At 65.0% G+C, this 56,412-nt stretch carries 56 protein-coding genes and 2 pseudogenes (1 of these 58 only partly in view); 19 read left to right on the top strand and 39 right to left on the bottom strand.

All coding sequences use genetic code 11. The features are described 5' to 3' along the window. Positions 1 to 1,302 carry the 5' portion of a bifunctional o-acetylhomoserine/o-acetylserine sulfhydrylase gene (locus AB0L63_RS24965; RefSeq protein WP_364505200.1) on the bottom strand. The gene continues 9 nt to the left of window position 1, outside the view, so the window shows 1,302 of its 1,311 coding nt (coding positions 1-1,302); it begins with the start codon at positions 1,300 to 1,302; its stop codon lies off the left edge, out of view. Between the two features lie 293 nt (positions 1,303 to 1,595). Here AB0L63_RS24965 and AB0L63_RS24960 point away from each other — a divergent pair, with 293 nt between their 5' ends. Continuing rightward, positions 1,596 to 2,087, top strand: a complete 492-nt coding sequence (locus tag AB0L63_RS24960; RefSeq protein WP_364505198.1) for a YbhB/YbcL family Raf kinase inhibitor-like protein — start codon at positions 1,596 to 1,598, stop codon at positions 2,085 to 2,087. A gap of 361 nt (positions 2,088 to 2,448) precedes the next feature. Here the strand turns inward: AB0L63_RS24960 and AB0L63_RS24955 are convergent, their stop codons facing one another. After that, the gene (locus AB0L63_RS24955) at positions 2,449 to 2,982 is read right to left on the bottom strand and encodes a DUF3145 domain-containing protein (protein WP_364505196.1); all 534 of its coding nucleotides are present in this window, start codon (positions 2,980 to 2,982) and stop codon (positions 2,449 to 2,451) included. 126 nt (positions 2,983 to 3,108) lie between these two features. Further along, positions 3,109 to 3,939, bottom strand: a complete 831-nt coding sequence (locus AB0L63_RS24950) for a serine hydrolase domain-containing protein (protein WP_364505194.1) — start codon at positions 3,937 to 3,939, stop codon at positions 3,109 to 3,111. A gap of 85 nt (positions 3,940 to 4,024) precedes the next feature. On the opposite strand from AB0L63_RS24950, the gene AB0L63_RS24945 reads away from it, so the two are divergent. Both AB0L63_RS24945 and AB0L63_RS24940 read left to right on the top strand, forming a co-directional pair. Then, positions 4,025 to 5,215, top strand: coding sequence for a serine hydrolase domain-containing protein (locus AB0L63_RS24945; RefSeq protein ID WP_364505192.1), 1,191 nt, complete (start codon positions 4,025 to 4,027; stop codon positions 5,213 to 5,215). A 31-nt stretch (positions 5,216 to 5,246) separates the two neighbouring features. Then, positions 5,247 to 5,768 carry a type VII secretion system-associated protein gene (locus tag AB0L63_RS24940; RefSeq protein ID WP_364505190.1) on the top strand — a complete coding sequence of 174 codons (522 nt, stop codon included), beginning with the start codon at positions 5,247 to 5,249 and terminating at the stop codon, positions 5,766 to 5,768. Positions 5,769 to 5,772: 4 nt separating this feature from the next. On the opposite strand, the gene AB0L63_RS24935 is transcribed toward AB0L63_RS24940, so the two are convergent. From AB0L63_RS24935 to AB0L63_RS24915, 5 genes are all read right to left on the bottom strand, one after another. Beyond that, entirely contained in the window at positions 5,773 to 7,467 is a 1,695-nt protein-coding gene (locus tag AB0L63_RS24935) for a hypothetical protein (protein WP_364505188.1), read from the bottom strand. 1 nt (position 7,468) lies between these two features. Continuing rightward, the gene (locus tag AB0L63_RS24930; protein WP_364505186.1) at positions 7,469 to 8,377 is read right to left on the bottom strand and encodes a hypothetical protein; all 909 of its coding nucleotides are present in this window, start codon (positions 8,375 to 8,377) and stop codon (positions 7,469 to 7,471) included. 604 nt (positions 8,378 to 8,981) lie between these two features. Then, positions 8,982 to 10,112 (bottom strand): NDMA-dependent alcohol dehydrogenase, encoded by a 1,131-nt coding sequence (locus AB0L63_RS24925; RefSeq protein ID WP_364505184.1) that lies wholly within the window; start codon positions 10,110 to 10,112, stop codon positions 8,982 to 8,984. Between the two features lie 174 nt (positions 10,113 to 10,286). Next, positions 10,287 to 10,862 carry a DinB family protein gene (locus tag AB0L63_RS24920; RefSeq protein ID WP_364505182.1) on the bottom strand — a complete coding sequence of 192 codons (576 nt, stop codon included), beginning with the start codon at positions 10,860 to 10,862 and terminating at the stop codon, positions 10,287 to 10,289. Positions 10,863 to 10,939: 77 nt separating this feature from the next. Next, entirely contained in the window at positions 10,940 to 11,929 is a 990-nt protein-coding gene (locus AB0L63_RS24915; RefSeq protein ID WP_364505374.1) for a phosphotransferase family protein, read from the bottom strand. Positions 11,930 to 12,189: 260 nt separating this feature from the next. On the opposite strand from AB0L63_RS24915, the gene pabB reads away from it, so the two are divergent. Then, a complete protein-coding gene (gene pabB, locus AB0L63_RS24910; protein ID WP_364505180.1) occupies positions 12,190 to 14,274 on the top strand; it encodes an aminodeoxychorismate synthase component I in 2,085 nt (694 codons plus the stop codon). Here pabB and AB0L63_RS24905 read toward each other — a convergent pair. After that, positions 14,163 to 14,771, bottom strand: a complete 609-nt coding sequence (locus tag AB0L63_RS24905; protein WP_364505178.1) for a hypothetical protein — start codon at positions 14,769 to 14,771, stop codon at positions 14,163 to 14,165. The genes pabB and AB0L63_RS24905 overlap by 112 nt on opposite strands. A gap of 159 nt (positions 14,772 to 14,930) precedes the next feature. Between AB0L63_RS24905 and AB0L63_RS24900 the strand changes: the two genes are divergently transcribed. Together AB0L63_RS24900 and AB0L63_RS24895 are read left to right on the top strand one after the other, a co-directional pair. Then, positions 14,931 to 16,841: a TerD family protein gene (locus tag AB0L63_RS24900; protein ID WP_364505176.1), complete on the top strand. Its 1,911-nt coding sequence runs from the start codon at positions 14,931 to 14,933 to the stop codon at positions 16,839 to 16,841. 137 nt (positions 16,842 to 16,978) lie between these two features. Further along, a complete protein-coding gene (locus AB0L63_RS24895) occupies positions 16,979 to 17,743 on the top strand; it encodes an NAD(P)H-binding protein (RefSeq protein ID WP_364505174.1) in 765 nt (254 codons plus the stop codon). Here the strand turns inward: AB0L63_RS24895 and AB0L63_RS24890 are convergent. Both AB0L63_RS24890 and AB0L63_RS24885 read right to left on the bottom strand, forming a co-directional pair. Beyond that, entirely contained in the window at positions 17,733 to 18,458 is a 726-nt protein-coding gene (locus AB0L63_RS24890; protein WP_364505172.1) for a TetR/AcrR family transcriptional regulator, read from the bottom strand. The genes AB0L63_RS24895 and AB0L63_RS24890 overlap by 11 nt on opposite strands. Positions 18,459 to 18,466: 8 nt before the next feature. After that, on the bottom strand, positions 18,467 to 19,696 hold the full coding sequence (locus AB0L63_RS24885) for a cytochrome P450 (protein WP_364505372.1): 1,230 nt from the start codon (positions 19,694 to 19,696) through the stop codon (positions 18,467 to 18,469). 313 nt (positions 19,697 to 20,009) lie between these two features. Between AB0L63_RS24885 and AB0L63_RS24880 the strand changes: the two genes are divergently transcribed. Next, positions 20,010 to 20,453: a group II truncated hemoglobin gene (locus AB0L63_RS24880; RefSeq protein ID WP_364505170.1), complete on the top strand. Its 444-nt coding sequence runs from the start codon at positions 20,010 to 20,012 to the stop codon at positions 20,451 to 20,453. A 7-nt stretch (positions 20,454 to 20,460) separates the two neighbouring features. Here the strand turns inward: AB0L63_RS24880 and AB0L63_RS24875 are convergent, their stop codons facing one another. The 3 genes from AB0L63_RS24875 to AB0L63_RS24865 all read right to left on the bottom strand — a co-directional run bounded on the left by AB0L63_RS24875 (position 20,461) and on the right by AB0L63_RS24865 (position 22,569). Then, entirely contained in the window at positions 20,461 to 20,595 is a 135-nt protein-coding gene (locus AB0L63_RS24875; protein WP_364505168.1) for a hypothetical protein, read from the bottom strand. Beyond that, positions 20,596 to 21,003 (bottom strand): hypothetical protein, encoded by a 408-nt coding sequence (locus AB0L63_RS24870; RefSeq protein ID WP_364505165.1) that lies wholly within the window; start codon positions 21,001 to 21,003, stop codon positions 20,596 to 20,598. Positions 21,004 to 21,168: 165 nt separating this feature from the next. Further along, a complete protein-coding gene (locus AB0L63_RS24865) occupies positions 21,169 to 22,569 on the bottom strand; it encodes a DUF1254 domain-containing protein (protein ID WP_364505163.1) in 1,401 nt (466 codons plus the stop codon). Positions 22,570 to 22,812: 243 nt separating this feature from the next. Between AB0L63_RS24865 and AB0L63_RS24860 the strand changes: the two genes are divergently transcribed. Further along, positions 22,813 to 23,088, top strand: coding sequence for a hypothetical protein (locus AB0L63_RS24860; RefSeq protein WP_364505161.1), 276 nt, complete (start codon positions 22,813 to 22,815; stop codon positions 23,086 to 23,088). A 31-nt stretch (positions 23,089 to 23,119) separates the two neighbouring features. Here AB0L63_RS24860 and AB0L63_RS24855 read toward each other — a convergent pair whose 3' ends face one another. The 5 genes from AB0L63_RS24855 to AB0L63_RS24835 all read right to left on the bottom strand — a co-directional run bounded on the left by AB0L63_RS24855 (position 23,120) and on the right by AB0L63_RS24835 (position 26,919). Beyond that, entirely contained in the window at positions 23,120 to 23,368 is a 249-nt protein-coding gene (locus AB0L63_RS24855) for a VWA domain-containing protein (RefSeq protein ID WP_364505159.1), read from the bottom strand. An 81-nt stretch (positions 23,369 to 23,449) separates the two neighbouring features. After that, entirely contained in the window at positions 23,450 to 24,343 is an 894-nt protein-coding gene (locus tag AB0L63_RS24850; protein ID WP_364505157.1) for a DUF5995 family protein, read from the bottom strand. 21 nt (positions 24,344 to 24,364) lie between these two features. Next, complete coding sequence (locus AB0L63_RS24845; protein ID WP_364505155.1) at positions 24,365 to 24,538, bottom strand: hypothetical protein; 174 nt, start codon at positions 24,536 to 24,538, stop codon at positions 24,365 to 24,367. Positions 24,539 to 24,589: 51 nt separating this feature from the next. Continuing rightward, positions 24,590 to 26,095 (bottom strand): glycerol kinase GlpK, encoded by a 1,506-nt coding sequence (gene glpK, locus AB0L63_RS24840; RefSeq protein WP_364505152.1) that lies wholly within the window; start codon positions 26,093 to 26,095, stop codon positions 24,590 to 24,592. A 59-nt stretch (positions 26,096 to 26,154) separates the two neighbouring features. After that, entirely contained in the window at positions 26,155 to 26,919 is a 765-nt protein-coding gene (locus AB0L63_RS24835) for an IclR family transcriptional regulator (protein WP_364505150.1), read from the bottom strand. Between the two features lie 255 nt (positions 26,920 to 27,174). On the opposite strand from AB0L63_RS24835, the gene glpK (AB0L63_RS24830) reads away from it, so the two are divergent. The 3 genes from glpK (AB0L63_RS24830) (at position 27,175) to AB0L63_RS24820 (ending at position 31,423) form a co-directional block, all read left to right on the top strand. Next, a complete protein-coding gene (glpK, locus tag AB0L63_RS24830) occupies positions 27,175 to 28,695 on the top strand; it encodes a glycerol kinase GlpK (RefSeq protein ID WP_364505148.1) in 1,521 nt (506 codons plus the stop codon). Between the two features lie 81 nt (positions 28,696 to 28,776). After that, positions 28,777 to 30,456 (top strand): glycerol-3-phosphate dehydrogenase/oxidase, encoded by a 1,680-nt coding sequence (locus AB0L63_RS24825; protein ID WP_364505146.1) that lies wholly within the window; start codon positions 28,777 to 28,779, stop codon positions 30,454 to 30,456. Between the two features lie 205 nt (positions 30,457 to 30,661). Beyond that, positions 30,662 to 31,423, top strand: coding sequence for a hypothetical protein (locus tag AB0L63_RS24820; RefSeq protein ID WP_364505144.1), 762 nt, complete (start codon positions 30,662 to 30,664; stop codon positions 31,421 to 31,423). 116 nt (positions 31,424 to 31,539) lie between these two features. On the opposite strand, the gene AB0L63_RS24815 is transcribed toward AB0L63_RS24820, so the two are convergent. Both AB0L63_RS24815 and AB0L63_RS24810 read right to left on the bottom strand, forming a co-directional pair. After that, on the bottom strand, positions 31,540 to 32,766 hold the full coding sequence (locus tag AB0L63_RS24815; RefSeq protein ID WP_364505142.1) for a cytochrome P450: 1,227 nt from the start codon (positions 32,764 to 32,766) through the stop codon (positions 31,540 to 31,542). Between the two features lie 186 nt (positions 32,767 to 32,952). Beyond that, positions 32,953 to 34,215, bottom strand: a complete 1,263-nt coding sequence (locus AB0L63_RS24810; protein WP_364505140.1) for a cytochrome P450 — start codon at positions 34,213 to 34,215, stop codon at positions 32,953 to 32,955. An 883-nt stretch (positions 34,216 to 35,098) separates the two neighbouring features. Here AB0L63_RS24810 and AB0L63_RS24805 point away from each other — a divergent pair. Beyond that, the gene (locus AB0L63_RS24805) at positions 35,099 to 35,986 is read left to right on the top strand and encodes an MHYT domain-containing protein (RefSeq protein ID WP_364505137.1); all 888 of its coding nucleotides are present in this window, start codon (positions 35,099 to 35,101) and stop codon (positions 35,984 to 35,986) included. Positions 35,987 to 35,992: 6 nt separating this feature from the next. Here the strand turns inward: AB0L63_RS24805 and AB0L63_RS24800 are convergent, their stop codons facing one another. The 6 genes and pseudogenes from AB0L63_RS24800 to AB0L63_RS24775 form a co-directional block, all read right to left on the bottom strand. Beyond that, on the bottom strand, positions 35,993 to 36,730 hold the full coding sequence (locus AB0L63_RS24800; RefSeq protein ID WP_364505135.1) for a glutamine amidotransferase: 738 nt from the start codon (positions 36,728 to 36,730) through the stop codon (positions 35,993 to 35,995). Between the two features lie 25 nt (positions 36,731 to 36,755). Further along, complete coding sequence (ehuA, locus tag AB0L63_RS24795) at positions 36,756 to 37,520, bottom strand: ectoine/hydroxyectoine ABC transporter ATP-binding protein EhuA (protein ID WP_364505370.1); 765 nt, start codon at positions 37,518 to 37,520, stop codon at positions 36,756 to 36,758. Between the two features lie 4 nt (positions 37,521 to 37,524). Further along, the gene (gene ehuD, locus AB0L63_RS24790; protein WP_364505133.1) at positions 37,525 to 38,193 is read right to left on the bottom strand and encodes an ectoine/hydroxyectoine ABC transporter permease subunit EhuD; all 669 of its coding nucleotides are present in this window, start codon (positions 38,191 to 38,193) and stop codon (positions 37,525 to 37,527) included. After that, positions 38,193 to 38,918, bottom strand: coding sequence for an amino acid ABC transporter permease (locus AB0L63_RS24785; protein ID WP_364505131.1), 726 nt, complete (start codon positions 38,916 to 38,918; stop codon positions 38,193 to 38,195). The genes ehuD and AB0L63_RS24785 overlap by 1 nt, the downstream gene beginning before the upstream one ends. Positions 38,919 to 38,922: 4 nt before the next feature. Beyond that, positions 38,923 to 39,810, bottom strand: coding sequence for an ectoine/hydroxyectoine ABC transporter substrate-binding protein EhuB (ehuB, locus tag AB0L63_RS24780; RefSeq protein ID WP_364505129.1), 888 nt, complete (start codon positions 39,808 to 39,810; stop codon positions 38,923 to 38,925). Beyond that, positions 39,807 to 40,034, bottom strand: a pseudogene (locus tag AB0L63_RS24775) (aldehyde dehydrogenase family protein); the annotation flags it as partial. The pseudogene AB0L63_RS24775 and the gene ehuB, both read right to left, overlap by 4 nt. A gap of 168 nt (positions 40,035 to 40,202) precedes the next feature. Here AB0L63_RS24775 and AB0L63_RS24770 point away from each other — a divergent pair. Next, positions 40,203 to 41,450, top strand: coding sequence for an aminotransferase class III-fold pyridoxal phosphate-dependent enzyme (locus tag AB0L63_RS24770; protein WP_364505127.1), 1,248 nt, complete (start codon positions 40,203 to 40,205; stop codon positions 41,448 to 41,450). 17 nt (positions 41,451 to 41,467) lie between these two features. Then, positions 41,468 to 41,695 (top strand): annotated as a pseudogene (locus AB0L63_RS24765) (DUF3830 family protein); the annotation flags it as partial. A gap of 169 nt (positions 41,696 to 41,864) precedes the next feature. Here AB0L63_RS24765 and AB0L63_RS24760 read toward each other — a convergent pair. Both AB0L63_RS24760 and AB0L63_RS24755 read right to left on the bottom strand, forming a co-directional pair. Then, positions 41,865 to 42,122, bottom strand: coding sequence for a hypothetical protein (locus AB0L63_RS24760; protein ID WP_364505125.1), 258 nt, complete (start codon positions 42,120 to 42,122; stop codon positions 41,865 to 41,867). Then, on the bottom strand, positions 42,119 to 42,412 hold the full coding sequence (locus AB0L63_RS24755) for a hypothetical protein (protein WP_364505123.1): 294 nt from the start codon (positions 42,410 to 42,412) through the stop codon (positions 42,119 to 42,121). The genes AB0L63_RS24760 and AB0L63_RS24755 overlap by 4 nt, the downstream gene beginning before the upstream one ends. Positions 42,413 to 42,574: 162 nt before the next feature. On the opposite strand from AB0L63_RS24755, the gene AB0L63_RS24750 reads away from it, so the two are divergent. Beyond that, complete coding sequence (locus AB0L63_RS24750; protein ID WP_364505121.1) at positions 42,575 to 43,447, top strand: helix-turn-helix transcriptional regulator; 873 nt, start codon at positions 42,575 to 42,577, stop codon at positions 43,445 to 43,447. A gap of 209 nt (positions 43,448 to 43,656) precedes the next feature. Here the strand turns inward: AB0L63_RS24750 and AB0L63_RS24745 are convergent, their stop codons facing one another. After that, positions 43,657 to 44,100: a phage tail protein gene (locus AB0L63_RS24745; protein WP_364505119.1), complete on the bottom strand. Its 444-nt coding sequence runs from the start codon at positions 44,098 to 44,100 to the stop codon at positions 43,657 to 43,659. 596 nt (positions 44,101 to 44,696) lie between these two features. Next, on the bottom strand, positions 44,697 to 45,587 hold the full coding sequence (locus AB0L63_RS24740) for a class I SAM-dependent methyltransferase (RefSeq protein ID WP_364505117.1): 891 nt from the start codon (positions 45,585 to 45,587) through the stop codon (positions 44,697 to 44,699). A gap of 321 nt (positions 45,588 to 45,908) precedes the next feature. Here AB0L63_RS24740 and AB0L63_RS24735 point away from each other — a divergent pair, with 321 nt between their 5' ends. Continuing rightward, positions 45,909 to 46,217 (top strand): hypothetical protein, encoded by a 309-nt coding sequence (locus tag AB0L63_RS24735; RefSeq protein WP_364505114.1) that lies wholly within the window; start codon positions 45,909 to 45,911, stop codon positions 46,215 to 46,217. Positions 46,218 to 46,725: 508 nt separating this feature from the next. Here the strand turns inward: AB0L63_RS24735 and AB0L63_RS24730 are convergent. Next, the gene (locus AB0L63_RS24730; protein ID WP_364505112.1) at positions 46,726 to 47,094 is read right to left on the bottom strand and encodes a transposase; all 369 of its coding nucleotides are present in this window, start codon (positions 47,092 to 47,094) and stop codon (positions 46,726 to 46,728) included. A 373-nt stretch (positions 47,095 to 47,467) separates the two neighbouring features. Between AB0L63_RS24730 and AB0L63_RS24725 the strand changes: the two genes are divergently transcribed. Then, positions 47,468 to 48,271 (top strand): SAM-dependent methyltransferase, encoded by an 804-nt coding sequence (locus AB0L63_RS24725; RefSeq protein WP_364505110.1) that lies wholly within the window; start codon positions 47,468 to 47,470, stop codon positions 48,269 to 48,271. A 282-nt stretch (positions 48,272 to 48,553) separates the two neighbouring features. Here the strand turns inward: AB0L63_RS24725 and AB0L63_RS24720 are convergent, their stop codons facing one another. The 7 genes from AB0L63_RS24720 to AB0L63_RS24690 all read right to left on the bottom strand — a co-directional run bounded on the left by AB0L63_RS24720 (position 48,554) and on the right by AB0L63_RS24690 (position 55,211). Next, entirely contained in the window at positions 48,554 to 49,150 is a 597-nt protein-coding gene (locus AB0L63_RS24720) for an MBL fold metallo-hydrolase (RefSeq protein ID WP_364505108.1), read from the bottom strand. A 340-nt stretch (positions 49,151 to 49,490) separates the two neighbouring features. Further along, positions 49,491 to 49,688, bottom strand: a complete 198-nt coding sequence (locus AB0L63_RS24715; RefSeq protein WP_364505106.1) for a hypothetical protein — start codon at positions 49,686 to 49,688, stop codon at positions 49,491 to 49,493. A 580-nt stretch (positions 49,689 to 50,268) separates the two neighbouring features. Then, a complete protein-coding gene (locus AB0L63_RS24710) occupies positions 50,269 to 50,652 on the bottom strand; it encodes a VOC family protein (RefSeq protein WP_364505104.1) in 384 nt (127 codons plus the stop codon). Positions 50,653 to 51,214: 562 nt separating this feature from the next. After that, positions 51,215 to 51,496: a hypothetical protein gene (locus AB0L63_RS24705; RefSeq protein ID WP_364505102.1), complete on the bottom strand. Its 282-nt coding sequence runs from the start codon at positions 51,494 to 51,496 to the stop codon at positions 51,215 to 51,217. A 267-nt stretch (positions 51,497 to 51,763) separates the two neighbouring features. Continuing rightward, a complete protein-coding gene (locus tag AB0L63_RS24700; RefSeq protein ID WP_364505100.1) occupies positions 51,764 to 52,534 on the bottom strand; it encodes a hypothetical protein in 771 nt (256 codons plus the stop codon). 644 nt (positions 52,535 to 53,178) lie between these two features. Further along, the gene (locus AB0L63_RS24695; RefSeq protein ID WP_364505098.1) at positions 53,179 to 54,405 is read right to left on the bottom strand and encodes an MFS transporter; all 1,227 of its coding nucleotides are present in this window, start codon (positions 54,403 to 54,405) and stop codon (positions 53,179 to 53,181) included. Between the two features lie 5 nt (positions 54,406 to 54,410). Then, positions 54,411 to 55,211: an alpha/beta fold hydrolase gene (locus AB0L63_RS24690; protein ID WP_364505096.1), complete on the bottom strand. Its 801-nt coding sequence runs from the start codon at positions 55,209 to 55,211 to the stop codon at positions 54,411 to 54,413. A 67-nt stretch (positions 55,212 to 55,278) separates the two neighbouring features. Here AB0L63_RS24690 and AB0L63_RS24685 point away from each other — a divergent pair, with 67 nt between their 5' ends. Both AB0L63_RS24685 and AB0L63_RS24680 read left to right on the top strand, forming a co-directional pair. Beyond that, entirely contained in the window at positions 55,279 to 55,641 is a 363-nt protein-coding gene (locus tag AB0L63_RS24685) for a MerR family transcriptional regulator (RefSeq protein ID WP_364505094.1), read from the top strand. 226 nt (positions 55,642 to 55,867) lie between these two features. Continuing rightward, a complete protein-coding gene (locus AB0L63_RS24680; protein ID WP_364505092.1) occupies positions 55,868 to 56,287 on the top strand; it encodes a contact-dependent growth inhibition system immunity protein in 420 nt (139 codons plus the stop codon). Positions 56,288 to 56,412: the final 125 nt, after the last annotated feature.

The raw sequence follows: 56,412 nt of genomic DNA, 5'->3' as shown, positions 1-56,412 counted from the left end.
GGCCGCGAATCCGGCGCGGAGATCGGCGAGGATATCGTCGATGCCCTCGATGCCGACCGCGAGGCGGACCAGGCCCGGGGTGACACCCGCCGCCAACTGCTCCTCGGGAGTCAGCTGGGAATGGGTGGTCGAGGCCGGATGGATCACCAGCGAACGCACGTCGCCGATATTGGCGACGTGGCTGTGCAGTGTGAGCGCCTCGACGAAACGCTTACCCGCATCGACCCCACCGGCCAATTCGAAGCCGATCACCGCGCCGACGCCCTTGGGTGCGAGGGTGCGGCCGCGCTCGTACCACGGGGAGGACGGCAGCCCGGCGTAGGAGACCGCGGTCACCTCCGGACGCGCCGTGAGGAAATCCGCCACCGCCTGGGCATTCTGCACATGCCGTTCGATCCGCAGACTCAGCGTTTCCAGCCCCTGGCTGATCAGGAAAGCATTGAACGGCGAGACGGCCGAGCCGAGATCGCGCAGCAGTTGCACCCTGGCCTTGAGGGCGTATGCGGGAGCGCCGAGGTCGGCGTACACCACACCGTGGTAGCTCGGGTCCGGTGTAGTGAAGCCCGGGAAGCGGCCACCGGTCCAATCGAAGGTGCCGCCGTCGACGATCACACCTGCGATGGCCGTACCGTGGCCGCCCAAATACTTTGTCGCCGAATGCACCACGATATCAGCGCCGTGGGCGAGCGGCTGGATCAGATACGGCGTCGCGACGGTGTTGTCGAGGATCAGCGGAACGCCTGCGGCATGGGCGATTTCGGCGATGCCGGGGATATCGAAGATGTGGTTCTGCGGATTGGAGATCGTTTCGCCGAACAGCGCCTTGGTATTCGGCCGAATCGCCGCGCGCCACTGGTCCAGGTCATCCGGATCGTCGACGAAGCTGACCTCGATGCCCAGTTTCGGCAGCGAGTAGCGGAACAGGTTGTAGGTGCCGCCGTACAGCCGCGGACTGGACACGATGTGATCGCCCGCACCGGCGACATTCAGGATCGCGAAGGTCTCCGCGGCCTGCCCGGAGGCCAGCAGCAACGCCGCGACACCGCCTTCCAGCGCCGCGATGCGCTGTTCCACGGCATCCTGGGTCGGATTCATGATGCGGGTGTAAATGTTGCCCGGTTCGGCGAGACCGAACAGCGCCGCCGCGTGCGCGGTATCCCGGAAGGTGTAGGAGGTGGTCTGGTAGATCGGCAGGGCGCGGGCATTGGTAGTGCCGTCCGGCGCCTGTCCGACGTGGATCTGCTTGGTCTCGAAGCTCCAGTCGGCGCTCGGGTCGGCCTGGGTCTCGTCGCTGGTGGTCACAACGACGCATACTAAGAAGCGCCCGACGTGGTGTCGATAGTTAGATTCAGCAGGAATCGAATCCGGACCTCGGTCGGCGTCGAGGTTTCATGGTCCGCCGCAGCGGATTGTGGTGTTCGACCTCTATACGCTGATCGGCATCGCAGATCTCGCTGAGCCCGGAGGCCACGGTTTAGCGGACGGTCCAGTGGCAATCCGCAGAGTGACGCTGCTCGGCGAGTACGAGGCAACAGCGCGGACCTCGGATCTCCGGGCGGCTTCGCACCAGTAAGCCCGTCGACCGGAGGAAAACGATGCCGAACACCAGCCACCACAACGCCGTGCAACGGACGCCGGTACGCGCGGAACTGCACAGTGCCGCGTTCTCCGACCACGCGACAATTCCGGACCGCTACTCCTACGACGGCGGCAATATGGCCCCGCCGCTGGAGTGGAGTGGTATCCCCGCCAACGCCGCGGAACTCGTCCTGCTCTGCGAGGACGAGGACGCACCCGGCCGACCGTTCACCCACTGGCTGCTGACCGGCATCGCGCCGACCACGACCGGTATCCGGGCGGAGGCGCCGCCGCCCAGGGCGGTCGCGGGTCCCAATGACTTCGGGGAAATCGGCTGGAGCGGTCCGCGGCCGCCGGTCGGCGACGAACCGCACCGATACTTCTTCCGCCTCTACGCGCTGGACCGATCGCCCGGATTCACCCCGGACACCACGGCCGACGTGGTCCGATCCGCCATCACGGACCACGTCATCGCCAGTGGCACCCTGGTCGGGCTGTTCGCTGCCTGATCTCCCCGCACCGCGCATTCTTACGCCGCGATCGCCACGGCGCGCCGGCGCGAGTAGTTCTCGCGCGACATCGGTCCGACGTTCGGGGCACCGAGATCCTCGAATGGGATGCGGAATATCTCGCGCACGGAGCATGCGGCGACCGCGGCTATGACGGCGCAACCAAAGGTGAAAGCACCGACGATGAGCGGAACGTTCAATTCGGGCGGCGCGACGGCCGCGTAAACGGTCGGCAGGAAGGCGGCGATGGCGGTACCGATGTCCTGGGAGACCGCGAAGCCGGTAACGCGGGTGCGAGTGGGGAGAATTCCTGGTAGAACGCCGGGAAGACGGCATTGACGCCTTAGCGGCCGCTGGCCGATCAGCCGACGTCGCGGCGCAGCCAGGTCACCTCGGCGCCGGATTCGGTGCCGTAGCGGTAGATCTCGAGATCTTCGTCCCAGGCAGTGCCGAGAGCGCGGTCGAGTTCGGTATCCAGGTCGTAGCCGGTGTAGTTGCCGAGTTCCCGGTTGGCCCGCAGCATGGCGCGCAAGCGCATTTCGCCGATGGTGACATCACCGTTGGCGGAAGTGGAGCCGTGCCAGAGGCCCAGGGTCGGCACGAAGCTGTAGCGAGCGCCGTCGACGCCGTCGCTGGGGTCCTCGGTGACCTCGAAGCGCAGCACAGGCCACAACCGCAAGGATTGGGCAATTCGCGCTGCGGTGCCGACCGGACCGATCCAGTCGGTGCTCGCGCGGAGCTGACCGTCAGCGGGTTGGGCGGTCCAGCGCAGTTTCGCGGGTGAGCCGAGGGCCGAGGTGAGTGCCCATTCGATATGTGGGCACAGCGCGGCCGGCGATGAGTGGATATAGACCACACCCGCCGTCGCGTCCGCGAACTGACTCGATGCGCGCACCACTGACACCTCCAGCTTCGACGAGAAACGTCTTCCCCAACGATCCGTCGTACTGGCGTTGCCCGAGTGTACTGGAGTGCCCCGAGTTACATATGTTACTTCGGTGGCGTGTCCGAGCCGTTACTTCTACTTCGCCACCGAGTTCCGGGCGAGGATCACCTCGGCGATCACCGCATCGGAAAAGACGGGCCATGCCTCCCGCGCCCAGTCGCCGAAATTCTCGTCGCTCAAAGCGATACTCGCCACCCCCAATTCGGGATCGACCCAGAGAAATGTGCCGGACTGCCCGAAATGGCCATAGGTACCTGCGGAATTCGATCCGCCGGTCCAATGCGGCGATTTCGCGTCGCGAATCTCGAATCCGAGTCCCCAATCGTTGGGGCGCTGCGATCCGTAACCCGGCAGCACACCGTTGAGGCCGGGGAACGCGACCGTGGTCGCCGCGGCGTGGGTCTGCGCCGAAATCAGCTGGGGGTCTAGCAGTTCGGCACCGAAGCGCACCAAATCGGCTGCGGTGGACCGGGCCGCATGCCCGGCCGGACCGGCCAGCACCGAGGCCGTCATGCCGAGTGGCTCGAATACAGCCTCGCGCAAGTACTCCGGGAAGGCGATGCCCGTCTGCTCCGCGACGAAGGCCGCGAGGATTTCGAATCCGGCGCTGGAGTAGATGCGGCGCGTACCCGGCGCGGCGATCACCTCGGTGGTATCGAAGGCGATGCCGGAAGTATGCGCGAGCAGATGCCGGACGGTAGCTCCCGGTGGACCGGCGGGCTGATCGAGTTCGATCGCGCCTTCCTCCACCGCGACGAGCACCGCATAGGCGACCAGCGGCTTGGTCACCGAGGCGAGCGGGAAGACCCGCTCGGTATCACCCGCCGTCCGCGCTCCGTCCCTGGTGACGACACCTACCGCCGCATGCCGAACCGGCCAGTCCTTGATCTGCTCGAATGCCCGCACGAATTGAGCGTACGAGACGCCCGTTCCTGGTATGCCCGCACCGCCCTCACAGGAAAGTCGGTACCGCCGGTACCATCAACCGGTCATGAGCACACAGCCCACCATCAACGGCGATGTGGCGGCCGGATTCGGCCCTGTCGCCGACGCCTTCCGCCGCAACTTCACCCAGCACGGCGAAATCGGCGCTGCCGTGGCCGTTTACGCGGGCGATCGCGCGGTGGTGGATCTGTGGGCGGGTCATCGTGACCGCCACCGGACGCTGCCATGGGAACGCGACACGATCGTCCCGGTCTTCTCCTCCACCAAGGGCATGGCCGCATTCGTGGTCGCCACGATGGTCTCGAAGGGACTGCTGGACTACGAAGCGCCGGTCGCGAAGTACTGGCCGGAATTCGCCGCGCAGGGCAAGGGCACGGTCACGGTACGTCAGCTGATCGACCATCAGGCCGGACTGTCCGGATTGGATACCGTGGTGCGGCTACCACAGATCGCCGATCTCGACAGTCTCGCAACGATTCTCGCAGCACAGCGCCCCGCGTGGCAGCCTGGCACAAGACACGGTTATCACGCCATCACGCTCGGCCTGTACCAGGGCGAACTCGTGCGCCGCGTGGATACCGCACACCGCACACTCGGACGGGTCTTCGCCGAGGAGATCGCGAAGCCGCTCGACCTGGACTTCTTCATCGGTCTGCCCGCCGAGCAGAGCATGGACCGAATCGCCCCCCTGGCCGCCACCGAAGGCGCGGACATTCTGCGCTACGAGCGCGATATTCCGGTGCGCATCGGCGCGGAGATCTTCGCCAAGCGCGGACTTTCCCATGCGGCACTGACCAATCCGCGCATCGGCGCACCCGCGCGGGCGAGCCGGCGCGAACTGCTCGAGTTGGAGATGCCGGGTTCCAATGGTGTGGGCAATGCCAGGTCGCTGGCCAAGGCGTATGGCGCCGCGGCGGGTCGCACCGGTGCGCTGCCGATCGACGATGCGGTACTCGATCGGCTCGCCGCCACGGCCGCCGATAACGTGCCCGCCGACGATCTGGTGCTGCACACCAAATCTCGCTACCACCTCGGCTTCCGCAAATCGCGCGGCTCGTTCCGCTTCGGTTCGGATAAGCGCGCCTACGGCACCACCGGCCTCGGCGGCTCCTTCGGATTCGCCGATCCGGCCACCGGACTCGGCTTCGGCTACTCGATGAACCGCCTCGGCCTCGCCGTCCTCGACGACGTCCGCAGCCGAAACCTCCGCGAGGCGCTGCTCCGCTGCACAACCTGACGCGTGAATTGCCTCGATGAGGAGCTAGGAGATGGTCGTGGAAGAGCCGATGCCAGGCGCGATCAGGCAGGACGATTGGTTCGTCTTGCTGGACCCGGCGCGAAAGACCGGTTCATCCGACTTGCCACCGGAAGCCATAGTGGGTGGCTGGATGGTCGAGGATGACGGAACCGTCGGGCCCTTCCAGCCGAATCCAGGTTATGTACCCGGGGACGCGTCGACGCCGACTGATCCGATCGATGCGATATTGCGCCGGATTGCGGGCGGGGAGCAACTCGCCGACGATCTTGTGGGGTCGATCCGGACTGCGGTTGTGGAGATCGGGTGCGACGAGCAAGACAGGCCGCTGGTGGGCACGGGACCAGACGGTGTCGTCTGTGCCGTCATAGCCACCGCGGCGACGCAGAAGCTGGATGTCGACGTGGACCGCTGGTGGCCGGTGGTGGGCAGCGAACTGCCGAACATCCTCCCACCGGAAACCGATATCCTGCTGAACCCCAATGGTATGGCGCCGCTTCGCCTCGCCATCGACGCCTTGAGAGATGCCGACTGACGTGTCAGCGCGCAGGCTTCGAGACCGGGGCATCCCCCGGCGGTGTCTGTATCGGCTCGACATCGGAGTTCGCGGTGTCTGATCGGGATGCCTCAGGATCCCGAGGGGCGCTGATTCGCGAGGCGGGGGGCGCTGAAACCACAGCAGGAGGTGGCGCGACCGCGGGCACCGCTGGGGCACGGCGCTGCTTGGGTTTCGTCCATGGCGTGGAGAGTTCTTCGCCGGTAGCCGGTCGTCGATCCGCTTGCGACACCGCGCCGATGGAATCCGGATTCGTATTTTCCGTGTTCTGCTCGGAGCGGCGGTCTCGTCGCGACCAAGGACTGGTCGAGGGCGGTCTGGTCGCCCCTGAGGCGGCGGACGGCGGGATCGGCCCCGCATCGTCGCGAATATCGGCGCCGTCGGTGGGAACGAGCGCGTCGAACACCTCCGGAACGACCGTGGCCCTTGATGATTCATCGAGTGCCGAGTAACTGGCCCTGGCCGTGTAGTTGACACCCGTCGAGCTGTCGGACTCGAACGCTCGATCGACGCCGCGGTCAGCGGATCGCCGGCCCATCGGTTCGACTTCGACGGGCGGCGGTAATCCGGGTCGCTGCACCATCGGAGTTGCCGGGGAATGTTCGGATGTGCGATCCGTATTCGACAGATTGGTCGTTTCCGATGCACCGGTTCGGTCGGCCGGTGCGATCCCCGCCGCACCTGGTGCTGCGGCGGGGCGCGAATCTGCGACCGTCTGCTGCGGTCGGCGGTCGTCGGACGAGGTCGGCTCGACAAGGTTCGTGGGAGTCGACTCGCCGGAGTTCTTGGGGGCCGACCCTTCCTTACCTCGCGGCCGAGCGTCGTCGAGGACGGGCGGGGTGACGTGTCGACCGTTGTCGGCGTTTCCCTGGAACGGGCCCGTTGTTTCGGCGGGCTTGTTCGGCACCGTCGGCGGCTTCGTCCGATGTTCGGCACGGGCCATCGATTCAGATGGACCCAATTCAGATCGACCGCTTCCGATCCTTGCCATGTTGTCGGTGAAACGGGTGTAGTGCTCGGCGACTTCGCTGCCGAGACCGATCAGCGCGTCGGCATGACGCCGTGCCTCGTCCGGGTTCAAGTGCAGCGTCTCCGCAGCCCCATCCCCGACATCGAGGAGGGCGGCTGTTGTTCGGTAGGCAAATCCGGCCAAGCCCTCGGCAAATCGCTGGACGACGTCTTCGAACCGTTCGAGCGCCGACTCGAGTAGCTTGCCGAAGACGTACTCCTCGATCGTGTGCTGCAATGCGGTGACAACCCGTCGCGCGGCGGCTGCGACCACAGCTTCCAATGCAGCGCCCCCCGAGAGCAGCAGGACTCCAGCGGCCGCCGCGAGCGCCGCGATTTCGGCGATCGCTGCCGCTTTCATCACTGCGATCGCGCCGGCCGCCGCGTCCATGGCCGCGGCAACAGCACCTCCGCCGATGCGTAGCGCGGACATGTGTGTCCTGTCCACAGCCGTCCAATCGGCCAGAAGCTGCCGATATCCGGATCCTGAATAGTCTTCTTGCAGTGCGGACATGTGATGGTTCGCGGAATCCAGCGTGTTGTCCAGATCGGACACGAATGTCCGGACGTGCCGCGCGGCCTCGCGGACATGATCCTCGTCGACATTGACCCACGGAATGCCCAGGAAGTTGAGGAAGATCGCGACCTGCTCCGGAAGCACCACACCCATCTCAGGTGCCGCCGTCTGCGGAGCCTGGAGCGCGGGTAACTCCGGGAGCCCGGTAGACCTCCACCAACGAATCCGCCGAATCACCGACGGCCGGGTCGACCTCGACGCCGACAAGGGAGGACTTCTCACCGCGTGACAGGGACGTCTGGGTCATCACATCGCCTTTAGCGGCGTAGATATCGGTGTTGGGCAAACCGCCTTTCGTGTGCAAATGCTCGGCCAAGGTCGCGGCAGCCGAACCTCCTGGCCTGGCTGGGCTACACGAAAGCAGCACGATCGAGCTGTCCGGATTGCCCAGGAACGCTCGTTCCAGATGTTGGTTGTCCGCCAGCAGCTCGCCGTAGGTTCTTCCGTCGACCTGCACCGTCTTGGTCGTCCAGCGCCCCGTCTTGACCTTGATATAGAAGGTTCGGCTGTCGGCGTGCGCATGCACATACACCGGGTTCTTGCGGGTGACATCGTCGGCCCACAGAGCTTGGCGACGACGTCCGAAAGCCCACTCCGGTTTCTTGGATCCGGGGTTCTTCCGCCAGAAGGCGTAGTACACGAAGTCCGAGGATCGGAAATCGGCACGTGCCCAGCGCTCCTTGCTACCGACATCGCCACGGCGAGACGGAAACGAGACGCCGATGACATTGCCTTCGCGATTCTTCAGGGGCACGCTCACCACGTCTTCGGCGTTGAACCGATGAAACCGACCCGAACCGTCCGTGCTGACGAACCGGCGCGCGCCGGCTCCGGAGTCGAGGCGACCGATGCGGCGTGCGCCGTCGGCATCGGCATATTCGAGGCGGGAGACCGTGCCACGGATGCGATTACCGGTTCCGGTGAGATGGCCCGAGGTGGCTTTGGCAGCCTTCCCGACGGCATGGTCGAGGCGACCGATGACCCGTGCCAGTCCCGCGAACACAGCCAGAACCTACGGCCGGACCAGCAGCGGGACAGACCGTAGCACCGTGTTCATCCTCCAACGACGACCGGCCGCACCTGACGCATCGACGGCCGGCCGATCTTGAGAATACCGGTCGGTCGGTCTTCGTGCATCGGATACGGTGGCCAACACGGGCGCATCGCATTGCGACTCGCACTGGCGGCGCCACGAGTGGGCTGCCGATCGCCAGGCGCTTCTTCGACAGTGCCCTGGTGCACCCGGGACCGAGTGGGCACTGATGGCACACGAAGCGACGAGGACGCCCAAATTGCGAGCTTTGCCGCAAATGCGAGGACATCCGGAGGGCATTCGCGCCACCGCGCTTGCGCCCCACCTGAGGCGACCGAGGCCATCACCTACGACATGCCGACCTCAGCTCAACGGCCACGATGTCGTTCATTTCGCAGACTGGGAGGGGACACGTGAGCCTCTACCCGATCCCAGACGGCGATGCGACGTTCGCGCGGGCCATCGAGCCGTACCGGGCGGACAAGGGGACGTTGAATTCTCCGCTCGGCGAGCCGGTCCCTACAAGCTGATCACACAGTTCGCGAACGAGCTCGCCGAGCGGTGTCCCCGCGGATTACCAGTCGGCCTCGGTGTACTTGATGATGCCGCGAATGTTCTTGCCGTCCAGCATGTCCTGGTAACCCTCGTTGATCTGCTCCAGGGAGTACTGGCGGGTCACCATGTCGTCGAGGTTCAGTTGGCCCGACTTGTACAGCGAGAGCAGGTGCGGGGCGTCCTGGCGGGCGTTGCCGCCGCCGAAAATGCAGCCCTTGACGGTCTTCTGCAACATGGACAGCAGGAAGCTGTTCAGCTTGACGTCGCTCTCGTCCATGCGGCCCATGGAGGTGACGACCAGGGTGCCCGCCTTGGCGGTGAGGATGAGGCCCTCTTCGATGTATTCGCCGTGCATCTCCCCCATGGTCAGGATGACCTTCTGCGCCATTCGGCCCTCGGTGGCCTCCATCAGCGGCATGATCGCGGCGGCCATGCTCTCATAGGCGTGCGTCGCGCCGAACTTCTCCGCCTGCTCGCGCTTCCACGGGTTCGGGTCGATGGCAACGACTTTGGACGCGCCGGAGAGCACCGCGCCCTGTAGCGCGCTCATGCCGACGCCGCCGATGCCCGCGATCACCACGGTCTCGCCGGGCTCGACCTTGGCGACGTGAGTGGAGGAACCGAAGCCGGTGGGGACACCGCAGCCGACGAGGCAGGCGACCTCGAACGGAATGCTCGGGTCGATCTTGACCACCGAGGTGTGGTGCACCGTCATATATGGCGCGAAGGTGCCGAGCAGGCACATCGGGATGACATTCTCACCGCGCGCCTGGATGCGGTAGGTGCCATCACTGATGGACTGACCCATCAGCAGACCCGCGCCCAGATCGCACAGCGCCATATTGCCGCTCACACACGCCGGACAGCGACCGCAGGCCGGAATGAACGACAGGATCACGTGGTCGCCGACCTGCAGATCGGCGGGGCAGTTCGGTCCGAGCTTGGTGATCACGCCCGCGCCCTCGTGGCCGCCCATGACCGGGAAGGAGGGCATCGGCGTCGCACCGGTCACGATGTGGTGGTCCGAGTGGCACATGCCGGCGGTTTCCATCCGGATTTGAACCTCACCGGCTACCGGATCACCGACCTCTATCTCCTCGACCGACCACGGCTGCTCGATCCCCCACAGGATCGCGCCTTTCGTCTTCATTCCTGTCGACCTCTCGCACGCACGGGCTTCTATGTGACTGCACCCACACTACGAGAAAACTGGAACGCGTTCTAGTACTCGGTTGAAAATTCGTCGACACGGATTGACAGGACCCCCGAACGAGTTCCAGTTCTACCCGGCCACGAACCCGTCCCGGTCCGATATTGCCCGACTTCAGCCACGCACGTCGTAGACATGGTGGATTACGTCGTGCAGAAAGTAGACGGCCAGGGATTCGACCGTGAAGACCCAGCCGTCGCTGCGCCGGGCCTGGTTGCCGAGGGCGGCTTCGGGGACCGATTCGAAGGCGCGCGCGACGGCCTCGGCCGCATCGGTCAGCTCCTCGGCGACCTTGCGCGGATCCTGCTCGCCGTATCGATCAGCGATGGCGGTGACATCCTGATCCCAGTTCGAGAACACCGGGACACCGTCGTCGGCCTCGACGCCTTTTGCGCCGAACCCGGAAACCTTTGGATCCACCGCCTCGGTGCGCGCCGCGACAGCCGCACGATAGGTGAAGATTCGGCAGACATCGCGGACATGGGCGGCATATTCGAGCGCCGACCAGGTCGAGTCGTCGGGGCGAGCGGCGGCGTCGGGACGCCCGAGCGTTGCCGACAAACGGCTCGCGTATTCGCGGGCCAGCGTGGGCACCGCCGCGTAAGTGATCGACTCCGGGTCGAATCCGCATTCGGGACAGGAGCGTTCGAGGACCCAGGTCCAGTTCTTGGCATCGGGAACGATTGGCATGCAGACACCCTAGATTGGCTGAATATCTTCAGCGATATATATTCAGCCAGCTATCGCCAAGATCCCGACAGACCTGTTCAACCCATCAGACGATGCGCCCGCTCGAAGAGTTCGAGTGTGATGGCATGCAGGAAGTCACCGACCTGCTTGGGCGCCTTCCCCGCGAATGCGCGAGCATGCGTGCCCTCCAACACAATTCCCAGCTTGAAGCAGGCGAGCACGGTGTACCAGGTGACATTGCTCAGGTCGCGACCGGAGAACTTGCCGTAGTGCTCGGCCATCTCCTCCGGCGTCGGCAGACCGCCGACGGCACCGAGCTTGCCGATCAGCGCCGCGCCCGTGGTACCAGGCTCCGGCCGGGTCGCGATCTGCCAGCCGAGGTCGAGCAACGGGTCGCCGATGGTCGACATCTCCCAATCCACCATCGCGGCCACCTCCGGGCCATCGTAGGAGAACATCATGTTGGCCAGGTGGCAGTCGCCGTGCAGGATGCCGGGCGTCCACTGTGCGGGCCGATTCCGATCCAGCCACTCCCCGACCCGATGCACTCCGGGAATCTCCGGACCCGGATAACCCGCATTGGCCGAATAGGACTCGAGTTCACCGAGCCAGCGCGGAACCTGACGCTCCAGGAACCCTTCCGGTTTGCCGTAGTCCTGTAGGCCGAGTGCCTGATAGTCGAGCGAGCCGAGGCGGGCGATGGCCTCCACCGCGGACAGGCCCATCTGACGCCGGATCTCCGGATCGCCAGCATGCAGTTCCGGCAGTTCGTTCTGCGGGTTGAATCCGGTAATGGGCTCCATCAGGTAGAACACCGCGCCGAGGACGGATTCGTCCGGGCAGGCGGCGATCACCTTCGGCGCGCGCACACCGGTTCCGTCGAGCGCGCCGAGCAACCGGGCCTCGCGACGGATGACGTCATTGCTCTTGGCGCGCAGATGTTTCGGGCCGCGGCGCAGCACATAGTCCCGACCGCCGCGGACGAAGCGCAGCATGATGTTCTGCGTGCCACCGCCGAGCGCGGTCACCGCCTCGAACTCGCCGCCCGGCAGGCCCTGCTCATCCATCCATGTGCCGACGACGGCAAAGTCGACGGCTCCCCAAACCTCTGGCCGATCGTTGAGTTCCCCACCAGTCGCGTCACGGACCGGCGGTTCAGCGGGTTGCTCGGTTCTGGACGTACCCGATGAGTTACCCATGTTCTCTCCAAATCAGTTGTCGCCTGAGAGCATGGACGTCAATATCTATCACGCTGTCACACGCTGCATCGCTCCCGCCATAGTAGGGCGCAGGCATACCACACCAACGGCGTAATGTTGCTGGACAAATGCGCACCCTGCTGATCGACAATTACGACTCGTTCACCTACAACCTGTATCAGCTGATCAGCGAGGTGAACGGGGAAGAACCCACGGTCGTGCGCAATGACGAGGTCGACGATATCGCGCGGTTGCGGCTGGAGCGCTTCGACAATGTCGTCATCTCCCCCGGGCCGGGTCGCCCGGATGTCGGCCGAGACATCGGCATCTCGGCCGCGGTGATCCGCGAGACCGAACTGCCGCTGCTCGGTGTCTGTCTCGGACATCAGGCGATCGTCGTCGCGGCCGGCGGCATCGTGACGACCGCGCCCACCGCGCGGCACGGCTATCTCGATCACATCGAGCACGACGGCGACGAGCTGTTCGCCGGGCTGCCCGAGGGTTTCACCGCGGTGCGATACCACTCGCTCTGCGCCCAGCGGCCGTTGCCGGACAGCCTCGAGATCACCGCCGTCGCCGCCGATGGGGTGATCATGGGTGTGCGGCACCGGAGCAGACCGCAGTGGGGGGTGCAGTTCCATCCCGAATCGATTGCCAGCGAGTACGGTGCGGCATTACTCGGAAATTTCGCGAAACTTACTGCGGGCCAGCGGATTCGGTCGAGCATCAGCGCGCCGTTCGAGCACGCCGAGCCGCTGACGGGCAGACATGAGTTCCGCGAATCCCGGCGCTCCTGGCAGCTGCGGCATTCGGTGATCGAGCGGGCGATCGATACCGAGGCCGCGTTCCTGCGGCTATATGGCAACTCCCCCACCGCATTCTGGCTCGACAGCGAACATATCGAACCGGGACTCGATCGGTTCTCCTTCCTCGGCGATGCGAGCGGGCCACTGGCCGAGGTGATCCGCTACCGCGTCGGGGAGAACAAGGTCACGGTGGAATCCTCGGACGGAAATCGGCGGACCATACCCGGCGGAATTCTCGACTATCTCGCCGGGCAGCTACACCTGAGACATACCGAACTACCTGATCTGCCTTTCGATTTCGCTTGTGGATACGTCGGATACCTGGGTTATGAGGTGAAGGCCGATTGCGGCGCGAATGCCGCACATCGCGCCTCGACACCGGACGCGCAGTGGATATTCGCCGATCGGATCGTGGTCGTGGACCATGTCGGCGGGCGCACTCATCTGCTCGCACTCACCGATCCCGCGCCGGAAGCCCTTCGGGCGGGCGCGGATTGGCTGCGCGATACCCGCGAGATCCTGGAATCCCTACCGACGTGGGCGAATCCGCCCACGCTCGACGTGGGCTCCGATACCGCCGCCATCGCACCGCTGTTCACCCGAGGGCGGGAGCGGTATCTCGCCGATATCGCCGTCTGTCAGGAGCGGCTACACGCGGGCGAATCCTACGAAATCTGCCTCACCGACACCGCGTCCGTGGCGGCCACCGAATCGGACGGACTCGATTTCTATCGCACCCTGCGCCGCTGCAATCCCGCACCATACGCGGCGTATCTGCGCTTCGACGATCTCGAAATCTCCTGCTCCTCACCGGAACGCTTCCTCAAGGTGGACCGCGCCAGGATGGTCGAGAGCAAGCCGATCAAGGGCACCGCGCCGCGCGGGGCCACGGCCGCCGAGGACGAACGGCTGCGACGCGAACTGGCCGACAGTCCCAAGACCAGGGCCGAGAATCTGATGATCGTCGACCTGTTACGCAATGACCTGGGCCGGGTGTGCCAGATCGGCAGTGTGCACGTGCCGAAATTGATGGCCACCGAGACGTATACGACCATGCACCAATTGGTTTCCACCGTGCGCGGCACGCTGCGACCGCATGTCGATGTGATCGATTGTCTGCGTGCGTGTTTCCCGGGGGGCTCGATGACCGGGGCACCCAAGTTGCGGACCATGGAGATCATCGACGAACTGGAAACCGAAGCGCGCGGCATCTATTCGGGCACCATCGGCTTCCTCGGCCTTGCCGGTACCGCCGACCTCAATATCGTCATCCGCACCGCGGTCCGCCACGACGGTCACTGGCGCATCGGCGCGGGCGGCGCCATCGTCCTCGACTCCGATCCCGAGGACGAATACCACGAAACCCTGCTCAAGGCCGCCGCCACCCACCGCGCCGCACCCCACTGAGCCCCGGTTATTTGCGGCGGGTGCGTCTCGGGCGTCTGGGGGGGCGCGGGCGGTTCGGCGGGTTTGCCGGTGAAGCGGCCGAGGAGGGAGAGGCCCGGGAGTTTGGCGAGGGCGGTGAAGAGGTCTTCGCCGAGGCCGATCATCGCCTCCAGGCGGGGCAGCAGTCGATCGTAGGCGGCGAAAGCCGGATCCGCCAGCGCCAAGGTGCGGTCCAGCCGATCGATGGTGGAGTTGAGCCGGTCGATGGCGATCGCGAGGCTCGCGATCAGATCCGGGAGTTGCGCCGCCAGCTGCGCCGAGGCCGGTGGCAGGCGCACCGCCGCATCGAAGGCCTGACCAGCCGTGAGTTGTGCGGCATCCAATGCCTGACTCGCCGCCGACTGTGCCGCCTCCACCGCCGATTGCGCGGCCGCCAGAATATCGCCGGGACTCGGCACCCGCCCACCCGGCACCTTCGGAGTCGAGGCCTTCCGGCCCCCTCCCTTCGGGGTAGTCATCCCTCCACTCTGCCGCACCCACGGCCCTTCCGACCGGATATCCCCGACCGACCGGTTTGTGTCGTGATTCGCCGACGTCGGCGCGCACTCGCTCGCATCGCCGAAGATAAGGACCGCCGAAGTCGGCGTGTCGGTGCTTCGTGGCATAGTTCGAGCACGATGAAACTCAGTAAAGGGGCCAATGCGGCGGTGCCGACTTCCCTTCTTGCCGTGGTTATTTCATGGCGGTCGGGGCATACGGTGGATGCGCATGCGCTGTTGCTGGCGGCGGCGGGCACGGTGCGTACCGATCGGGATCTGGTGTTCTTCAATGCGCCCCGGCATATGTCGCAGGCGGTGACGCTCGATCAGCAGCCGGCACCGGGAACTGCGCGACTGAGCGTATCGTTACCGCGCACTGAATCGGATGTGGCGCGGATCGTGGTCGCCGGCTCGGTCGACGACGGCACCTTCGGCGATATCACGGGTCTGACCCTTACCATCGAGGCCGCACACGGGCCGGTCGCTCAGTTCGAGATCACCGATCCCGACGCGGTGTCGGCAATGATGCTCGGCGAGTTCTACCGCCGCGAGGGCCAGTGGCGCTTCCGCGCGATCGGCCAGGGTTGGGCCAGCGGGCTCTCCGGCCTCGTCACCGAATTCGGAATCACCATCGACGATGGCGCTCCCGCACCAGCTGCCATGCCGACTTCGCCAGCGCGGCACCGTGTCTCGGCCGCCAGTTCGACCGGCACGGCACTGGCCGGTCCCCAGCAGCTCGACCCCGCACCCTCGAACCAGGACGGCACTCGCCCCGCTCACGCCGACCGGCGGTATCACCCCCCTGCCCGACCCCCTGCACTGGGGGCGACTCGCGGAGATCATGCTGGGCAGCACACCGCCGCCGGGCCGCGATCCGCCCGAACCGCCGAATCAGCCGACGAACGCCCCGTCCGGCCGCGACCAGGCAGGCCGGTCGACCTTCAGCGCCAGCGCCACGAGGTCGAACCGCCGATACCGGCACCGCCGAACCCCGAACGCGCGAACTGGCATTCGGATCCCGAGAATCCATCGCGAATGCGTTGGTGGGATGGGGCCGAATGGACCGGTGCCACCGTCGATCGGCGTCCGCCTAGCCCGCGCAGCTGCGAGCGGTGCGGAAATCCCCTGCGCCGCAAGCTGTTCGGCGGGGTCGCGTCCTGTCAGAGTTGCGAATACGAGATCGAGGAATTTCTGACGCACTGGCATACCCAGGCCCGGCGGGCGCTGACCACAGCCGGTCCGCGCGGTCCGGAGTGGGATGCAGTGTGGGCGTCGTTGCGGTATCAGCGAATTGATGAGGGCCGGGGCCGGGCGGCGCTGCGGGATGTGGCGCTCACCTACGTCGAGCGACTGGTCGCCTTCGCATTCGCGGACGGCGAGATCGAGCAGAGCGAGTTCGAGGCATTCGAGTACGCGATCGAGGAATTGGCGCTCAGCGGAGCGCAGGTCGAGGATCTGCGCAGGCGGATGTATCGCGGCCACACCCTGTCACGGTTGCGCGGCGGGGATCTGCCCGTGGTGCGCACGCCCGGCCTGCACCTGGATCCAGAGGAGAAGGTGCATCTCGATCTGCCCGCCGTGCACGTCCGCCAGCTCGCCAGGGGGCCGAAACTCACCGACGGCAGGGTGATCGCCAGCAATAAGAAGCTGCGGTTCGTCGGTACTGATACCGGCACCGAATTGCCATGGAATCGCGTGGTTTCGGTGCAGGTCGAGCAGCGTTCGGTGGTCGTCGCGGCGACCTCGGCCCGCGGTGGCGCCACCTTCGATGTCGACGATCCGGATTACGTCGCGGCGGCTCTGGAGGGTGCGCTGCGGGTCGCCAAACGCCTGGTCCTCACGCCCGGCCAGCGCGATACCCGCAGCATCCCCCAGGAGGTCAAGGCCGAGGTGTGGCAACGCGACGGCGGCAAATGCGTCGAATGCGGTGACGGCCACTATCTCGAATTCGACCACATCATCCCGCTCAGTCGCGGCGGCGCGACGAGTGCGACCAATCTGCAGATCCTCTGCCGCGCCTGCAACCGCGCCAAGGGTGCCCGGATCTGATCCGAATCGCCGATACCGCACGCGCCTACGCACCGAAACACCGATGTGGCGAAGAATGCCTATGTGAAGAAGCACGTTGAGCGGCCCCGTGTGTCGCCGTAGCGTGCGATACCGAACAGCGTCGTTTGGGAGGATCAATGCACGTAGCGGTGATCGGCGGAACCGGGGTACTGGGGGCCGCAGTGGTGCGAGAGCTGAGCGCGCGCGGACATCAGGTCCGTGTGGTGAGCCGAACCGCCCCGACGGATCGAACGCTGGAGCACCGGTCCGCGAATCTCGCCACCGGCACCGGTCTGGATGCAGCACTGGACGGTTGCGACACCGTCGTCGACGCGGTGAGCGCCCGCAGCCGGACCCGATCGGTCATGGTGGACGGCGTGCGCCGTCTACTGGCGGCCGAAAAGCAGGCAGGTATCGGCCACCACGTCGAGATCTCCATCGTCGGTTGTGATCTCGTCCCCTTCGCCTACTACCACGCCAAGGTGGACCAGGAACAGGTGGTCACCACGGGCGAGGTTCCCTGGACGCTGCTGCGCGCCAGCCAATTCCACGAACTCGTCACCGAAATCCTCGCCGCGGCGGCACGCTGGCGGCTCGCACCGCGCTCGACCGCGAAGATACAGCCGATCGACGTCGACGCCGTCGCGACACGACTCGCCGACGCGGTGGACAACGGCCCGGCCGGACGCATTCCGGATATCGCCGGACCGACCGTGCACACCCTCACCGAACTGGCCGATATCTACCGCGAACACACCGGCCGCAAGCTGCTGCCGCTCCCGGTACCCATTCCGGGTCGCGTCGGACGTGTCCTGCGGTCCGGTGCCCTCTGCCTGGACGGAAAAGGCGACGCGATCGGCATCGGCTACGCCGAATGGCTGTCGGGCCAGCTCACTCGCTGATCAACCCGGCGGTGCGGCCGAGATCGGCCAGCATCGCGTCGAACAGGATCTCCGGATTCGACAGCGGGATCGGATAGTTCCCGAACACTTCGAGCGTGACGTGTCCGTAGAGCCGGGCCCAGATCTGGATCATCAGATACGTCACGCCGAGATCGAGTTTTTCGGCCGGAAACTTCTGTCCGGACTCCGAAAGCGCTGCCAGCAGCTCGGTTTGGAACAGCACGAGGTCATCGCGCAGTTCCGCCGGAATCACATCGGTCGGCGGCGTCACGACATCGTAGGTGACCAGCAGCCGACCGGCGGCCGCGAGGAAGATCCGCCCGAACGGTTCGTCGAACCGGCGCAGCATGCGCGCGCGGCCTGCACCCGGCGAGGCGAACACCAGGGTGAATTCCCTGGTGTGCGCCAGCGCCCAGCGCCGGAATCCCTTGCAGATGGCGAAGAACTGCACCGCGCCGTCATCGGGCAGCGTGGCGATCTGTTCGGACAAATCGGCGGCGAGGTCCGCGCAGAACTCCAGGCGCAGGCTCTCCAACAGGTCCTCGCGCGAGTTGTGGTACCGATACAGCGCGGGCGCGGTGATGCCGAGTTCGCGCGCGATGGCTCGCAGGGTAACCGCGTCGGGACCGTGTTGGACCAGCAGTGCGCGGGCCACCCGGCAGATATCCGCATCCGAAACCACCGGTGCCCGCCCCCGCGGCTTGGCACTGTTCATACGGGAATTCAAGCGTATTCGACCTCCCAGCGCTTGATGCCGTTCAACCAACCCGAGCGCAACCGCACCGGATCGGCGACCTGACGCAGATTCGGCATCGCATCGGCGATGGCATTGAACATCAGATCTATCTGCAGCCGAGCCAAATTGGCGCCGACGCAGTAGTGCGTACCGGTGCCGCCGAACCCGACGTGCGGGTTGGGGTTGCGCAGCACATCGAAGGTGAAAGGATCCGCGAATCCGTCCTCGTCGAAATTGGCCGAGCTGTAGAACAGCCCGACGCGCTGCCCCTTCTTGATCTCCTGACCGCCGACCTCGGTATCCCGCGTGGCGGTGCGTTGGAAGGCGGTCACCGGGGTGGCCCAGCGCACGATCTCGTCGGGCGCGGTGCGCGGGCGATGCTGCTTGTAGAACTCCCACTGCGCCGGATTGTCGACGAAGGCCTTCATACCGTGAGTAATCGAGTTGCGGGTGGTCTCATTGCCCGCGACCGACAGCAGGATCACGAAGAACGCGAACTCGTCCGAGCCCAGGTTCTCGCCGTTGATATCGGCGTTGATCAGCTGGGTGACAATGTCATCGGCCGGACATTTGCGCCGCTCCTCGGCCATGTTCCAGGCATAGCCCATGACCTCGGCGGTGGCGGTGTGGTGATTGCCGTCGAACTCCGGATCGTCATAGGAGATCATCTGGTTGGTCCAGTCGAACAGCTTCTTGCGGTCGTGCTGCGGCACTCCGAGCAGTTCGGCAATGGCCTGCAGCGGCAATTCGCAGGCGACCTGTTCGACGAAGTCGCCGCGGCCGGTCCGCTTGGCCTCGTGCACAATTCGGGCCGCACGCTCGGTGAGCGCCGCGCGCAGGCTCTCCACCGCGCGCGGAGTGAAGCCCTTGGAGATGATGCGGCGGGTCTTGGTGTGCTGCGGCGGATCCTGGTTCAGCATCAGCATATTGCCGAGCATGTCGATCTGCTCGCGGGTGGTTTCCTCGTTGAACCGGATGATCGCGGTGTTCTCGTGCGAGGAGAACACCTCCGGATTCTTCGAGATCTCCTTGATGTGATCGAGCTTGGAGATGACCCAGTAGCCGCCGTCATCGAAACCACTGGCCCGCCCGGACTGGGCGCACCACCAGACCGGGGCCGTGCGGCGCAGCTCGGCGAATTCCTGGATGGGCAGGCGGGTGGACAGCAAATCTGGGTCGGTGAAGTCGAATCCCGCGGGAATCGATGGCGTAGTCACGGTCACGGCTATCTCCTACCGGTCTGACTTGGGGTGCAGACCTCACGACGCTCGGGGGAATGGCAGCCGGCGGAGCCAGCGGGGTGGGTAAGCACTGTGTGGACACGTTCCGATTCCGATCGAACCACACAACGAAGGTTTTGTGAATAGCGTTTAGTAAATGCCGTTAACTTCAATCGAAGTTGCCACCCAGTCGTCAACATTAAATAGCCAACTGCTATGAATCTCTTCTGATCGCTTATCGCGAACCGCGGACGCGACCGGGCAGACAAGCCTGTAATGGACACAACAGGTCACTATTCGGAGGTCCCTCATGCCCAGCCTGTACGAGCACGCCGGTGGCGACGAGGCATTGCATCGTGTCGAAGAATCCTTCTATGACAAGGTGCTCGCCGATCCGGTGCTGAAAACCCAATTCACCGAGCGCCGCCCGACGCACGTCGACTATCTCACCTGGTTCACCGCCGAATCCTTCGGCGGCCCGGACCGTTTCACCCGCAACCTCGGCTTCGACTACATCATCGCCGTGCACCGCGGCCTCGAAATCACCGACGAACAGCGCGATCGCTTCGCCCAGCTGTATCTGGAAGCGTTCGAGGAGGCCGGGCTGGTCGACGATCCCGCCTTCCGTGCCGCGGTACGCGAGCATGCCGAATTCGGTGCCCAAGTGGCACAACAGAATTCGCATGCCAAGACCGACGACGAACTGCACCCGATCCGCGCGGTGCCGCACTGGACCTGGGACGGCGACGACTGACCGCCACCTATCCCGTCATGCGCGCCATCAGCGACATCAGCACGTATGGCAAGGTGGCGCCGACATCGGCGGTTTGATCCTGGGGTGTGCCGCGGGTATGCGCCGCCACCGCGAAACTCTCGCCGAACGATGCCGACGCCACCTACATCGGTCCGCTATCGGACCAACCCCATTTGGTGCCCTCGACGCCGGGCAGCCGCGCGGTCCCCCAATCCTGGGAGGTGCCGTCGGCCGCCCGCTCACTCGCCGCGGCCATCCACATGAAGATGGGCGAACCGGGTGCGGTGCGCTTCTTGGTCGCCAGGAAGGTGGCCACATCGGCGGTGCTGGTGTACGAACTCCCCCAGTCCGGACCCGATTTGGTGCCGGTCAGGCGGTACTCCGCGGCGTTGGCGGTGCCCCACTGGATACCGGGCAGCACCGAACGGAAGGAGAACGCGGTTCGCGACGGCACACCGCCCACATCGATCACATCCGCGGCGGCAACAGGCGCGGCGAATGCCAGCGCCGCCGCAGCGGCGACCGAAATCGGTAAAGCCAAGCGCCCCATGGTGTCTCGTCTCCTACAGCACCACAGTCAGGACGGACGGCTGCCAATGCCCGTCGATGGCATTGTCTTTCGGCGCGTACAGCTGCATGGTCAACGAGAACTGGCCAGGCCTGTCGCGCGCTTCAGCCCGAGCGCGGTTCGGCGCGAGACGTTCATGCATCTCCTTCATCCGACTCGGATCAGACTCGGCGGTTGCCAGCGCCCATCGAGCGCCCGCTCCTCGGGCACATACAGGCGCAGCGCGAGCCGGAAGGTGCCGGTTTCCGGGATCGGTAACCAATTGCCGTATGGCACATCACTTCCCGGGTCCGCTGCCTGGATGGCGAGTTCGAGCGAGCCGTCCGGCAGCGGCACGACGGGACGCTGATGACCGACCGAGTAGATGCCTGCCGGATTCGGCACCAGAGAGCGCTCCGCGGTGTAGGCGGTCAGCGACCAGAAGGCCCGCGCGGCCGGCGTGTGGCCCGCGGGGAAGTGCAGCCGGTACGAGCGCGGCGCGCCCTGCTCCCCAGCATCCGCGGTGACCTGCGGATAAACGGCGTCTTCGGGCAGATTCGCGCCGAGCGCGGTCCAGGCGGTCAAGGCACGCAGCGAGTAATCAGTGCCATAGGTGCCGAGGTTCGTCGCGAAACCCCAGCCGTTCACGCGTCTGGCCTGCGGATCGGCGTAGTCCGGGATGCACATCTGGCCCGCGGCCACCGCCGCGTCGAGATCCGCGACCGAGGCAGCGCCGACCGTGCCGCCCGGCCGAATTCCGATCTTCGAAAACCGCTGCAGCGCTGGGGCATCATCGCGAGCGGGCGGATTGGTGAGCATGAGTGTGCAGAGCCGGTCGAAGAAGGTGCGCCCGTCCATCCGCGCGACCTGCTGCGGAGGTGCGATCAGGGCGGTCGTATCGGGATTGATCACCGGGGCCGGCCGTTCACCGCGCAACCAGGCGCTCAGCGGTGCGAGCAGCACCTGCTGCTGCATGCTCTCGGCGGTGGCGAGATCGGCCTGACCGCGCAGTTCGATTCGACCGATCAGCCATGCGGTCGCGGTGGGCATCGCCAATCTGGTCAGGTTATCCGGCAGCGCGCCAGACCAATTGGGGCCGGTGATCACGTAGTGGTACGGCGGGTCCTGACCGGCGCGCACCCGTGGTGCGACGCTGCTCGGATTGTGGGTGGTATTGGTCCAGGCGTCCATGATCTGCATGAGCCAGTACCGGTCGCCATCCATCGGCGGAACCTGCAGCACCACCGGTTCGGCGCCCACGTCGAGCCAGGCTGTGGCATAAAGGGTGTCGATATTCGGCATGACCACCGAATTCATTGTGGGATTCACCGGGCCGACGGCCCACATCCGATTGGCGGGTACAGCGGCGGTATTCGACTGCAGCGTGATATCCATCAGCACCAGCGGATATCCATAGATATAGGCGTCGGTCGCGACCGAACGCGAATCGCTGGGCAGCACACTGCCGGAACTCGCCGCAGGATCGGAATCCGTCGATTTGCCGCACGCGACCAAGCCGGCGCCCGTAACGGCACCGGCCAGCAGCACAGATCGCCGCGACAGACTCATGCGTTTCTCCCTACTTCCCGACAGGTCGGACAACTTCGAGAGAGATCAGCCGGAGTATAGCCACATATTTGCCATAAATCGGTCAAGCGGCGACACAACCGGGTTCGGGGATCAGCCGGTGCCGAGAAACGAGTGGTCGCGCCAGATCGCAGACATCGTGACTGCATGGTCGCCGAGAAACCGATACCATCCACGGAAGAGCGCGTTAACCCCCTGTCCCACATCCAGAATGAGCAATACGAGATGATCCTGGCCGCCGTTTACGACACTTGGGCGCAGCTCGGCAATCCCACCCCCGAGGCCCCACCGGTGTCCGACAAGATTCTCCAACTCGTCCGCTACTTCACCTGGTTCGTGCTGCTCGCAGGCATTTGCGCCATTATTTACGCAGGTGGCCGCTTCGCCTGGGAGAAGTGGACCGGCGGCGGTCTGGAATCCCCGAAAATGGTGGCCGGAGCCATGATCGGCGGTATCGTCGCCACCAGTGCGGGCACCATCATGAATGCCGTCATCGGCTGAGTCCGCGACATCGACCGCGGACCGGCACGATTCAGCGCAGGATTCCCGCCTGTCCGGCCAGCCATAGCCAGTTCGGGAATACGGCAAGCAACCTGGCATACAGCTGCGCGCCGTCCACCTGATCTATGTCGTCGAGGGCGAAGAAGCCCGCATTGTCCACGACTCGATCCGACTTTTCGTCCAGGGTGCGCAGGTCACAGTTGGCCCGGCCGAGGCCGATGAATTGCCAGCAGGCGGGCAGTCGGGACGGTTCGCGCACGAGTGCGGCGATTTCGCGCATGATCGGCAGTTCGTCATCGCGGCCGCGATCATTGCCTGATCGATGCCCTCGACCAGTGGCGACCCGGCCGAACTGGGCGACTCACAGACCCCTGAGCAGTGTCAACATATCCAACGCCGCGTCGACGGAATCGCTGAGCAGCCGGATCTCCGCCGCGGTCGCGTCGTGCAGTCCGGGATCCTGTAGGGCCAGGCCATTGCCGTAGATCACCACGTTGTATCCGAGATCGGCGGCCCGCAGCAGCGGACCGGTCGCGACCCCAGCACCGAGCAGCTGGTCCAGCCCCTCGCCGACGAAATAGAACCGCCACAGCGGCCCAAGATCGCCGTTGTAGATCTCTTTGGTCCGATCGATGATCACCTGGCCGGAGGCCGCGATGGCATCGACAATCTCGAAGTAGTCGGGCATGTTCTCCGGCGTACTCGCCACTGTCGCCACCGAATACGCGAGATCCACGGTCAAATGCGCGTTGTAGCCCGCCATGGCGGCGCGAGCGGGCGGTACCTCGCACCGGCGAGCGAGCTCGAAATACCGCGCCCAGTGCGGCTCGACCGGCCCGCCGGTGAAGGCCGCATGCATATTGACAAGGAACCGCCGCAGCAATTCGAGGCTGATCGCATGCGCGTATTCCCGATCCCGAAACGCACCGGGATCCCGCTGCAATGGCATCACCGCCGACTGCTCCACACCGTCGAGCCCGATCGGAAACAGCCCGCGCCGATCCCGATGCGCGACCAGGATTTCGGTGATCTCATGGTGGCGCGCTACCGCGGTCTCGAACCGCTGTAACGCATCTCCGGTCAGCGTGCTGGTATCGGAGAGACGAGCGATGGTGTCCAGTTCGTCCGCCGACAGCGGCGTGCCACAGAACGCCGGATCAATCGGCTCCGCGACCGCCACCGGCATCAGCCCGGCAGCCATCGCGATTACCGCGGTGATCGGTCCGAGGACGGCCGTTCGCAAGGAAGTTCGCACCGCCGAAGCCTAAAGCAAGATTCAGGTTTGGCCGAGCGTGACACGTCGCCCAACGAATTCGCGGTCACCGTAGTGGACGATATCCGGATCCCAGGTACTGCCGACACTGGAGACGAAGCGCCGGGCCAGGGCGACATCCGCGAGGTCGGCAACCAGAATGAGTCTGCCGGATTCGGTGACGGACCCGCCGACCAAATGCTCGCGCGCCTCCGGATCGGCGATGGCGAGCCCCGCACGATCACCACCCTATCGCCTCGACCGCGACCAGCCGAAGCTCAGGGCGACCGCGCGTTTCCAATTGTCGTATTCGTCTTCGCGGTGGATGGGATCCATCTGGGGGACCCATTGTCCGGCCAAGCGCCAATTGCCGCGCAGACCTTCGAGATCCGGCCAGTAGCCGACGGCCAGTCCAGCGGCGTAAGCGGCGCCGAGCGAGACGGTTTCGGCTACGAAGGGGCGCATGACCGGGATATCGAGGACGTCGGCGACGATCTGCATGAGCAGGTTGTCGGAGGTCATGCCGCCGTCGACGCGCAGGGTGCGGGCTTGGAGTCCGGAGTCGGTGTTCATGGCGTCGACGACTTCGCGGGTCTGCCAGGCGGTCGCCTCGAGGACGGCGCGGGCGAGGTGGCCTTTGTTGATATAGGAGGTCAGGCCGATGATGAGCCCTCTTGCGTCACTACGCCAGTGCGGCGCGTAGAGGCCGGAGAAGGCGGGCACGATATAGCAGCCGCCGTTGTCTTCGACTGTGCGAGCAAGGGTTTCGATCTCAGGCGCACTCGAAACCAGACCGATATTGTCACGCACCCACTGCACCAGCGAGCCGGTAACGGCGATCGGCCCCTCCAGCGCGTACACCGGTTCGGGTTCGATCTGATAGCCGATGGTGGTGAGCAGACCGTGCGAGGACTGCACCAGCTCACGCCCGGTATTCATCATCAGGAACCCGCCGGTGCCGTAGGTGCATTTGGTTTCCCCACGGGCGAAACAGGTTTGACCGAAGAGTGCGGCGTGCTGGTCGCCGAGCGCGGCGGCGATTCGGATGCCGGGCACCACCCGGCTTGTCGTCCCATAGGACGCGGTCGACGGCTGAATGCTCGGCAGCATCACGGCCGGAATCCCGAAGAATTCCAACAGTTCTCGATCCCAGGCGAGTTCGGCGATATTCATCAAGAGCGTGCGGCTGGCATTGGTGACATCGGTGCGATGCACACCGCCGTCCGGTCCACCGGTCAGATTCCAGATCAGCCAGGTCTCCATGGTGCCGAACAGCACATCCCCGTGCTCGGCCCGATCCCGCAGTCCCGGGATGGTATCCAGCAGCCAGCGCAGCCGCGGCGCGGCGAAGTAACCGGCCAGCGGCAGGCCGCACAGTTCGCGAATCCGTTCCGCACCGGGCTTGCGCTCGAATTCGCGCACCAGCTCATCGGTGCGCACGTCCTGCCAGACTACCGCCCGCCGGATCGGCACACCGGTGCGGCGATCCCATACCACGGTGGTCTCGCGCTGATTGGCGATGCCAAGGGCCACAACCTGTTCCGCGGCGATGCCGGAATCCCGCAGTGCCTGCGGCACGATCCGCTCGACATTGCGCCAGATCTCCAGCGCATCCTGCTCGACCCAGCCGGGCCGCGGATAGTGTTGCTGGTGTGCGCGCTGCGCGACGCCCACCAGGCGGGCGCGCTGATCGAACAGGATGCACCTGGTGGATGTGGTGCCCTGGTCGATCGCCAGTACATAGCGTTGCGACATCGGCTACTTCCTGTCGGACGAGAATTCGGTTCGGTGCATACGGTCGAGCCGGACGAAAGTCAGTGTCCGGCGACGAGATCCCGTGACACCGCGTGCGCGGCATCGCGAACGTGCCCGACCAGCGTCGGCCGAGGCCGCAGTTGCGGATCGCAGAGTCGGTCGACCGGACCGCTGATCCCGATCGCACCGACCACAAGTCCACCGTGTGTCCGGATCGGCACGGCTATACCGGCCACCCCGGGGCGGAATTCCTCGGTCTCCCCCGCCCATCCGGCCTGCCGGACCGCGGCAAGCGCCCGGGTGAGCGCCACCCGATCGACAATGGTGCGTCGGGTGTGCGGCGCCAATTCCCCACGGCGAACAGCAGCGGCCAGCTCGGCGTCATAGGCGAGCAGCACCTTGCCGAGCGCGGTCGCGTGCGCCGGTAGCAGTTCACCGACCTCGAGTGCCTGTTCGGTGTTGTCCGGCCGGAAGACGTGGTGCACGACGACCACGCCTTCGTCCGCCGCGGCGCCAATGCGCACCGACTCACCGGTCCGCGCGGCCAGGGCATCGGCCCAGTTGATCGCCCGCGAGCGCAGTTCATTGCTGTCGAGATAACTGGTACCGAGATGCAGTACGGCCGCGCCGAGCTGGTACTTGCCGCTGGCCTGATCCTGTTCGACGAATCCGACACCCTGCAATGTGCGCAGGATGCCGTGTGCGGTCGGTTTGGCCAGCCCGAGCGCACCAGCGATTTCGCCGACCCCGAGACGGCCCGAACCCCGAGCGAGCAGCTGCAGGACGGCCGCCGCTCGTTCGATCGACTGGATCGGGCCGGGCATAGGCGGAAACCTATCCCGGAACCTGCCGATTCGACAATGTCGAACACGCACGGTCCGACGAGCAACACCCGCGCAACGCGATGCGACCCGCACCCTTGCGACCTCCACTCTTGCTGGACAGCACTGACGCCACCTGGCGATGGCCATCCACAACCGTTCGACATTGTCGAACGCGTGCTATGTCCGCTTCGGCAATCCGGTCGTAACGTCGCCTCCGGCGGCCGCAACCGCGGCCGGCTTTCCGAAAGGACGGCGATGAGCCAGTATGTCGGCGCCATCGATCAGGGCACCACGAGCACCCGCTTCATGGTGTTCGACCACGGCGGCAATGAGATCGCCCGGCACCAGCTCGAGCACGAGCAGATCCTGCCACGCCCAGGGTGGGTGGAGCACGATCCGACCGAGATCTGGGAGCGCACCCGTTCGGCCATTGTGTCCACGCTGAACAAGGCGAATCTCGCCGCGAGCGAGCTGGCCGCGGTCGGGGTGACCAATCAGCGCGAAACGACCGTGGTGTGGAATCGCCGGACCGGGCGGCCGTATTGCAATGCCATCGTCTGGCAGGACACCCGCACCGACAAGATCGCCGCCGAACTGGAGCGCGCGGGCCACGGCGAAATCATTCGCCGCAAGGCGGGTTTGCCGCCCGCCACCTACTTCTCCGGTGGCAAGTTGCGCTGGATCCTCGACAATGTGCCCGGCGTCGCCGCCGATGCGGACAAGGGCGAGGCCATCTTCGGGACCACCGATTCCTGGCTGCTGTGGAATCTCACCGGCGGCATCGACGGCGGCGTACATGTCACGGATCCGACCAATGCCAGCCGCACCATGCTGATGGATCTGGAGACCTGCGCCTGGGATGACGAACTGTTGTCCCTCTTCGGAATTCCGCGCGCCATGCTGCCGACCATCGCGCCCTCGTCGAATCCCGAACTGTTCGGCAGGACCCGCGCCGACGGACCGTTCAGCGGCGCAGTGCCGCTGGCTGGTGTGCTCGGTGATCAGCAGGCGGCCACCGTCGGTCAGGTGTGCTTCCGCCCCGGCGAAGCCAAGAACACATACGGCACCGGAAACTTCCTGCTGCTCAATACCGGAACCGAACTCGTGCGCTCTCGGCACGGACTGCTCACCACCGTCGCCTACCAGTTCGGCGACAAGAAGCCGGTGTACGCGCTGGAGGGTTCGATCGCGGTCACCGGCTCGGCCGTGCAGTGGTTGCGCGATCAGCTCGGCATCATTTCCGGTGCGGCGCAAAGCGAATCGCTGGCCAGGCAGGCAGAGGATACCGGTGGGGTGTACTTCGTGCCCGCCTTCTCCGGGCTGTTCGCACCATATTGGCGTTCGGATGCGCGCGGGGTGATCGTCGGGCTGTCGCGGTACAGCACCAATGCCCATCTGGCGCGGGCGACCCTGGAATCGATCTGCTATCAGACCCGCGATGTCGTCGAGGCCATGGAGGCCGATTCCGGTGTGCGCCTGGACACCTTGCGCGTAGACGGTGGCATCACGGGCAACGAACTGTGCATGCAGTTGCAGGCCGACTTCCTCGATGTGCCGGTCTCACGGCCGGTGGTCGCGGAGACCACCGCACTCGGCGCGGCCTATGCGGCCGGGTTGGCGGTTGGATTCTGGAGCGACACCGACGAACTCGTACAGAACTGGCGCGAGGACAAGCGATGGACTCCCGCCTGGACCGCGGAGCAGCGCGAACGCGGTTACGCCCGTTGGAAAAAGGCGGTCGCACGCACGCTCGACTGGATCGACGTCGACGACTGACCTGCTCGAGCGATCTACCAGCAATCGCTAGCGGTGAAACCCGCTCGAAGACTCAGTAGCACCGAAACAAGGAGACATCCCGTGTCCGCACGTTTGGACTCGAACTACCGCGCCGATGCATTGAAAACACTGGGCGACAACGAAATCGACGTGCTGGTTATCGGCGGCGGCGTGGTCGGAGCCGGTGCCGCCCTCGATGCCGCCGCCCGCGGCCTGACCGTTACCCTGGTCGAGGCAAGGGATTTCGCGGCGGGCACCTCGAGCCGGTCCAGCAAGCTCATCCACGGCGGCCTGCGTTATCTGGAGCAGCTCGACTTCTGGCTGGTGCGCGAGGCTTTGAAAGAGCGCGGCCTGCTGCTGCACCGGCTGGCCCCGCATCTGGTGCGCCCGGTGTCGTTTCTGCTGCCACTACAGCATCGAGTCTGGGAGCGGGCCTACATCGGCGCGGGCGTCGCACTGTACGACACCATCGGCGGGGCCAGGGCGCTGCCCATGCACCGGCACCTGTCGCACGCGCGCGCAATGGAATTGGCGCCCGCCCTGCGCGACGATGCGATGATCGGCGCGATCCGCTACTTCGACGCACAGGTCGATGACGCCCGCCACACCATGACCATTGCTCGCACCGCCGCCGAGCACGGCGCGACGGTACTCACCCGTACCAAGGTCACCGGACTGCTACGCGACGGTGAGCGGGTGATCGGCGCGCATGTCACCGATATGGAAACCGGTCGCGAACACACCGTGCGCGCCCGCCGGGTGATCAGCGCGACCGGCGTATGGACCGACGAGATGAACAAGATGACCGGCGTGGATTTCCCATTCCACGTACGCATGTCGAAGGGGGTGCACATCTTGGTGCCGCGCGAGCGACTCGACCTGGACACCGGTCTGATCATGCGGACCGAGAAGAGTGTGCTGTTCGTGATCCCGTGGGCCCGGCATTGGATCATCGGCACCACCGATACCGATTGGGCGCTGGACAAGAACCATCCTGTTGCCAGCGCTGCCGATGTGCAGTACATCCTCGATCATCTGAACGCTGTGCTGCGAGAGCCGTTGACCAGCAACGATATTGTCGGCACCTATGCGGGTCTGCGACCGCTGCTGTCGGGCACATCCGCCGATACCGCGACGCTCTCGCGGGAACACGCGGTCGCGGAACCGGTTCCGGGTCTGTTCGTGATCGCGGGCGGTAAATACACCACCTACCGGGTGATGGCCGCCGATGTGGTGGACGCCGCCGTCAAGGGGCTCGGTCGCGCGGCCGCACCGTCGGTGACCGAACGCCTGCCGCTGCTCGGTGCCGTCGGCTACGAGGAACTGGCGGCCGATGTGCACAGCGTCGCGCAGCGGGCTGGTCTGCCCGTCGCGACCGTCGAGCACCTGCTCGGTCGCTATGGGTCGGGCGTCTGCGAGCTGTTCGACCTCATCGCGGCCGAACCGGTATTGGCCGAACCACTTCCCGGTGCCGGTGCATACCTCGGCGCCGAGGTCGTCTACGCGGTGACCCATGAGGGCGCACTGCATCTCGACGATGTCCTGACCCGCCGCACCCGCATCTCGATCGAGACCGCCGACCGCGGCCTGACCGCCGCACCGGCGGTGGCCTTCTGCATGGGCACCCGACTCGGTTGGGATAGCGCGACCACGGATCGCGAGATCACCCGCTACCGCGAGCGGGTAGCCGCGGAGTTGGCCGCGAACAAGGCCGACGACGACGAATCGGCCAATGCCGCGCGCTTGATTGGCGTCGCCTGAGTCCAGGCGAGCCGTTCCGCAAAGTCGGTTGTCACCGGTTGCGAGGCCGACGCATGTTCGTGGTTCCGCAGGGGCGGACCTGGTTGCGGAAACGCATGCCGGTACGGCAGCGGACCCGGAAAATTGCCCCAACGCGTATTCATCCGAAAGATCGGCCGTTCCGAATGTAGGTAAGTAAGCATCGACATTCGGAATGAGGTTACTTATGGGCAAACATCGACAGGCAGCGCGAACTCGCCCGATACATCGGCGAACCGTCGCACTCGCTTCAGTCAGTGCGGTTCCGCTGTCCGCCATCCTGATCAGCGCCACACCCGCGACCGCTGACTCGCAACCATTGGGCAATCCCACCCCGTTTGGATTCGTCGTCGAGCCATCGGCTCCGGTCGACGACAACATCGCATTCGCCGCCTCGCCGCTGCGGAGCGCCACCGCACTGGTGGCCGATCCGAAGCCCACCGCCACCGAGACGGTGGACGCGACGCAGCCCGACCCAGGCATACAAACATCCGCCATCCCCGACAACCGCATCCGCATCGGCAATCTCCAACTCGATCGCCCGGACTTCCTACCACTCGATCTGGCCGCCCAGATCAACGATGCGTCCGCGGGTACCGAAGCCCAACTGTCCCAAGGCATTCAGTCGATGGGCTTCGAACGCGCTCGCTCGGACCGGATCGCCAGTGCGGTGATCGGTGATGCCCTCATCGGCGCGAGCGTGGGCGCTACCTTGGCGAGCCCGCTCGCCGCCACCAGTGCGATGGTCGGCGCAGCCTCGGGTCTGATCGCCGGAATCCCCTTCCTCCCCGCGGGACTGGTCGTCGTCCCCGTCATCGGCGCGGCCATCGGCTACGGGGTGATCGCCGCACCGGCCGCGGCGGCCGGCGCGGCCGTCGGCGCCGCGGTCGGCGCGATCGACGGCGCCATCTCCCCGATGCCGCCCCAGGAACAACCGGCAATTTCATAACGCACGTTGGCCATTGCCGGATGTGACCGTTGCCGCGGGTGGATATCCTCGCGTGAGCTCGTTATGCCGAATCAGTCGGCTTTCGCGAGGTCCACCCGCGCACCGGTGCGGGTGATCTACTCCCCGTCCAGGAGAACCGGCAGCGTGCGGTGTCCATTCGAGATGAAACTGCCGACCGGCGCCAACTCCGCTGGATCCACGGCCAGCCGCATATTCGGGAAGCGCGCGAAGATCGCCGGAAGGGCGATCGTCGCCTCGAGCCGGGCCAGCGGGGCGCCGATGCAGTGGTGCGCGCCGTGCCCGAAGGACAGGTGTTCCTTATTGACCCGGTGCAGGTCGAAGGTCGCGGCGGTGGCACCGTACAGGTTCGGATCGCGGCCCGCGGCGGCATAGGACGCCAGAATCGCCTCGCCCTTGGGAATTCGGATCTCACCGAGCTCGATATCGTCGACCGCGTAGCGCAGTGGCAGGTGCGCGACCGGCGCCTCATAGCGCAGCGTCTCCTCCACCAGATCCGACCAGGGCACCCGGCCCTCGACCAGATCGGCACGCTGCTCGGGATGAGTGAGCAGGATGAAGATCGCCTGGTCGAGCAGATTGACCGTGGTTTCGTGACCGGCATTGATGACCAACATCAGCGTATCGACGAGTTCCTTCTCGCTCAGCTGCGAGCCATCGTCCTCGTCACGGGTGGCGATGAGAACACTGGTGACATCATCACCCGGGGTCTCGCGCCGGTAGGCCACGAGTTCGCTGACGAGGCGGTACATTTCGAGGTAGTTGGCCTGCGCCTCTTCGGGCCCGAACGAGGTGTCGAAGAAGCCGTCGACGTGTTTGCGCAACGCGGGACCGAGATGTTCAGGCACGCCCATCATTTCGGTGATGATCTCGATCGGCACCGGATAGGCGTAACCCTCGCGCAGATCGGCCACTTCACCCTTCGGCGTGGCCGCGAGTTTGCCCAGCAGCCTCTCGATGATCGCCTCGATCCGCGGACGCAGTGCCATGGTGCGACGGTGCGTGAATGCGGGCGAGACCAGCCGACGCAGGCGACGGTGGTTCGTGCCGTACGCGGTGAACATATTGCCGGCCGAGATCCACGGCAGCAGCGGCCACTCCTCGGTGATCTCGCCATTGATGAACGAAGACCAGTGCTGCCGAGGATCTTTCGATACCCGTGGATCGGCGAGCAGACTCTTGAGCACGGCGGCGTCGGTCACCGACCATGCGGGCACGCCGCCGGGCAGGGCGACGAGTGCGACCGGCCCACGCTCCCGGATCCGCTCGTTCTCGCCCTGGATATCGACGCCGGTCAGATCCAGGACTATTGGTTCATGCTCCATCGTTATCTCCTTAAATGGCATCCGAGAACTTGGTGGCTGGTCAGCGTGTGTCACGTGCGGTGTGAAGGCGCCATGTGAAATCAGCCCGGATGACGCGGGAACCGGTGCCCACACCCACATCGGGAATGGACATCGGAGGTCCGAGAAGGACGGCATCGAGACTCCCCGGAGTTCACAGACGCCTTGTTAGAACACGGGCAGCGGAGGGGACTTGGGGAAGACGACCGGCAGTGCCGCGAGCGCCCGGTGGAACGGTCCGGGCCGCCAAGCCAATTCGTCCGCGGGCACGGCCAATTCCATCTCGGGGAGTGCGTCGAGCAGCTGATCGATGGCGTCTTGAACGACCAGGTAGGCAACGGATTTCGCGGGGCAGGCGTGCGGCCCGGCGCCCCAGGCCAGATGTGAGCGGTTGCCGGTGCGGTCGCCGCCGCGGATCGCCGGATCGTTATTGCAGGCCGAAAGGCTCACCACAACCGGCTGATGGGCGGGCAACCAGGTGTTGTCGATGAGGATCGGCTGACGCGGGTAGGTGATGCTGAAGTTGGCCATCGGTGGGTCGTTGAACAACACCTCGTCGAGCGCGTCGCGGGTCGAGAGGCTACCGCCGAGCATTTCGCCGCCGAACCGGGCGTCGGTGAGCATCAGCAGCAGGGTGTTCGTGATCAGATTCTGCATCGGCTCGATGCCGGCACCGTAGAAACTGATCAGCTGGCACAGCATTTCGGTATCGTCGAGCCTGGACGGATGGTGCGCCATCCGCGAGGTGACGTCGTCGCCGGGGGCGGCCCGGCGCAGTTGCACCAGTTCCATCAGCGCCTCGCTGAGCATCGCCATACCCGTGGCGGCCTCGACGGTATCGAAGAGCATCGCCATACCGGTCGCGACCCGCTGCCCCAGTTCCGCTGGGCAGCCGACCATCTGGTTGAGGACCTCGAAGACGACCGGCAGCGCGTACTGGGTGACCAGGTCGACCTCACCCACCTCACAAAAGGTGTTGATCACCGGGATGACGATCTTCTCGACCTTCGAATGCAGTTCGTGCAGATCGATTCCGTCGATGCTGCCGGTATAGGCCTGCCGGTAGCGGGTATGCGCCAGCCCGGTATTGCGTAGTGCGTTCGGATACCACCTCATCATCGGCTTGACGGGTGAGTCGTCGGGAACTGTCTGTTCCCAATACCGCGGATCCGCCGGAAAATGCTCCGGATCATTGAGGATTCGTACCGCGGTCTGATATCCGACGACCAGGGTGGCGGGCACACCCGGCGCCAACTCCATCGGCACCAGCGACCCGTATTGTCGCCGCGCCTCCCGATAGGCCCGATGCGGATCGGCGGCGAATTCCGGCGTATGCAACAGCACTCGGGGTTCGCCCGCATCGAGCGGTGAGCCATGCAGTACGGGGCAGACGCCGGTCGCGGTGGTACGGGTTGACTGTGGCGTGGTCAAAGCGTGACTCCAGACGTTGGATCAGCAAGAGGCCAGGATCAATGGGAGTACCGCGGCGATAGCACAGCCTGCGGCCACAGCACTCAGTTCAGCCCTCCTCGCGACGCCGACCGTATGTGACCCCGGCCATGAGGTCCGCGCCGAGAAATCGAACCCTGGCGAGGCGACCACAGCGACTGCGGTCACCCACGGCCCCTGCGGGACAGGCGATCTCGATGCACAATCATCGGACACCCCACCAGCTGCTCAGAACTCGACGACCCGCCAACGTTATCAGCATCGGCGAAGGACTCTCTCGCCATTGGCGCACAACGCCGCACCGTCGTTTCGCGCCGACCGCGAACCCGGCACAACTGGCAAATATGTTGAGCCGCTATGGATCATGTCGCTAACGAGTTCGAAGACCGGTGGTTGCGCACCGGGTCGAATGGCTGCTGTCGAGTAGCGGCGGAACCACGATCGGACTCCGACAGGGGCCGTGCTGTTGCCCGATGCGGACCATCCGGACGGCACCATCGCGTGGGAATCGCGCGATGGCTGCTCAGGCCCTCGGCAGCAGGCGCGCAGACAGCGAATCGAAAACCGCCTCGGTAATACCGAGCGCGAGTCGGGCGGACCGGCAAACCCGGATCGCAGGGCCGAGCGCTGGACAATCGCTGTCCGAAGGCTCATGCATCAGCTGTGAATCTCACACCCCGAGTTGGCCACGAGCGACCAACCTGGCTATCGTCAGCGGCCTGGCGGAAACGACAGTGTAAATTTCCGCAGATCGAGAGGTTCCACCCGATGTTCACCGGTTTACTGCCGCGCTCCAGACACAGCTGGTTGCCACTTCCGACCAGCGTCCGGCCACCGCGACACGAGTGGTGACCGCGGAGGACACATGCTAGAACTCGATCATTTCAGCCACGGCTGGCTCACCCCGGTCGCGGCCTACCTCATGTCCTTCATCGGATCCATCCTCGCACTGCGCTGTGTGACCCAGGCCCGGACTTCCGAATCGCCGAGCGGGTGGCTCGCCACCGCCGCTGTCTCCCTCGGTGGCGCGGGCATTTGGGTCATGCATTTCACCGCCATGCTCGGGTTCGCCATCCGCGGCGCCACCATTCGCTACGACATACCGATGACGTTGCTCAGCGCGGTCATCGCGATCGTGGTGGTATGGGTCGGGCTATCGATCGTCGTGCGCGGGCGGAACGAATTCGTGGCACTGCCGATCGGTGGCGCCATCACCGGACTCGGCGTGGCCGCCATGCACTACCTGGGCATGTACGCGATGAAAACCACTGCGCACGTCGAATACGACCTCGAGACGGTCGCGATGTCGATCGTGATCGCGGTGGTCGCGGCCACCGCAGCGCTGTGGTTCATGCTGCATGTCCGCGGTCTGTTCGCGACCATCGGCGCCGCACTGATCATGGGTGTGGCGGTGTGCGGAATGCACTACATCGGCATGACATCCATGCACGCCAGCGATGCCGAGCACCAGGTCGACGCCAGCGGCATCGAACCCCTGCAACTGGTGACGCCACTGATCGTGACCGTCACGCTGGTCATCATGATGCTGACGGTGGTCGTCGGACTCGCCGAAGTCGACGAACGCAGCTCCCGTGAAGCGGTGCCCGTCCGGCGCGAAGCGACGGCAACGACCACCGGAGCCTGGCCGATGGTTACCGAAGTGCGCCGCCCCGACTCACCTGGCTGGACACTGCGGAGCAACTCGCGCACTGAAAATCGAGCGCGCTATCGCGAGCTCGATTCCGACCGGTAATCGGCCCTACCCGCGGCAGTACCGCGCGACGAATCGGCTCAGAATCACACTGGGCACTGTGACCGTTTCCCGATGACCGAGCTCGATCAGCTCCTCGGCCTCATGCGGTTCGAAATAGCCTGCGTGCCGGTAGACTTCGATGCGCAATGCCAGTCCGTCGCTGTCCAATTCAGGATGGAATTGGGTGGCGTACACGTTTCGTCCGACGCGGATCATCTGTACCGGGCAATCGGCCGATCCGGCCAACAGCACCGCAGCGGGTGGCACATCCTGACAGGCTTCCTTATGTCCGACGAACGCCCGGAATGTCGGCGGAATACCCAATAGCAGCGGGTCCGCGGGGCCGTGCTCGCTCAGCTCTATGGTCTGTGCGCCGACGGCCTCACCGTATCGCTGGCTGCTCACCTCGCCGCCGAGTACATCCGCGAGGATTCCCAATCCGTAACAGGCGCCCAGATACGGGAAATCCCGGCCGACGATCTCGGTCATCAGCTTCTTCAGCTTGGGTTCGAATATCCGCTGATACCCGTATTTCTCGGCGTCCGGACTGCTGATATTGCTCGGCCCGCCACCGACGATGACCGCCGAGTAATCGTCGAGATCGATGTCCGGGAATTCCCGGTCCATCTGCACCCGCACCGTGTCACCCACCTCGAGGTCGGCCATGCGCAGGATGGCGCGATATTCGTCATCCGCGGCAGGGCGCTCCGGCCGCAGCTGCAGGACTAGACACGGCTTGGTCATGCATCAGATTGTGGAAGATCGGCTCTCAGTTTTCATCCAATACCGCGTGTAAGAATTCGCGCGTCCGATCGTGGCTGGGAGCGGTGAAGATCTGTTCGGGGTCACCGTCCTCGAGCACCCGCCCGGCGTCGAACATCAGCACGCGATCGGAGACCTTTCGGGCGAACCGCATTTCGTGAGTTACGCAGAGAAACGTGATCTCGGTATCGGCCGCGATATCCGCCAGCAGATGCAGCACTCCGGTCACCAGCTCGGGGTCGAGCGCCGAAGTCACCTCATCGAGCAGCAGCACTTCCGGCTCCATGGCCAGCGCCCTGGCAATGGCGACTCGCTGCTGTTGGCCGCCGGACAGGTGTGCGGGACGGGCGTCGATTTTGTCGGTGAGCCCGACCAGTTCGAGCAACTTTCGCGCCCGCTCCTCGGCGTTGTCCTTGGACTGACCGAGACCGCGGATCGGACCTTCGGTGACATTGCGCAGCACGGTCATATTCGGGAACAGATTGAACTGCTGGAAGACCATACCGATTTTGCGTCGCATCCGGCGCAGGTGGGTCGTACCGGCGGGCACCAGTTTGTCGCCGCGCCGCTGGTGGCTGAGCAGTTCGCCACCGACCTCGATGGTGCCCGCGTCTATCCGTTCGAGTCCCATGAGCAGACGCAGAATCGTGGTCTTGCCGGAGCCGGACGGCCCGATCAAGCTGACGAATTCGCCTGGCGCAATGACGAAACCGAGTTCGTCCAGGCACATCGTAGCGCCGTAGCGCTTTTCCACAGCGGTGAATCGGATCATCGGTTCAGACACGTCGTTCCAACTTTCGTACCAGGATCGAGCACGGATAGCTCAGCGCGAGGAAGGTCAGACCGGCCGCGAACCAGGCCTCGGGTCCCGCGCCACCGGTATCGGCCGCGTACTCGGTTTTGACCTGATAGACCATGTCGAGGATGACGATCGAGGACAGCAGCGGCACCTCTTTGAACATGGCGATCGTGTAGTTACCGAGCGCGGGCAGCACACGCGGCACGGCCTGCGGAAGAATCACATCGACCCAAGTGCGCGTGCGCGGCAGATTCAGTGCGGTGGCCGCCTCCCATTGCGCCGCGGGTACCGCGTCGATGCCCGCGCGGAACACCTCCGAGGTGTAGCAGGCATAGTGCACGCCGAGTGCCGTCACACCGACCACCAGACGCTGGGTGTCGATGGAAAGCCCGCCGAGCAGATCCGGACGCACCACCCAGTAGAGAAAGAAGATCTGCACCAAAAGCGGTGTACTGCGGATGAATTCGATGAATGCCCACAGCAGCTGATCGACCACCGGAATCCGCAGCCGCCGGATCACCGCTAAAATCAGACCGAGTATGTAGGCGACCAGCGATCCGAGCAGGGTGTACTGGATCGTGACGAGCAGCCCATCCCAAATGAAGGGAAAGGCGTCGAAGAAGCGATCCCACCGCCATTTCTCCATCAGACCCCCACATGTGCCGAAAGTCGGCTGCTCGATCGCTGCGGCCGCCGCCCGACCCGCCGGGCCGCCATCAGCTCCAGCACCCGCATGATCACCGTGACGACCACCGCTATGAGCAGGTACACGACCAACTGGATCGCATAGATCAGACCGAGTTCGCGGGAGAATGCGGGCACCGCACGCAGTTCATCGGCCTTCTTGAATACCTCCGGAACCGCGATAAAGCTCAGCAGCGCAGTGGCTTTCACGAGTTGGATGAACAGATTGTTGAACGAGGGCAGCATCTCCACCACGGCCTGCGGCAGCATGACTCGCCACATGCGTTGCGCCGGTGACAGATTCAGCGCGATCGCGGCCTCGAGCTGTGCCTGCGGCACGGATCCGATCGCACCCCGGACGATTTCGGCGCCATAGGCACCGTGGTTGAGACCGAGCACGATAATGCCGATGACCAGCAGCCCCTTCGCCGTTGCCCCCAGCGATACCCCGAAGAAGATCGGAATCGCCACCGCGAAGAAGAACAGCTGCACCACCTCCGAGCTGCCCCGGAACCCCTCCACATAGATGCGGGTGACGAACCGCACCGGCAGATACGGCGACAACATGGCGATCCCGGCGACAAAGGACAGCACGACGGTCAGCACGATGCCGCCGACCGCCGCCCACAGCGTGCAGGGCAGACCCTGGAGTACCCGCTCGAGGTAGGTCGAGAAATGTGACGACACGAGGTCAAGCCGTACAGTACTGCTCGGCCGTGGCCGCCGGATCCGCCTCGTTCGCCTCGGTCAGGCCGAACGGCTCCACCAGCTTCAACCATTCACCGCTTTCGTGCAGTGCGCGCAGTTCGCGATTGAAGTCCTCGCGGAACTTGTCGTCGCCGATACGGAAGTTGAAGGTGCCGACATCCGGCCTGGTGCCGAAGCGGAAGGACGGTCCCACCGCCAGCTTGGCGTCCGGATTGTTCTTCACCAGCCATCCGGCGGTGACATCCAGCATTGCCGCGCCGTAGACGTCCTTATTGCGCACCGCGCGCAGGATGTCGTCCTGCTTGGCCATCGGCTCGATCAGTTGGGATGGCACACCGGCGGATCGCGCATAGCCGTTCTCGACCGCGCCGCCCAGCGTAGCTATCCTCACGTTCTCCCGGGTGATGTCCTCGAACCGGTTGATACCGCGTGGATTACCTTCCGGCACAAGGAATGCCGAACCGACTTGGTAGTCGGGAGTGGCGAATGCCGAGCTCTCACATCGCTTGGGGTTGATGAACATGCCCGCTGCGACGAATGCGTAGTTCTTGGCGCGAACGCCGTCGATCAGTCCGTCGAAATCGGTGACCACGCCGTGGATTTCATTGATGCCCAGTCGTTTCAATACCGCGCGGGCGATGGTCGGCGCATATCCGGTCAGCTGGCCGTCCGCACCGAGGAATGCCCACGGCGCCTCATTGGCGAAGCCGACCTTGATTTTGCCCGAGGATTTCGCATCCTCGTAGGTCACCGCCGCCGCATCATCGCCGCCCAGTCCACAGCCCGCTACCACCACGAGGCTGGCCGCGGCCACCGCGGCGGCCATGGCGCGACGCAATCGACCGCGCGCACCCCCGAATTCGAACTTCATGACCCGTCCTTCCGCAGACACACGAGTTGCCCCATGGTCGCGGATGAACTTTGCGATGGCCCTGCCGAATTCTTTGCGGTCACATGACGATACCGGTCCAGCGTTGCGCGATTCACGCCGCCGAAGGGCGCGGCGGGATTGGACACTACTCCCTGATTCAGCCCGACCATTCCGGTTTCCAATGCTTCACACACTCGTAATCCGCGCCGCAGATTTTCGGTGAAGAATGTCGATCACGGCGCGGCGGTCAGGACGGTTTCGGTGAGCATATGGGCTCCTGTTCGTTCCCGAAGCAGCCTTCGGCCATTGCTGCGAACCCCACGGCCATGTTATGCATATTGTCAACAATCCGACAATAGACAGACCGTGGATACGCGTTCTGGAGGCGGATCATGACCGAGCTATCTCCCGTTCTCAAACAAGCCACCCCGGTAACCGTCGACCATGGATCGGGCTGCTACCTCTATGACACCGACGGCCGCCGCTATCTCGACTTCACCGCAGGCATCGGCGTAACCAGCACCGGTCACTGCCACCCGCACGTGGTCGCGGCGGCCCAGGCCCAGGTCGCCAAGCTGATCCACGGCCAATTCACCACCGTCATGCACCGGCCGCTGCTCGAACTCACCGAACGCCTCGGCACGGTGCTGCCCGAGGGCCTGGACACGCTGTTCTTCGCCAACTCCGGCAGCGAGGCGGTCGAGGCCGCGCTGCGCTTGGCCCGTCAGGCCACCGGACGGCCGAATATCGTTGTCTTCCACGGCGGATTCCACGGTCGCACCGTCGCGGCGGCGACCATGACGACCTCGGGCACCCGCTTCTCCGCCGGATTCAGCCCGCTGATGTCCGGTGTGCACGTGGCACCGTTTCCCACCGCATTCCGCTACGGCTGGACCGAGGCCGAAGCCACCGACTTCGCACTGCGCGAACTCGATTACCTCTTCGCCACCATCACCTCCCCCGCCGAAACCGCCGCATTCGTGGTCGAACCGATGCTCGGCGAGGGCGGCTACGTCCCCGGCAACACGGCGTTCTTCCGCGGGCTGCGCGAACGCGCGGACCGGCACGGCATTCTGCTTGTCTTCGACGAGATCCAGACCGGCTTCGGCCGGACCGGAAAGTTCTTCGGACATCAGCACTTCGGCGTCCGCCCCGATATCATCACCATGGCGAAGGGCCTGGCCAGCGGATTCCCGCTATCCGGAATCGCTGCGCCGCGCGAGCTGATGGCCAAGGCCTGGCCGGGCTCGCAGGGCGGCACCTATGGCGGCAATGCGGTGGCCTGCGCGGCGGCGGTCGCCACACTCGAGGTCATCGAATCGGAGGGGCTGGTGGCCAACGCCGCCGCACGCGGCGGACAACTGCTGACCGGACTGCGCGACAACGCAACCAAGGCGATCGGTGATGTGCGCGGTCTCGGATTACTCTGTGGTGCCGAATTCACCACCGCCACAGGCGAACCCGATACCGCGACGGCCATCGCGGTACAGCGGCTCGCGGTCGAGAAGGGGCTGCTGCTGCTCACCTGCGGTGCCTATATGAACGTGGTGCGGATGATCCCGCCGCTGATCGTGACCGACGCCCAGATCGACGACGCGCTCGCGATCTGGTCGACCGTGCTCACCGAACTCGCTGGGTGACCAGAAGGGGAGAACCGATGGCCCGCTACATCTCGATCACCCTGACCAAGGCGGGCGTGACCTGCCGAGCCCGACTGCTCGACGCGGAAGCGCCGCGGACCTGCGCCGCGGTGTGGGATGCGCTGCCGCAGGAGGGCGACGCATTCCACGCCAAATACGCCCGCAACGAGGTGTACACCCTGCTGCCCCGGATCGTGGCGGCACCGCATCGGGAGAACCCGACCGTCACCCCCATTCCGGGCGAAGAGCACGTCGAACCGCGCGACGCGATCGGCTCGGGACCAGTACGCCGCGCTCGGACTCTGCTGGTCGAACACATGGACGACGCGGTCCAGCGCCTACGCCACCAGTACAGCATCGGCGAACAGGCGACCTGACATCTCGCCGTCCCACCGGCCCATCCCCTTCGCGACTTCATCCCGAGCCGTTACCACTTCCTCCGACTCGGGCGCGATTGCTGCCGCCGATCATGTTGTGCCACAACATAAGCCATGCATCGGCCCAGCGCGACTGGCTGGGCTGATACAGAATCGGCCATCCAACATGATGGTCAGGCAGGTCCGGCGAAGGGCCGTCGCACTCGTCATATCCGGACGGCCAGAAGATCATTGCGACGATCACCGCGAGCGGCAGCCCGATCACGAACACGAGCCCAACTTGCGCCGCGCTCACCGGCGCACTCCACGCATCGGCGACCAGCGGCCGAACGACTTCCGTGGCGCGGCACATTCGACATCGGCAACGGCCATCACGCGATCCAGCGTCACGGCGTCCACATGCGCGGACGACGGCAGCAACACCACATCCGCACCCGACGACTCGACCTGTTCGGCCAGCCCCAGCACCGAACTCGGGTCAGCCCAGGACAGCGGGTACCCCAACCGCCGCGCCAAGCGATGCACCTGAGCCGAATCCCATTCCGGTGTCGGCGAACACGGATCAATCCATCCGAGTGCGTACATTTCCCTACCCTTCGTCCCCTGCCGTTGGCGAGCTCCCACCACCGGGGAACTCAGTCGACCCGGCGGCGGGGCTGGATCGAGGCTATGAGGCAAGAGCTGTGCCGCACAGGATTTCGCTGGTCACAGGCGTCCACAGCCCCACCAGCCCGTTAGGCTGGAGCTATGGAACCGGGTGCGCTGCTGCGTGCTGCTCGCGAGACGGCGGGTATCTCGTTGCGCGCGATGGCCGAGCGAAGCTACTACAGCAAGGCGTACCTGTCGCTGATCGAGACCGGCCAGCGTCCGGTACCTGCCGGTGTCTCCGCCGCCTACGAGAGGATCCTGGGCACGGACTTGGAGCGGCTGACGGTAGTGGCGCGAACTCCGACCAGCGTCGACACCACTGCGCTGTCCGACGTGGCAGTGATGTTGGCGGCCACCCGCCGAGTCGAGGACGCCGCCGGGGCCGTGGCGGTACTTCCGGCAGTGCGGGGCATGTCTGCCATGACCGACGCATTTGCCCGTGCGGCGCGCACGCCGCACACCGAGGCGACGGCGCTCGCGTCGGAGGTAACGCAATACCGGGGCTGGCTGGAGCACGCGATCGGGGCTGACGTTGCCGCACGGCGTAGCCTCGGCACCGCCGTGAGCCTGGCGAAGGAGTCCCGCGACCCGGACCGGCTCGCACACAGCCTGGGCTTCCTCGGCTACGTGACGGTGAGCGCGGGGAATTACGGCGATGTCGTCGCCCTATCGGACGCCGCTTTGGCGGTACCGGGAGCGCACCCCATCATCAGCGCCTATGGGCGAATGCGGCGAGCTGAACTGCTTGCCGCGCATGGGGATAGACGCGAAGCACAGCGCGCACTGGCCATGGCCGACTCAGCGGCGGAAGCAGCCGACGGCATCGAACCCCGCATCGATGTATTGGTGGAGCACCGGATTCGCGGCGGTGCAACGCGGCGGTGTTCTGGCTCTGCTCGGTCACACGGCCGAAGCAGTCGAGGAGGCGAAACACGGACTGGCCGCGATGCCAACCGAGCATCGCGCGAGTGAGTGGCTGGCCTCCGCACTGCGTCGGATCGACCCGGACATGAGCGGCACGTAGTGCGCACGGCCTGGCGGGGCCGGACCAGCGGGCGGCGATCCGAAACAGTACGCCCCGGCCATCCACCCGCCGACAGCTGGCGAGGGCGGTGCGCCGTTACCCACCCCGGCCCTCGCCAGCTGCTCGTGGACCACCTTCGGCTCGGTCCGCGCGCTATTCAGGCGTCCTCGACCACGATGTCCTCGTAGGCGATTGTCACCGCTTCATTCACCGGCTCGTTCGCGCCATCCAGCGCATCTCTGTGCCAACCCGACGCCCATGCGCGCGACAGGTGAACCCGCTTGACCGGCTTCTTATCCGGGTCCAGCACCATCAACGTGATGTCTTCGCGAACATCATCCATATCTCGCTTGGTCATGGTCTTCTGGATCCAGTCGGTGAACACCTGGCTCCGATCCACCCCGCGAGTGATCGTGATCTCCCCACCGCGGCGAGAACCCGCTTGTCTCCTGACGAGCACCTCACCAGCGCGAGTCACTTCTTTGATCTCGACCGTATCCATCCCGAACGATAGCCCACACACCTGCTGAACAGTTTCCACCTCGAGCTTTCCCAGATCGACAACGAAGGTGGAACCGCTGATTGTGTCGCCGATAGCCATGGGAATCTCCTTGCCTGTCGGGGCGCGGCACAATCCTCGTTACCCGAGGTAACGAGACCTGTGCATACTCTCGCGCCATCGTCTACGTCATGGAGAACACAACGAACTCGGCTGGAACACGTGGGGCTATATACCCACATCACCCATGATGCGGCGATCTGTGGCAGCCCGCAGCAGATACCGATAAGTGGCACAGCCATGTGCAACGCTGGCGTCTCGTCGAGACTCCTGGCTGGCGCACTGTCCGGTGCGACGACCGCAACCGCAGGTGCAACACCGCGATCGACCCACAGGGAGGTACGCCGATCGCGCCCCGGCGAGGGCCTGCTCAGCGTCGGCGGGTGTGTGCCCGGCCAGCATCAAGTGCGGGACGAGGTCTGCGACAGCCCGCGAGTCGGATGTGGTCGGTGCGGCTGGTCGGTGCACTGTCGGCGGTCATGAGGTCAGGTCGGTCGGGTTGGTGGCGAGCACACAGACGGCGGACCGAGGCAGGACACCATCGTCGCCGACTGGACCACCGCCCTGTCCACCGTCGGCGGGCCATCCCGGCAGAGAGTGATGGCGCGCGGCCACTAGCGAGCTGGTCCGACGGCCCGCTAGGGGCGAACCGCGGTGACCAGGCTGGTCAGACCGGACGGGCCCTCGTTCGGGTCCACACTCGACTCCGGCTGCCCATGGGCACGCAGGTAGTCGCGCAGTCCGATGCGGTCGGCGGTCCAGCCGTGGGCAGCGAACCACTCGGCGGTGTCGGTGCGCGGATCGTTGTAGATCAGGCTGAACCACTCGGCGCCGGCGTTGTTGTCGGAGTGCTCTGTCATCGCCGCCACGGCCTCGGCCGGCAGCTGGTCCAGCTGCTCGACGGCCGCCCAGCTGCCCGAAGCGCTGAGCGAGTCGATGGTCTCGAACAGCCGATCCTGGGCGTCCGCGGTCAGGTAGATCAGCAGGCCCTCGGCCAGCCAGGCAGTCGGCGTCGCTGGATCGAAGCCATGCGCCCGCAAGGCCGTCGGCCAATCCGCGCGCAGATCCACCGGCACCTCGCGGCGGTCGATGCGCGGCTTGTCGCCGTGAGCCGACAGTGTTTCGCGCTTGAACTCCAGCACCTGCGGGCGGTCGAGTTCGAACAGCACAGTGCCGTCGGGCCAGGACAGCCGGTACGCGCGGGCGTCCAGACCGGCGGCCAGGATCACCACCTGCCGTAACCCGGCGGCCGTCGCGGCCCGGAAATAGTCGTCGAAATACTTGGTCCTGGCGAGCTGATGCTGCTGGAAATCCTGGCCGAATCCGGGTTGCGACAGCGGATGGCCCGACAGCTCGCCGTCCAGCAATGCCGCCCACTCTCCGCCACCGGCGCGCACGAAGACCTCGGCGAGCGGGTCGACGGCCAGCGCGCCGGGCCGCCGACCGGCCAGGGCCCGGGCCGCGGCGACGAACATCGCGGTCGAACCGACGCTGGTATTGATGTCCCAGCTATCTCCCTCGGTACGCATGATCGCCAACGTACTCGCCGGACCTCGGGAAATCACGGCACCGCGAGCAAACCTCCACATCTGGCCGCTTCGATGCGGGATGCCAGCGAAGTGCGTCCCGCCATACCGTCACCATCGAAAAGATCAACCGAATTTGATCATGGAATTCGCATCGGAGATGAAGATCAAATTATGTCATCTGGACAAAATATATCGTTAGCCCATTATTAACGGTGATTAATACCACAATGAGAAATGTAGATTTGCAGATCTCTACTTCATAACATCTGTGGTGCGCGCCGTGATGGCGTCGTTATCCATCTGTGAAAGGAAGCTCCGAACATGTTCTCTCGCAAGGTCCTTGCCGTCGCCACCCTCTCCGCTGCTGCCCTGTTCGTCGGCCCGGTCGCGGCGGCCTCAGCCGCAAACTCCCCCGCCACCGGCTCCGCGGGCCTGGCCTCGGGTTCGGCTGGCACCGGCTCATCCTCGGGTTCGGCTGGCTCATCCTCGGGTTCGGCTGGCTCGTCCACCGGTTCCGCCACGCTCGACTCCGGTAGTTCTGCCCTCGATGGCGGCACCTCCGCCATCCTCAACATCATCAATTCGGTCACTGGCATCAAGAACCTGACCCAGCCCAAGCCCGCCGCCTGATTCAGGCTCGGTAGATCACCGCTTCCTCCATGTCACCCCCCGGGGCCGGATTTCTTTTTGTGCCGCTACGCCGAGCATCGGCGAGTGCGCGCTATTGCAGTGAATTTGCCATGATCAAATCGGCCATTCGCAGTGTCGAGTAGCCGCGGCGGGTGAACCGACGATTCCGTTTGCCTGCCAACGAGATAGCTCTCCGCGCTGTGCGCCTGGAGCTTCCTCGAACACCGGGTTTCGTGCCGTTCGGACAACTCGCCGGACGGACGAAAATTCTCCGGGTGAGTTCGAAACGCAACCCGTCGTGGCGGCAGTGCCGCGAGACGCGCGCCCCTCTCAGCGCGCCTGCCGCGCCGACCGCCCGCGGGGTTGACCCGCACCGTCACCGTGCTCGCCGACCCACAGCCCGAGCACCTCGCGGCAGCCCTCACCGGTTGACCGCCAGCGCGACGTAGATCGGATCGGTGGCGACGTTGTCCTCCCGGATCTTGACGTGGATGCAATGGATGAACGCCTAGTCCAGCGGACGTGACTGCCAGTCGGCCATCGCCTCGAGTACCCGGTCGGTGCTCGCCGAGATCGTCGCCTTCGACACCTTCGCCCCATGCACTTCACGCCGGTGAGCTCTGATGTCCCCGGTGGTCATGCCCTTGGCCGACAACGAGATCACCTTGTCCTCGATCTCGGTCAGCCGCCACTGCCGTTCGGCCACGATTCGCAGCTTTGTCAACCGGCCAAGCAGGCTGCCTTCGCTGGTCAACTGCAGGCCCACTGCGCGGGCCTGCTTCGCCAGCTCTCGCAACTTGTCCGCACCGAAAACCGCTGCCGCACTCAGCTTCTCGTCCTCACGCTCGATCGGCAGGTCAATCAGACTATCTACCAACGGCGGTGTGTTTCTGGAACCCGCGGCTGGTGACCATCTGTCGGGCCAGCGGATCGACGCACACGCCGACCAAGCGCCTCGCGGCGTCTGTGCAGGGTCTAGTTATCGACGATCGCAGACAACTTCTCACCCGGACAGCGCTGGCGCAGTGACTGCGGAAGGGCTCGAAACTCGGTCCAGCGCTTGCGATCTCGGGTCCGGCAGTAGAGGCCAGATCCAAGGCGCCCAGTAGACTTGCGTGGCAGTGATCGGCATGCTCACACGCTTGTAGTGGGCCGCAAAGTGCAACCGCCCCAACAAGGTTGAAACGACACGCCCGCATACCGCCCGCTTGCTACCTTGATGTTGCCTCGACTACGAAAGGACTCCGACCGTGGAACCCGGCTCCCCCGTCGACCTGCGGCAGAATCAGCCCCACACCGCCCGAATGTATGACTACTACCTCGGCGGCAAGGACCATTACAGCGCGGACGAGGAAGCGGCTGAACAGGTCGTGGCCATCTGGCCAGGAGTGCGGGTAGCCGCGCAGAAGAACAGGGCTTTCATACACCGCGTGACACGGTTCCTGGCAAACACGGGCATTCGGCAATTCCTCGATATCGGAACCGGTATCCCGACCGAGCCGAATCTGCATCAGGTGGCCCAACAGGTCGCGCCTGACGCGCGAGTCGTCTACGTCGACCACGATCCGATCGTGCTCGTCCACGCCAGGGCATTGATGATCAGCTCACCAGAGGGGCGTACCAACTACGTCTCCGCCGACGTCACGACACCCGAAAAGATCCTCAACGCACCAGGATTGCTCGAGACACTCGACCTGTCCCAACCGGTCGCGCTCAGTCTCAACGCCCTGATGCATTTCGTCCCCGACGAACAGGATCCCTACGGAATCGTCGATGCTCTGATGGACGGGCTCGCTCCTGGCTCGTATCTAGTGATGACACACGTCACGCCAGACTTCGATCCGACGGCAATAGCCACCGTGGTCGACATCTACCGCCGCAGCGGCTTGCCATGCCAAGTCCGAAGCCGAGACGAATTCATGCGGTTCTTCCAGGGACTAGAGCTGATCGATCCCGGTGTAGAGGTGCCGCACCGCTGGCACCCGGACGGTGTCGCACCCCCGAAGAAAATGGACGCGCAAGTGTCCGCCTACGCGGGCGTTGCGCGCAAGTAATACAACCCTCGCACCCCGGAGACCGCCCCAGGACGAGGCATTGGAGTCGACAGCACGGCACGCAGCCAACCTCGTAGCAGACCTTCGGCGTTGAACTCGGCTACTCCCTGCGTCGGCTTCCGACCACCAGCTGCCGAGAAGCGGACGGATCTCCGGTGGACCCGACACGGGCTGCCATTCGCGTGGGTCGTGTTGGCTGGGATGTGATTGCCTCGCAGAGGATTTCGCGGCGAAGTCAGCAGGTTTCTGCCGATGACTACGAAGGTCCTGGGCGTTGTTTCGTCAGCGGAGGCGGTAGGTTCGGCCTTGGACTCCCCACTCGCCGAATTCCGGGACTGCGCCACGGTCGATGGCACGGATCGACGGGCGGCCGATGTGAGCGAGCACCAGTCGTCGAACACCATTTTCCCGGGCAAGGCGGGCGGTGTCGCCGACGGCGGCGTGCCCCCCGACGTTGCGCGCGAAACGAATCGGTCGAGCCCATCCGGCAGCATCGGCGAACATCAGGTCCGTACCAGCCACCCACTCTGGGAACTGCCAGAACTCGGGCGCCCACGCCACCCGACGGCTACCGCGTGAGATGAGGTAGCCATAGGTGGGGTGACTGGTGTGCACGACCGGGCATAGGTCGACCCGCAGTGCTCGATCACAGTAGGAACCGACTGCAGGTTCGGTGTCGTAAGCCCGCGCAAGGCGGCGTATCTGCCCGATGAGCTCGGCACGGTTGTCGGTAATCAGCCAGGCATCGATACGACCGCCTGGCTCGGCACCGGGACCGCCGTCGAACATGATCCGCCGCCCGGACGAGCACAGCAGCAGCCCAGCCGGACGGTATCGCGGCGAGTTCATCGCGCCGACACCGAGCAGCTTGAACTCCATACGACTGACCGCTTCCTACCTCATGCTCTGAGGAAAAGCATCGATGCGGTCGCGTATGTGGAGTTACTTGGCCCCGGATGGTGAGCCGCACTTGCACGGGACGAATACACCGCCATTCCAGCGATTGCCGGCATCCAAGCAGTCCAAAAACCATTACGAAGACCGGACGTCGGTTCCGCCTGACCACTACGCCTCTGCCAGTTGCCGGAGAGGCGAAGGCCGCTATCGCCGGACAGCGGAGTAGGTGAGGCGGATACTCGCGCCGATGCCCAAAGCCGAATCACGTCGGACATCGCCGAGAAGGACGAGAAGACCCCTCGGTCCCGGGACGACACCGCCCTCACACGTGGTCGACCAAGCCTTTGGCACCCTCGGACACGGCGCAGTGCACGCAGCAGAAGAATCGACCATCTGCCTCCACACCGTGGCCGATGATCTTGCAGTCGCAATGCTCGCAGATAGGTGCCATGCGGTGGATCGCACATTCGAAGCAGTCGAAGACATGCCGCATTCCCTGAGCCTCGACGACGATCGGCATAGCGTATTCGTTACCGCAAACCTCGCATGCGCTCATGGAATCGTAGGCTACTCGGTGGAACCGGCACCATGTAGCTACTTTCGGGTTATCTGCGCATGACCAGCGCGACCTGCGCGGTCGAGGCCGTCGCTCCGAGTTCGGCATCGTCGTCCTGGCCGACGCCGTGTCTCAGCGCCCGCACATTCGATACGACCAGGTCGACGCTGCATGGACTTGACGGTAACGGTCAGCGCGGACCGCCGCATCATGTTTACGGTCCAGCCGACGCGCCGATCCGAGGACAGGGTGTCATTTCCGGTCACAGCCTAGCCATGGGCACGCGCCTTCTCGACCATCTGTCGGGCGACCTGAAGAACTAGGCAGCACAAACGATCATCGAAATCATCGCCCGCGGAACCACAGGCCCCGACGAGCCGACCAGAACGAACAAGAAGAAATGAAGCTGCCGCAAGCGCCGGCCGCGCACAGCAGCGGATCGGCTTCTGCCGATTATCGTGCGCCTGCCACCGATTCCCGCGACGACGAGCAAACCCCCGGCCCCACTCGAACCGCCGAGCGGCGACCACCAGGAAGCACGTGGTCAGAGGGGCTGGAGCCGGGCGTGCAGGAGGCAAAATTCGTTGCCTTCTGGGTCGGCCAGGACGTGCCAGTTGTCACTGCCGGTCTGGCCGACGTCGACGGGCTTGGCGCCGAGAGCGAGCAGCCGCTCCAGCTCGGCGTCCTGGTCGCGGTCGGTGGGGTTGACGTCGATGTGCAGTCGGAGCTTCCCGGTCCGCGGGTCGCTGCTGGGGATGAGGATGAGGGTGGGCTGCGGGCCCCCGAAGCCGGCGTCGGCCGGCCCGATCTCGATGCTTCCGTCGTCCTCTCGGCCGAGTTCGACGTAGCCGAGGACCTTGCTCCAAAATGCGGCGAGCCGGTCGGGGTCGGCGGCGTCGATAACCAGCTCACTGATGCGGCATGCCATGCCTGTCAGTGTAGGTAGACAACCCGAAAATCGTAAGTGGGCCGTGTTCCGGAGGACTAGATACGCCGATAGTGGTGTCGCAGAACGAAGTTCCGGGCATCGGCATTGTCGATAACCGGCGGGCGGGGTCGAGATGTTCATGGTCGCTGCGGAATCGGACCGATGTGACCAACGAACGCACGGTAATTCGACGATCCGCGTGTTCGGCCGCGCACAGTCATTGGCCAGCAGTCGATCTCACGAACGTCCGCATCTGCCGACTATCGAACGTCTGCTCCGGGGCAGACTTGACCGGGGTTCTGTTGGACTCGGTTGCTCGGGACTGTCGCCCGACTCGGCGTTCGATGTCCGCCGGTATCGGTCTGTCCGATGCCGTCCGCCCGGCTTGCGTCACAGCGGTGCCGATGGCAGGGTCCGGCCGCCGCAGATCCATCCGAGGTTGGCTCGTCCAATCGGGGTGGGCCAGGTGCCGATGAGCGCGCCGTCATCAACGGCATCGCCGACCTCCTGGATCTACTACTGGCCACCAGATGCCGGATCGGCGAGGCGATGACGCCTTTGATCATAGCGCTGATACGAATTCTAGCGACGCTATTGACCCCGGGCGCAGACCCAACGCGACCAGCTCCGGGTCAGCCTGTACACGACGCAGATTCGGTGACCGCAACGCCGCCAGCGCGACAGAATGCGCGTCGACCGGGTCGGTTTTGCGGCCGTTGCCGGTGGCGAACACCCGCACCTGCGCCGACAGTTTCGCGGGCACGTCGATGACGGTCTCCCCGTCGGGGACCAGCCGGTGCGCTACTTCGAGCCAGAGCAGACCCCTTTCCAGCCACACTTGCACGGTAACCCGTTGGGACGCAAGCCATTAGCGAGCCACACCGATACTGCTGGCGGGCAGCCGATTGGAGAGCTTCCCACCGGGTACCTGGGACTGATCCTGGCCGGGGATCAGTCCTACCACCAGTCTTGAGTAGCCGCATACCGCGCTGACCGAACCGGCCAGCGCGGGGCACCGGCGCCCGGAATCTGGTGCGGTGCAGAACGTCCGCTATTGCCGATGAGCGGTTGTGCGACGGCCGTGGAAGTGATCGTTCGTCGGGTAACTGGGTTATTGCATCATCTGGATGTGCGGGTGCTCATGTGATGTCGGGCAGATTCGGATGATCTGGTTGTTGACGTCGGAGACACAGATCTGGGTCGGCATGCTCGGGCCGCCTTGCACAGACCCCCACGAGATGTTGGCGGCCTGGTCCTCGTACGGGATCCAGTGGTGGATGTCGAATTGCCACTCGTCGCTGGCGATCGTCAGCAGCGGCTCGGTCGGGGTGCCGCAGGTCGGGCAGGGGGTCGGATACGGGTCTTGCATATTCCAGTCGATCCAGCCGCCGATCTTCCATCCGGGCGCGAGACACAAGAAGTCGTACGGCTGATCGTCGTAACCGAGACCACCGAACTCGACGCCGGGAATCTGGTCCATTGTCCACTCGACCACTCGTCGCTGAAGCTCCCCCTCGAGCTCCCCCGAGTTCGGGTAGTCGATCACCTGTTCCGGATCGATCATGCACGGTTCGGGCACCAGGTCCTCCTGACACTCCGCCGATTCCGGAGGATCCACCAGGACGTCGGATATCGCCGCCGCCGACCGCCAGAAAAGCGCGGTCTTGGGCAGACAGTCGCCGTGCTCGTTGGGGCACCACAACACTTGCAGCAGATCAGCTCCCTCGGGCGGATTCAGACCGGGCACGTCGCGGGCGTACAGCTGCGCGACTGGCAGCATCGCGATCGGACCGCCGGGCGCCGGGCGATTCTCCATCCGGCGAAGGATGTTCCACTCCTCTGTGGTGTAGTCCCTGCGCTCGCTGTCTTTCGCTTCGCGCATCCGCCGCTTCAGCCTGACGTCCGCCACAGAGACTCTCGGTACCCGTACTGCTTCGTGGTCCTCGGCACTGCAGTGCGGCCATGGCTCGTCTGCCGGCCACAACAGTGGCCCCCCGATCGAACTGTCGCGCACCGATGGTGTTCCCGGACGCGGATGCAGGCGAGTCGCGGTGCGGGCCAGTGGTGCCAACTCGGGAAAGACGGTCACGAGATCAACCGGACGTGGCGGAGTAGTACGAGTCACACAACAACCTCTCGACGTACCCGGAGGTATTCGATTTCGATGACGATGGGACTGGCGCGGTCCATCCCGAGACTAGGCATCCGAGCCTCGACCAACTTCCCACCACTGGCAATCGCGGAGCTCTCCGAGAAAGCGGGTATCTCAAATACAGGAGAGGTCTTCGGCGGTTTTAGAATGCACGCTATTGCCGCTGGGCGCGCGGTTGGCGAACATCCGCTTCTGCCGATTCCAGGACATTGAACGCTTCGTTGTCTTCGACCTGGCGATTTACCGCAAGATGGTGCATCTGTTCCGGGGGCGTGTCCGTGTGCGAGGTTAAGGCGTCAGGCCGAACCAACGACCCGCGACTGGCCGCGCGTACATGCCGAACACCCGGACTGAAATGCCACAGATCGTGTTGTTCAGCAGCGGTTTCTGCTGGCTTGTGTACTGCCCCGGCTGGGCACGCGATGCGTGCGAGAGGGCTGTCGAGGTCCGAAAACAGCTGGTGAAGTGATGATCAGGATGGTTCCGGCGGCCAGCGCGATGCCAGACCACAAGGGCAGGGATGCGGCCGAGGTGTGGCTCAGCAGGGCGGCTCCGAGTGCGGAGCCGCCGGTGATGCCGAGTTGGTAGGACACGACGTAGGCGGCGGACGGAATGTCCGGGGCGTCCGGAGCTGTGCGTAGGACGGCGTGTTGCAGGATTACCGGCAAGGCCGCCGCGGCGGCGCCCCACAGCATGACGAGGAGGAAGACGACCCAGCCGAGGTGCGTGATACCGAGCGCCGTCACCGCGCATGTCAGCATCGTGGCCACGATGAGAGCAGTGCGACGCGGATGGGTATCGAGTGCGCGTCCGACGAGAGTTACACCGAATAAGCCCGCAATGCCGTACCCGGCCAGAACGACCACCAGCAGCGATCCGCTCAACCCAACCGGCGCGATCAGCAGTGTGAGGTAGGTGTAGCTCACGTAGTGGCCGACGACCAGTGCGGTCGTTACGAGGCAGACTATGAGAACTGGTCCGAGACTGAAGGTGTCGCGGGTGCGTACCTCGCGCGGTGGTGGGGGTGTTGCGGGTAACGCGGCTCGCAGCAGGACCGCGGTGGCGCCCGCCGCACCAGCGAGCGCGAGTGAGGCTGCGCGCCAACCCAGTCCGTGTGCCAGGCCGGTAACGATCGGCGCACCAGCGATCAGGCCCAGCGAGGAGCCAGCGAAGATGGCCGCGGTCGCCCGGCCGCGCATTCCGTCCGGTGCGTACCGTGCCGCTACCACGGGGATCTGCGACCACACCAGGCCGTGTGCGATCGCCGCCACGCCGCGTGCCAGTGCCGCCACCGTGAAGTTCGGAGCCACGCCGAATGCGACCTGCGAGAGGGCCAGCAGCACAAGGGATACAGTGAGGACGCGGCGCGGGTCCAACTGCCGACAAGCCCACACCGCGGGCAGCGTCGCCGCCCCGGCCGCGATCGCGTACGCGGTGAGCAGGAGGCCGGCCGTGGCGGGGGCCACGTGCAATCCCATGGCGAGATCGTTCAATGCACCGATCGGGAACAGCTCGGCGGTCAGGTACACGAACAGTGCCAGGCCCAGCACCGCCAATCGTCCGTACAGTGCGCCGGCCGTGGTCGTTTGCGCTGCGGCCATTTGCGTCATCGCGGCAGGCGGTCCAGGAAGGCAGACACCTGCGCAACCCACGGCCCAGCTTCCGCGGGCGTGAAAATATGCCCGGCCGACGGGTATTCGATCAGCTCGGCACCGGCGATGCCGGAAGCCAACTGACGAACGGTATCCGGCAGCACGACCCGGTCCTCGCCACTCACAACGACGAGGGTGGGCACATCGACAGCGGAAAGCAGCGGCCGAATATCGGTGCGGCTCACCAGCTCTACATGATCGGCGCCGCCGACGGGGTAGCCGGCGCGGATCTGCCTGACCGCCGCCGCGTGCTCGTCCTCGGACGCACTTGTGAGCGTTCCAGGTGAGTTGGCGTAGAAGAGCAACTCGGCCAAGGTGTCGAAATCGCCGCGCTCGGCCAGATGCCGCCACACCCGGACCAGTGCACGTGCCTGCGCGTCCGGATACACCAGCCCGACAGTGAGGACCAGCGCGCTGACGTGGTCGGGATGCCGGGTGGCTGCGGTCACGGCGACGGCAGCACCCAGCGAAAGCCCGACGATCGGAAATCGTTCGGCGCCAGCCTCCAAGGCGGCCGCGACCACGGTGTCGGCGAGTTCGTCGATCGACAGCGGCGCGGTCGCTTGGGGTGTTTTGCCGGCGCCGGGATAGTACGGTCCCACGAAACGCCGATCCGCAATGGTGTCGATGAGTGGTGCGAAGTTCTCGCGGACACCACCACCGGCGCCGTGGGCGAGGCCGACCACCGGACCGGTACCGCTGTCGACGACGTCTACCTGATCCAACAACTGCTGACGCTGTGCATCGGAAATCATGTGACGAAGCTAAGCGTTGACGTTGGCGTGAAGGTCAAGACGAACTCCGGACCACGAAGGGCGCTGCATGCGGATCGGTGAACTCGCCCGCCGCTCGGGCACGACGACGCGCGCATTGCGCTATTACGAGGAGCAAGGCCTGCTCGCGTCCGAACGAACCGGCAACGGCTACCGCGACTACAACGAGGCGTGTCTGGTTCGAGTCCGCCAGATCCGGGCACTGCTCGACGCCGGATTCAACTCGCAAACCGTCGCACAACTGCTGCCCTGTGCCAGCGGCTCGCGCCCACAGCTCGAACTGTGCCCCAACATCGTCGCAGCCATGCAAACAACCTTGCAGCGGATCGAATCCAACCTGGAAACCCTCAGCAGCCACCACGCAGCGGTGGCCTCGTTTCTCGAGGGTGAGTCATCCTCGGATTCCGCCTGAGAAGATCCGCCCTGGCACACGGGTTGCCCGGCTGCCCGCGATTAACTACCGGAACCCCGATACGCCGGGCGTATCCGCTCATCAGCCGCGTTGAGCGCGGTTCAAACCGTCCAGGATGACGCCGGGAAGATCAACGGGCCGAGATCATCTCGGCCCGCCGAACGAACTGACATGCCGATGACCGTGTGCAGAACGCAGACGTGCTGGCGTTGGTTACGGTGGCCAAATGCCTGACAACGCAGCGGATCAGCAATCGGTGGAACACATCGAGGGCGTTGGCTGGCCTGAGCCAGCCTCGGATGCAACCTACGTAATCCGGAGAGTTCACCAACTGCGTCGGATCCCGGTCGGGGAACTCAGTGTTGAAGACCTTCGACTCATGGTGTCGCAGAGCGTCGGAACCGTCGCGATTCTGCCTCGCATACTTGACTTGCTGGAGGAGGATCCGCTGGCTGCGGGCGACTTCTTCCCTGGCGACCTCCTGGTTGCCACTCTCCGGCTTCGCCATGACCAGTGGTCGAGTCATGTCGGCCTGTTGGACAAAGCGCGGCGCGTAGCCCAGCGGGTGGATGCCATGGCCACGGAGCTGGATGGAGCTCAGATTCCAGAGCTTCGCCACTTGATCCGTGAATTCCTATCGAACTAGTGCGGTTCGAGCGAAATCGAACGCACTGACATGCCGCGACCCGAGCAAGTTCGGGTGGTGTTCCGTGCATCGTGGAGCATGGGTACTTCTTCGGATATCGACGTCGCCTTCGCCGGTGACGACCT

The sequence above is a fragment of the Nocardia sp. NPDC051990 genome (assembly GCF_040680755.1).
Classification (GTDB): Bacteria; Actinomycetota; Actinomycetes; order Mycobacteriales; family Mycobacteriaceae; genus Nocardia.
Note: the sequence above shows the minus strand (reverse complement) of the source record. Positions and strands in the feature narration are given on the sequence as shown.

Bases quoted from the DNA above. Each gene is read 5' to 3' on its own strand.
- AB0L63_RS24960 (WP_364505198.1), top strand. From the start codon at position 1,596: ATGCCGAACACCAGCCACCACAACGCCGTGCAACGGACGCCGGTACGC.
- AB0L63_RS24945 (WP_364505192.1), top strand. From the start codon at position 4,025: ATGAGCACACAGCCCACCATCAACGGCGATGTGGCGGCCGGATTCGGC.
- AB0L63_RS24940 (WP_364505190.1), top strand. From the start codon at position 5,247: ATGGTCGTGGAAGAGCCGATGCCAGGCGCGATCAGGCAGGACGATTGG.
- AB0L63_RS24935 (WP_364505188.1), bottom strand. From the start codon at position 7,467: ATGGGTGTGGTGCTTCCGGAGCAGGTCGCGATCTTCCTCAACTTCCTG.
- AB0L63_RS24925 (WP_364505184.1), bottom strand. From the start codon at position 10,112: ATGAAGACGAAAGGCGCGATCCTGTGGGGGATCGAGCAGCCGTGGTCG.
- AB0L63_RS24920 (WP_364505182.1), bottom strand. From the start codon at position 10,862: ATGCCAATCGTTCCCGATGCCAAGAACTGGACCTGGGTCCTCGAACGC.
- AB0L63_RS24915 (WP_364505374.1), bottom strand. From the start codon at position 11,929: ATGGATGAGCAGGGCCTGCCGGGCGGCGAGTTCGAGGCGGTGACCGCG.
- pabB (WP_364505180.1), top strand. From the start codon at position 12,190: ATGCGCACCCTGCTGATCGACAATTACGACTCGTTCACCTACAACCTG.
- AB0L63_RS24905 (WP_364505178.1), bottom strand. From the start codon at position 14,771: ATGACTACCCCGAAGGGAGGGGGCCGGAAGGCCTCGACTCCGAAGGTG.
- AB0L63_RS24900 (WP_364505176.1), top strand. From the start codon at position 14,931: ATGAAACTCAGTAAAGGGGCCAATGCGGCGGTGCCGACTTCCCTTCTT.
- AB0L63_RS24895 (WP_364505174.1), top strand. From the start codon at position 16,979: ATGCACGTAGCGGTGATCGGCGGAACCGGGGTACTGGGGGCCGCAGTG.
- AB0L63_RS24890 (WP_364505172.1), bottom strand. From the start codon at position 18,458: ATGAACAGTGCCAAGCCGCGGGGGCGGGCACCGGTGGTTTCGGATGCG.
- AB0L63_RS24880 (WP_364505170.1), top strand. From the start codon at position 20,010: ATGCCCAGCCTGTACGAGCACGCCGGTGGCGACGAGGCATTGCATCGT.
- AB0L63_RS24870 (WP_364505165.1), bottom strand. From the start codon at position 21,003: ATGGGGCGCTTGGCTTTACCGATTTCGGTCGCCGCTGCGGCGGCGCTG.
- AB0L63_RS24865 (WP_364505163.1), bottom strand. From the start codon at position 22,569: ATGAGTCTGTCGCGGCGATCTGTGCTGCTGGCCGGTGCCGTTACGGGC.
- AB0L63_RS24860 (WP_364505161.1), top strand. From the start codon at position 22,813: ATGATCCTGGCCGCCGTTTACGACACTTGGGCGCAGCTCGGCAATCCC.
- AB0L63_RS24855 (WP_364505159.1), bottom strand. From the start codon at position 23,368: ATGCGCGAAATCGCCGCACTCGTGCGCGAACCGTCCCGACTGCCCGCC.
- glpK (WP_364505152.1), bottom strand. From the start codon at position 26,095: ATGTCGCAACGCTATGTACTGGCGATCGACCAGGGCACCACATCCACC.
- AB0L63_RS24835 (WP_364505150.1), bottom strand. From the start codon at position 26,919: ATGCCCGGCCCGATCCAGTCGATCGAACGAGCGGCGGCCGTCCTGCAG.
- glpK (WP_364505148.1), top strand. From the start codon at position 27,175: ATGAGCCAGTATGTCGGCGCCATCGATCAGGGCACCACGAGCACCCGC.
- AB0L63_RS24820 (WP_364505144.1), top strand. From the start codon at position 30,662: ATGGGCAAACATCGACAGGCAGCGCGAACTCGCCCGATACATCGGCGA.
- AB0L63_RS24815 (WP_364505142.1), bottom strand. From the start codon at position 32,766: ATGGAGCATGAACCAATAGTCCTGGATCTGACCGGCGTCGATATCCAG.
- AB0L63_RS24805 (WP_364505137.1), top strand. From the start codon at position 35,099: ATGCTAGAACTCGATCATTTCAGCCACGGCTGGCTCACCCCGGTCGCG.
- AB0L63_RS24800 (WP_364505135.1), bottom strand. From the start codon at position 36,730: ATGACCAAGCCGTGTCTAGTCCTGCAGCTGCGGCCGGAGCGCCCTGCC.
- ehuA (WP_364505370.1), bottom strand. From the start codon at position 37,520: ATGATCCGATTCACCGCTGTGGAAAAGCGCTACGGCGCTACGATGTGC.
- ehuD (WP_364505133.1), bottom strand. From the start codon at position 38,193: ATGGAGAAATGGCGGTGGGATCGCTTCTTCGACGCCTTTCCCTTCATT.
- ehuB (WP_364505129.1), bottom strand. From the start codon at position 39,810: ATGAAGTTCGAATTCGGGGGTGCGCGCGGTCGATTGCGTCGCGCCATG.
- AB0L63_RS24770 (WP_364505127.1), top strand. From the start codon at position 40,203: ATGACCGAGCTATCTCCCGTTCTCAAACAAGCCACCCCGGTAACCGTC.
- AB0L63_RS24755 (WP_364505123.1), bottom strand. From the start codon at position 42,412: ATGTACGCACTCGGATGGATTGATCCGTGTTCGCCGACACCGGAATGG.
- AB0L63_RS24750 (WP_364505121.1), top strand. From the start codon at position 42,575: ATGGAACCGGGTGCGCTGCTGCGTGCTGCTCGCGAGACGGCGGGTATC.
- AB0L63_RS24745 (WP_364505119.1), bottom strand. From the start codon at position 44,100: ATGGCTATCGGCGACACAATCAGCGGTTCCACCTTCGTTGTCGATCTG.
- AB0L63_RS24740 (WP_364505117.1), bottom strand. From the start codon at position 45,587: ATGCGTACCGAGGGAGATAGCTGGGACATCAATACCAGCGTCGGTTCG.
- AB0L63_RS24735 (WP_364505114.1), top strand. From the start codon at position 45,909: ATGTTCTCTCGCAAGGTCCTTGCCGTCGCCACCCTCTCCGCTGCTGCC.
- AB0L63_RS24720 (WP_364505108.1), bottom strand. From the start codon at position 49,150: ATGGAGTTCAAGCTGCTCGGTGTCGGCGCGATGAACTCGCCGCGATAC.
- AB0L63_RS24715 (WP_364505106.1), bottom strand. From the start codon at position 49,688: ATGCCGATCGTCGTCGAGGCTCAGGGAATGCGGCATGTCTTCGACTGC.
- AB0L63_RS24710 (WP_364505104.1), bottom strand. From the start codon at position 50,652: ATGGCATGCCGCATCAGTGAGCTGGTTATCGACGCCGCCGACCCCGAC.
- AB0L63_RS24700 (WP_364505100.1), bottom strand. From the start codon at position 52,534: ATGCGCGAAGCGAAAGACAGCGAGCGCAGGGACTACACCACAGAGGAG.
- AB0L63_RS24695 (WP_364505098.1), bottom strand. From the start codon at position 54,405: ATGGCCGCAGCGCAAACGACCACGGCCGGCGCACTGTACGGACGATTG.
- AB0L63_RS24690 (WP_364505096.1), bottom strand. From the start codon at position 55,211: ATGATTTCCGATGCACAGCGTCAGCAGTTGTTGGATCAGGTAGACGTC.
- AB0L63_RS24685 (WP_364505094.1), top strand. From the start codon at position 55,279: ATGCGGATCGGTGAACTCGCCCGCCGCTCGGGCACGACGACGCGCGCA.
- AB0L63_RS24680 (WP_364505092.1), top strand. From the start codon at position 55,868: ATGCCTGACAACGCAGCGGATCAGCAATCGGTGGAACACATCGAGGGC.